The organism is Streptomyces sp. WMMC940, assembly GCF_027460265.1.
Taxonomy (GTDB): domain Bacteria; phylum Actinomycetota; class Actinomycetes; order Streptomycetales; family Streptomycetaceae; genus Streptomyces.
On record NZ_JAPZBC010000001.1, the window covers coordinates 1,428,572 to 1,486,242 of the forward strand.

Genomic DNA, 57,671 nt, shown 5'->3' on the forward strand with positions numbered 1-57,671 from the left:
GTGGTGGCTGGTGGTCCTCGCGGCGGTGCTGGTGCCCGCCGCGGCCTTCCTCGTGGCGGCGCGCTCCCCGGCACGGACCAGGCCCTGGCAGCACGCCCTGCGGATGGGCGTGGCCCTGGCCCTCACGGTGCTCTTCGTGTGTCTCACCGGCCGGGTCGCCGCGCGCTACGGCCTCTCGCTGCTCGGCGTCGGCGACCTCGGAGGGCTGGGCGGGGAGGTGTCGCTGCAGCCCCGGCTGTGGGCGGCGGTCGGCATCGGCCTCGGCTGGGGCCTCGTCGCCGGGCTGCTCGGCTCCCTGCTGGCGGCACCGGTACGGCGCCGTGGCGAGGTGGACGGCTGAGCGGTCGCGGCCGGACGGACCGCGCGGGGAGGGGCGCCGGCGCCGCCGATGGGGGCGGGGGGCGACCGGGCGTGGCGTCAGCCGGACGTGCCCCGACCGCGGCCCGTCTCGGTGATCTGCGTCGGTGGCGCCGGAGCCGCGGTCCTCCCGGGGGCGGTGGTGCGCCGGGGCGGCTGCGACGCCGACTCGCGCGGCGACTGCGGGGGCGCTGCGACGGCGAACGGGGCCAGCTGGGCGCCGTCGCAGTACACCCACCGCTCGTGCTCCGCGTCGTACAGCCAGAGCGTCTCCCCGTCCACGACCATCCCCAGCCGTATCCCCCGGGTGCGCCTTCGGAACGTCTCACGGTCGGCGCTGCCCGCGGCCAGCTCGTCCGCGGCCCGGCGGTACTGGGCGAGCACCTCCTCCGCGCGGGCGAGCAGCGGCTGCGGATCGGACGTGCGGTCCAACGGCTGCCCGGCCGACGGCGGGGCCTGCGGGACGGCGACGAGCAGCCGCCCGTCGACCCAGGCCGACCATCCGTTGGCGCACATGACCCGCCCCCAGTCGCCGCGCCGGTCGACGAGTTCGACCGGCAGGAACGGGTCGAGTGGCACGCTCGGGCTGCTGACGTCGGGGGCCTGCCAGGTGGGCAGGCCGTCACCGGGGACGACGTGCGTCGGGCTGAAGCCCGGGACGGCGGTGGGCTCGGTCATCGGCACCCCGTCACTTCCGCATGACCGCGGGCTCGTGCCGCCGCAGCAGCATCGCGACGACGAACCAGAGCGCCACGCTGAGCAGCACCATCACGCCCAGGTTCGTGAGCCACACCGACGCGGAGTGGTCGAAGAGCGGATCGGCGGTGTCCTTGCCGGGCACGATCCGGGCGAGGTCGACCGTGCTCGCCATCGCGGCGAAGGCCCAGCGTGCGGGCACCAGCCAGCCCAGCTGCTCCATGCCCAGCACGCCGTCGAGCTTCAGCAGGGCGCCGCAGAAGACGATCTGGACCATGGTGAGGAGCACCAGCAGCGGCATGGTGACCTCCTCCTTGGGAACCAGCGCGGAGATCACGAGGCCGAGCATCATCGACGTGAACGACAGCAGCGCCACGGCCAGGGTGATCTCGAGCAGCGGGGGCAGGAGCACGCCCTGGCCGCCGGGCGCGTTCAGGTCCACGCCGGCGAGGCCCACGAGGGTGAGGACGACCGCCTGGACGACCGTGATCGAGCCGAGCACCACGACCTTGGACGTCAGATAGGCGGATCTGGACAGGCCGACCGCCCGTTCCCGCCGGTAGATCACGCGCTCCTTCACCAGCTCGCGCACCGCGTTCGCCGCGCCCGTCAGCACCCCGCCGACGCAGAGCACGAGCAGGGCGTCCATGGTGGTGTCCAGCGTGAACTTGCTTCCCGCCAGGGCCCGGGCCATGACGCCCATCCCGAAGGGCAGCGCGATCATGATGACGATGAAGGTGCGGTCCGCGCTCAGCACGGACACATAGCGGCGGACCAGTGTGCCCAACTGCCCGAACCAACTCTGGGACTTGGGCGGTGGCGCCGCCGCCACCGGCCGGCGGTCCGGCGCGGCGCGCGGCTGGGGTCTGAGTGCGATGTACTGGCGGTGCTGCGACGACGCCCGGTAGTCCCCCGCCCAGTCGCGGTCGTGGTCGTTCTCGAACGCCTCGAACGCCTCCGGCCACTGGTCGAAGCCGAAGAACTCCAGGGCGTCCTCGGGTGCGCCGAAGTAGGCGATCCGGCCGCCCGGCGCCATGACCAGCAGCCGGTCGCACACATCGAGGTTGAGCACGCTGTGGGTGACCACGATGACCGTACGGCCGTCGTCGGCGAGTCCGCGCAGCATGTGCATCACCGAGCGGTCCATGCCCGGGTCCAGGCCCGAGGTGGGCTCGTCGAGGAAGAGCAGCGACGGCTTCGTCAGCAGCTCCAGCGCAACGCTGACGCGTTTGCGCTGGCCGCCGGAGAGACTGTGGATGGGCTGGTCGGCGCGCTGCTCCAGGCCCAGTTCGCGGATGACCTCCTCGACCCTCGCCTCACGCTCCGCGGATGCCGTGTCCTCGGGGAAGCGCAGTTCGGCGGCGTAGCCGAGGGCCCGGCGCACGGTGAGCTGGACGTGCAGGATGTCGTCCTGCGGTACGAGCCCGATGCGGCGGCGGAGTTCGGCGTAGTCGCGGTACAGGTCGCGTCCGTCGTAGACGACGGTGCCGTGCTCGGCTGGGCGGAGCCCGGTGAGCGCGTTCAGGAGGGTCGACTTGCCGGCCCCGCTGGGTCCGACCACGGCGAGCAGGCACTTCTCGCCGACCGGGAACGACACGTGGTCGAGGAGCACCTTGCGGCCCTCGTCCACCGTGACGGCGAGGTCCTGCACGTCGAGCGAGATCTCGCCGGAGTCCACGAACTCCTGCAGTTCGTCGCCGACGAGACGGAAGGTGGAGTGGCCGATGCCGACGGTGTCCCCTTCCGAGATCCCCGCCTCGGTCACCGGCTGGCCGTTGAGGTAGGTGCCGTTGTGGCTGTCGAGGTCGACGATCTCGTAGCGGCCGTCCAGGTGGGCGCGGAGCTCGGCGTGCCGGCGGGAGACGATGAGGTCGTCGATGACGATGTCGTTGTCGGCGGCTCGGCCGATGCGGACCGTGCGGGTGGGCAGCGGGCGTACGGTCGTGGGCTGCCGGAACGTGCTCGTGGCGGCGGCACCCGTGGCGGCGGGCGGCGGCGGGGTCTCGGCGGGCCGGACCTCCGGTTCCCGCCGGGCCGCGGCCTCGCGGGCGCCCGGTGCGGGGCCGGCGGGCTCGCGGGCGCCGGACGCGGGGATCTCCGGCTCACGGTCCGGGGAGGGCGCTCCCCGCTCCCGGACGCCGGGTGGGGCGGTTCCGGACGCGGGTGCCGCGGGTGACGGCCGGTCCGGACGCGGGGCCCCGCCCCGGGGGCGGGCCGCCGGCGCTGCCCCGGGCTCGGCCTCCGTGCCCACGAGCACGGCGCGCGGGCCGTCCTGCGGGTTGCCGAACCGGATGACGCTGCCCGGTCCCACGCCCCACTCGTGGACGCGGCGGCCTTCGGTGTACGTGCCGTTCGTGCTGTTCTCGTCCTCGACGGTCCAGTGGTCCGCGACGGTCCTGAGGACCGCGTGGTGCCAGGACACCCGGGCGTCGTCCAGGACGATGTCGCTCAGGGGGTCCCGCCCGACGTGGTACACCCGGCCCGGGCTCATGAGCGTCGAGCCCCCGTCGGTTTCGATGACCAGCTCGGGCGCGGTCGGCGCAGCGGGCCGCTCAGCCATGCGACGATTTTAACTTTTGCCCCCTTTGTCCGCCCGATCGGCGGGGTCGGCACGGCGGCGAGGAGGGCACGGGGAGCGGACTCAGGGACGGGCCGCCGGGTCAGGAGCCGCCCACCGCCCCGCGGGACCTCGGCTCAGGCGACGGACCCCACGGACCGGGCCGGCAGGCGCGGGCCGTCGTGATGGATCGGCGTGTGGGCGCCCGCCAGGGGCACGCCGGTGCCGCCGCGCCGGCCCGCGACGATCTCCGCGGCGATGGACACCGCCGTCTCCTCGGGCGTACGGGCCCCGAGGTCGAGGCCGATCGGCGAGCGCAGCCGGGCGAGTTCGAGTTCGCCGACGCCCGCCTCGCGCAGCCGGGCGTTGCGGTCCTCGTGGGTGCGGCGTGATCCCATCGCGCCGACGTAGGCGACGGGCAGCCGCAGGGCCCGTTCCAGCAGCGGTACGTCGAACTTGGCGTCGTGGGTGAGGACGCACAGCACCGTGCGTCCGTCGACATCGGTCGACTCCAGGTAGCGGTGCGGCCATTCGACGACGATCTCGTCCGCGTCGGGGAAGCGGGCCCGCGTCGCGAAGACCGGGCGGGCGTCGCACACGGTGACGTGGTACCCGAGGAACTTGCCGACCCGGACGAGGGCGGAGGCGAAGTCGATGGCCCCGAAGACGATCATCCGGGGGGCGGGAACGCTGGACTCGACGAGCAGGGTGAGCGGACGTCCGCAGCGGGAGCCGTCCTCGCCGATACCGGCGGTGCCGGTGCGCCCCGCGTCCAGCAGGGCGCGGGCCTCGCCCGCGGCGGTGCGGTCGAGTTCGGGGTGGCCGCCGAGGGTGCCTTCGTACGAGCCGTCGCCACGGACGAGGAGGGCGCGGCCCATCAGCTCGCCGGGCCCGTCGGTGATCCGGGCGACCGCAGCGGCCTCCCCTCGTGACGCGGCGGCCAGCGCCGCCGCGACGACGCCCCTGCAGGGGGAGTCCGCGCGGACCGGGGTGACGAGGACGTCGATGATCCCGCCGCAGGTCAGCCCCACGGCGAAGGCGTCGTCGTCGCTGTAGCCGAAGCGCTCCAGGACGGTCCGGCCGTCCTCGAGCGCCTGCAGGCACAGATCGTAGACGGCGCCCTCCACGCATCCCCCGGAGACCGACCCGATGGCCGTGCCGTCACTGTCGACGGCGAGCGCGGCACCGGGCTGGCGGGGCGCGCTGCCGCCGACGGCCACCACGGTGGCGACGGCGAAGTCACGTCCTTGCCCGACCCACCGGCCCAGCTCGTCGGCGATGTCCAGCATGTCGGTCTCCTCGGGGTTTCGTGGACGCGTGGAGGGCGCGGCCGGGGTCAGTGGACGCCCAGCCAGCCTTCGATCGGGTTCAGGGCGAAGAACACGATGAAGACCGCGGTCAGGACCCACATGAAGCCGCCCACCTCCCGGGACTTGCCCTGGGCGACCTTGATGGCGACGTACGCGATGACGCCCGCGGCGACACCGGGGGTGATGCTGTACGTGAACGGCATCAGCACGACGGTGAGGAAGACCGGGACGGCGACGGAACGGTCGCCCCAGTCCACGTGCCTGGCGTTCTGCATCATCATCGCGCCGATGACGACCAGGGCCGCGGAGGCGACCTGGGGCGGCACGATCGCGGTGAGCGGGGTGAAGAAGAGGCAGGCCGCGAAGAACAGTCCGGTGACGACCGAGGCGAGGCCGGTCCGCGCGCCCTCGCCGACGCCGGTGGCGGACTCGACGAACACGGTCTGGCCGGAGCCGCCCGAGACACCGCCGACAGCACCGCCGGCGCCGTCGATGAACAGCGCCTTCGACAGACCCGGCATCCGGCCGCGCTCGTCGGCCAGCTTGGCCTCGGTGCCGACTCCGATGATGGTGGCCATGGCGTCGAAGAAGCCGGCCAGCACCAGGGTGAAGACGATGAATCCGACGGTGATCGCGCCGACCTCGCCCCAGCCGCCGAACTCGACGTGCCCGAAGAGCGAGAAGTCGGGCATGGAGACGGCGCCGCCGGCGAGCTCCGGCGGGGACATGTTCCAGGCCTTGGCGTCGAGACCGGCGACGTTGTGGACGGCGACCGCGACGACGGTGCCGACGGCGATGCCGACGAGGATGGCGCCGGGTATCCCACGGGCCTGCAGCATGAAGATCAGCAGCAGGGTGAAGCAGAAGATCAGTACCGGCCAGCCGGCGAGTTCACCGCCGGCGCCGAGGGTGACGGGCGGACCGAACTCCGCGCCCTTGCCGACGAACCCGGCCTTGACCAGGCCGATCAGCGCGATGAACAGGCCGATGCCCATGGTGATGCCGTGCTTGAGGGCCAGCGGGATCGAGTTCATGATCAGCTCGCGCAGCCCGGTCACCACCAGCAGGCAGATCACCACGCCGTACATCACGCACATGGCCATCGCCTGCGGCCAGGTCATCTGGGGGACGACCTGCGAGGCGAGGACGCCGGAGACGCTCAGGCCGGCCGCGAGGGCGAGCGGGACCTTGCCGACGAAGCCCATCAGCAGGGTCGTCGCCGCGGCCGCGAAGGCAGTCGCAGTGATGAGTCCCGGTTGGCTCAGGACGTTGCCGGCGACGTCCTTGCCGTTGAGGATCAGCGGGTTGAGCAGGAGGATGTACGCCATCGCCATGAAGGTGGTGATGCCGCCGCGCACCTCGCGCGCGACCGTCGATCCTCGTTCGGAGATGTGAAAGTACCGGTCGAGCCAGGACCGTCCGGCGGGGACGCGCGAGCCGGGGCCGGCGTCCTCAGCGGTGGTCCTCGGCTCCACTGACGACTGGGTCATGGTTGCCTACTCCCAAGGTTCACAGGGGCACCCGCATCGCATCCGAGAACTGGCTCGGGCCACGGGATTTGGGATCTTGCGTTGGCTGCACGACCCGGGGGACGGCCCGAGACGAACGCTCTGCGGAAGGGGAACCCCGCCGGGGCGCCGGTCCGCAGTACTTCGGGTGTTGCTGGTGCCGGCACCACGGTGTGCGGTACCCGGCGGCCGGGGACGGATCCCCGGAAGTACGGTCCCCTCGCGAGGGGGCCCGGGAGGCGTCCCGGGCGGGACGGCCCGGGGCCCGGGGGACGGTGGTCCCCCGGCACCCCCGCGGCTCAGGTGCCGGTCAGGTGCTCCGGGCGAACCGGCGTCCTGTTGAGTTCCAGGCCCGTCGCGTCGCGGATCGCCGCGAGGACTGCCGGAGTGGAGGACAGCGTCGGCGCCTCACCGATGCCGCGAAGCCCGTACGGGGCGTGCTCGTCGGCGAGTTCGAGCACGTCGACCGGGATCGTCGGCGTGTCGAGGATGGTGGGGATCAGGTAGTCCGTGAAGGAGGGGTTGCGCACCTTCGCGGTCTTCGGGTCGACGATGATCTCCTCCATGACGGCCACTCCCAGACCCTGGGTGGTGCCGCCCTGGATCTGCCCGACGACGGACAGCGGGTTCAGCGCCTTGCCGACGTCCTGCGCACAGGCCAGCTCGACGACCTTCACCAGGCCCAGCTCCGTGTCCACCTCGACGACGGCGCGGTGCGCCGCGAACGAGTACTGGACGTGGCCGTTGCCCTGGCCGGTGCGCAGGTCGAAGGCCTCGGTCGGGCGGTGCCGCCACTCGGCCTCCACCTCGACGGCCTCGTCCTCCAGCACGTCCACCAGGTCGGCGAGGACCTCGCCGCCGTCGGTGACGACCTTGCCGCCTTCGAGCAGCAGTTCGGCGGTGGCCCAGGCCGGGTGGTGGGAGCCGAACTTGCGGCGGCCGATCTCCAGGACCTTCTCGCGGACCAGCTCGCAGGAGTTCTTCACCGCGCCGCCCGTGACGTACGTCTGCCGGGAGGCGGAGGTGGAGCCTGCGGAGCCGACCTGGGTGTCGGCCGGGTGGATGGTCACCTGGGTCACGCCCAGTTCGGTACGGGCGATCTGGGCGTGCACGGTGACACCGCCCTGGCCGACCTCCGCCATCGCCGTGTGCACGGTGGCGACCGGCACTCCCCCGACGACCTCCACCCGGACCCTGGCGGTCGAGTAGTCGTCGAAGCCCTCGGAGAAACCGACGTTCTTGATGCCGACCGCGTAGCCGACACCGCGGACGACGCCCTCGCCGTGGGTGGTGTTGGACAGTCCGCCGGGCAGGGCGCGCACATCGGCCTCGCCGCCCGCGACCTCCCACTGTCGCTCCGGCGGCATCGGACGGGCCTTGACGCGGCGCAGCAGTTCCGCCACCGGCGCCGGCGAGTCCACCGGCTGCCCGGTGGGCATGATCGTGCCCTGCTCCATGGCGTTGAGCTGCCGGAACTCCACCGGGTCCATGCCCAGTTCGGCCGCCAGCTTGTCCATCTGGGCCTCGTAGGCGAAGCAGGCCTGCACCGCGCCGAAACCGCGCATCGCGCCGCACGGCGGGTTGTTGGTGTAGAGCGCGATGGCCTCGATGTCGACGTCGTCGACGACGTACGGGCCGACCGACAGCGAGGCGGCGTTGCCGACGACGGCCGGGGAGGCCGACGCGTACGCGCCGCCGTCCAGGACGATCCGGCACTTCAGGTGCGTGAGCTTGCCGTCCCTGGTGGCGCCGTGCTCGTAGTACAGCTTCGCCGGGTGCCGGTGCACATGGCCGAAGAAGGACTCGAAGCGGTTGTAGACCATCTTCACGGGCTTGCCGGTGCGCAGCGCGAGGAGGCAGCCGTGGATCTGCATGGAGATGTCCTCGCGGCCGCCGAAGGCCCCGCCGACACCGGAGAGCGTCATCCGCACCTTCTCCTCGGGCAGGCCGAGGACCGGGGCGATCTGGCGGAGGTCTGAGTGCAGCCACTGGGTGGCCACGTACAGGTCGACACCGCCGTCCTCGGCGGGCACGGCGAGGCCGGACTCGGGGCCGAGGAAGGCCTGGTCCTGCATGCCGAAGACGTACTCGCCCTCGACGATCACGTCGGCGCGCTCGCGGGCCCGGGCCGCGTCGCCGCGGACGATGGGCTGACGGTGCACGATGTTCGGGTGCGGGACGTGGCCGATGTGGTGGTCGTCGCGGTTCTCGTGGACCAGGACCGCGCCGGGGGCCGTCGCCGACTCCTCGTCGGTGATCAGCGGCAGCTCGGCGTAGTCGATCCTGATCTTGGCGGCGGCGCGGCGGGCGGTCTCCGGGTGGTCGGCGGCGACGAGGGCCACCGGCTCGCCGTGGTGGCGGACCTTCCCGTGCGCGAGGACCGGCGTGTCCTGGATCTCCAGGCCGTAGTTCTTCATCGCCGCGGGCAGGTCGTCGTAGGTGAGGACCGCGTGGACGCCGGGCACGGCCAGGGCCTCGGAGATGTCGATGGACCGGATCTCGGCGTGCGCGACGGTGGAACGCAGCGTGTGGCCCCACAGCATGTCCTCGTGCCACATGTCCGAGGAGTAGGCGAACTCGCCGGTGACCTTGAGGATGCCGTCGGGGCGGAGCGTGGACTCGCCGATGCCGCCCTTGGTCTGCGAGCCCTGGGTGACCTTGGTGGGAGTACCGGCCGGGGCGGCGGTGACTCGGGGGTCGAGCGCCATGGTGTCAGACCGCCTCTCCCTGCCGGGCGGCCGCGAGGCGGACCGCGTCGAGGATCTTCTCGTAGCCGGTGCAGCGGCACAGATTGCCGGAGAGCGCCTCGCGGATGTCCGCGTCGGACGGGGAGGCGTTGTGCTCCAGCAGCTCGTCGGCGGCGACCAGCAGACCCGGGGTGCAGAAACCGCACTGCACGGCGCCGGCGTCGATGAACGCCTGCTGGACCGGGGACAGTTCGGTGCCCTCGCCGGTCTGCGAGTCGGTTCCCCCGGCGCTCCACTGCCGGGCCTCCTGCAGCGACGTACCGCAGGCGTCCGTGGCGCATCCGCCGTGTCCGTGCTCGGCACGCTGCCGGGCGAAGTCCGCCAGGCCCTCGACGGTGACGACCTCGCGGCCCTCCACCTGCCCGGCCGCGACCAGGCACGAGCACACCGGCACACCGTCGAGGCGGACCGTGCAGGAACCGCACTCGCCCTGCTCGCAGGCGTTCTTGGAGCCGGGCAGGCCCAGGCGCTCACGGAGCACGTAGAGGAGGCTCTCGCCCTCCCACACGTCGTCGGCTTCCTGCTTACGGCCGTTGACCGTGAAATTCACGCGCATGGTTATGCAGCTCCTTCAAGCGTGCGGCCGCTGCCGCGGTACTGCTCCCAGGTCCAGCCGAGCGTGCGCCGGGCCATGATGCCGACCGCGTGCCGGCGGTACTTGGCGGTGCCGCGGACGTCGTCGATCGGGTTGCAGGCGCCGGAGGCCAGCTCCGCGAACCGCTTGGCGATCGAGGGAGTGATGATCTTTCCGCTGTCCCAGAAGCCGCCGTCGCGGAGCGCGGCGTTGAGGAACTCCTCGGCGGCTTCGGCGCGTACCGGGGTGGGCGCGGCAGAGCCGATGCCGGTCCGCACGGTGCGGGTCTCGGGGTGCAGGGCGATGCCGAAGGCACACACGGCGATGACCATCGCGTTGCGGGTGCCGACCTTCGAGTACTGCTGCGGCCCGTCGGCCTTCTTGATGTGGACGGCCCTGATGAGCTCGTCCGCGGCGAGCGCGTTGCGCTTCACTCCGGTGTAGAACGCGTCGATCGGGATGGAACGGGTGCCCCGCACCGACTCGACCTCGACCTCGGCGCCGGCGGCCAGCAGGGCCGGGTGGGCGTCACCGGCGGGGGACGCGGTGCCGAGGTTGCCGCCGACGCCGCCGCGGTTGCGGATCTGCGGCGAGGCGACGGTGTGGGAGGCGAGCGCCAGGCCGGGCAGCTCGGTCCGGAGGTTCTCCATGATCCGCGTGTACGGAACGGAGGCGCCCAGCCGGACGGTCTCCTCTCCGACTTCCCACTCGCTCAGCTCGGTGATGCGGTTCAGGTCCAGGAGGTACTCGGGCCGACGGTGGTCGAAGTTGATCTCGACCATGATGTCGGTGCCACCCGCGATGGGCACAGCAGTGGGGTGCTCGGCTTTCGCGGCGAGCGCCTCCTCCCAGCTGGCGGGGCGAAGGAAGTCCATGAGTGGCTCTCTTCTACGTGATTCGGTCGTTCACTGGGGCCCGGGGACGGCCGGCCCTGGCGGGATGTTCATGTCCTGTTAACGCGGTGTGGCCCAGTACACAAGGACCGCCTCGCCGGGTGCAGTCACCGAAACCATGAAGGAGTTGGCTGGTCGCCACCCTCGTCTTGTAGATTCGAACGAAAGGCGGAGACCGGTAACCTCTCCGTTTTCCTCCCGAAACCATCGGCACACCCCTCAACACAGTCCAACGGCACCACACGAAAGATCGGCGGCGACGAGATGCGGCTGCGCGCACTGCTGGAGACCGACGCGCTGGGCCTGCGGCTGCTCGGCGGCGACGACGAGCTGGACCGCACCGTCCGCGGCGTGATGACGACCGACCTTCGCGACCCGAGCCGCTACCTCTCGGGCGGTGAACTCGTACTCACCGGGCTCGCCTGGCGGCGCAGCGCCGATGACTCCGAGCCTTTTGTACGCATTCTCGCAAGCGCGGGGGTCGTCGGGCTGGCTGCCGGCGAGGCGGAGCTCGGAGACATCCCCGACGATCTCGTCCTGGCCTGCGAACGGCACAGGCTGCCGCTCTTCGCCGTGAACGAGGACGTGGCATTCGCAACGATCACCGAACACGTCGTGCGCCAGGTGTCGGGCGAGCGGGCCGGTGACCTGGCCGCCGTCGTCGACCGCCACCGCCGGCTGATGACCTCGGGCCCGGCGGGCGGCGGCCCGGAGGTCGTCCTCGATCTCCTCGGCTCCGACCTGGACCTTCGCGCCTGGGTACTCTCCCCCGCCGGGCGCCGGATCGCCGGGGCGGGCGAACCGCTGCCGCCGGGGACCGGCGCCGAACTGGCCGCCGAGCATCTGGCCGCGACCCGCACGGGGCGCCGCGGCCCGCACCGCGCCACCGTCCGCGGCACCACGTATTCGCTGTTCCCGATCCGGAACACGGGCCGGGGCGCCGCACCGGCCTCCCGGGACGTCCGGGAGACCGTGCTGTCGGACTGGCTGCTGGCCGTGGAGGCCGACGCGTCCGACTGGCCCGCCGCCCGGCTCGACCTGCTGCAGGGCGTCACCCAGCTGATCGCCGTCGAACGGGACCGGCGGGAGGCGGCCCGCACGGTACGGCGCCGGCTGGCCCAGGAGGTCCTGGAACTCGTCCAGGCGGGCGCTCCGCCCGCCGAGATCGCCGCCCGCCTCAGGGTCGCCGCTCCCGTCCTGCTGCCGGGCCTCGGCACGGCGCCCCACTGGCAGGTCGTCGTGGCCCGGGTCGACTGGGACGCGGAGGGCGGCTCCGCCGTCGAGGCCGGGCCGGCCGCCCAGTCGCTCCTGGAGGAGATCCTCGTGGACCCGGCGGCGCCGGGCTCCGAGACCGCGGACCGGATCGCCGTCGCCCACAGCGGTGAGGAGGCCGTGGCGCTCGTCCCGCTGCCGGCGGTGCCGGCCGCTGCGGGCGAGGCGGGCGAGACGGGCGAGCCGCCCGAGGGACGGACCGACGAGCAGGGCCCCGGCCGGCACGACGGACCCGGGCTCCACGCGGACGCACTGCTCGAGGCGGTCCGCGAACCGCTCTCCGCGGGCCTCGCCGACGACGGCCGCCTCACCCTCGGCGTCAGCGCCGCCGTCCACTCCGCGGAAGGACTGCGCGGCGCCCTGGAGGAGGCCCGGCACGCCCGCCGCGTGGCAGCCGCCCGCCCCGGACGGGTGTGCGCGGCCGGCCACCACGAGCTGGCCTCGCACGTCCTGCTGCTGCCGTTCGTCCCCGACGACGTCCGCAGGGCGTTCACCGCCCGGCTCCTCGACCCGCTGCGCGACTACGACCGCCGCCATCGCGCCGAACTCATCCCGACGCTCGGGGCGTTCCTGGACTGCGACGGCTCGTGGACGCGCTGCGCGACCCGGCTCCATCTGCACGTCAACACGCTGCGGTACCGGGTCGGGCGGATCGAGCAGCTGACGGGCCGGGACCTGTCGCGGCTGGAGGACAAGCTGGACTTCTTCCTGGCCCTGCGGATGAGCTGATCGGAGGGTGAGCCGACGCGGGGACGAGGGGACCCGGGGTAAGCCGACGCGGGGATGAGCCGACCGGGGGATGAGCCGACTGCGGCCCGGAGAGGACTGCAGCGGCCCGCGGCCTGCCGGGCCGGGGCGCGGCGCGCGGGTGCATGTTCGGGCTTCGGGCTTCGGGCTTCGGGCTTCGGGCTTCGGGCTTCGGGCTTCGGGCTTCGGGCTTCGGGCAGGAACGACCGGAGCCGCCGGGGGCCGTGGCTTCTCGTGGGGAGCGACCAGGGGACCGGAGGGCCGTCCGGGCGGAGTTCCGCGGGGACCGCCATCCGCCGGTCCGGCCGGCCCGACTGAGGCGGCGTCCACCGCGGAGGACCGAGCGGGAACGACGGACCCGGCGCCGACCTGCGACGCAGCAGACGATCGCACACTCGCGAGGGGAATCGCTACGCACCCCGCGCGCGGTGAGGCCCCGTCAAGCGGCGTACATCCGTTCACCCGAATGTCTGGGAATCATCGACCGGGCCCGTATCGCACCGGAATTGCACGGCCTTCGTCGATCAAACTCCCGACGATTGTGAATTGATTCACCAGACCCCTTGGCCACGCAGCCCGATCCGTGCTCTCATTCCGTCTGACTCAACAGCACAATGGCGCGCTTGGGGAGGGCAATGTGGCGTATACCGCCATGTCTGGTTCCGGAACCACAGCAAGTGACGATCCACTCCAGACCGCGGTATGGCGGCTGCGCTCGCGCGGCTGTTGGACGGACGCGGCAGCCCTCCTCGCCCCCCGCGCGACGTCCCCCGCGCTGACCGTGCAACGCGCCTCGCTCCTCGTGGAACGCTGTCTGTTCACCGGCGTCGGCTGGGCGGACGCGGAGGACGCCCTGCGCGCGGCGGAGGCCGCGGCGGGGGACGACGACGAGCGCGGCGCGGCCGCCTGCGAGCGCGGTCAACTCGCCTACGCCTCAACCGTGCTGGGCGTGCGCGACCGGGCCGACGAGGCGCGCGCCGCCCTCGGCCGGGCGGCCGCGCTGCTCGCACCGGAGGCGGCGGGCCGACCGCTCCTCGACTTCCGCCGGGGCCTGGTCGCCGAACACCTCGCCGACTCGGCACAGGCCGCCCGCGCGGCCTACCACCGCGCCCACGCCGGCGCCCTCGCCCACGGCGACACACTGCTGCTGTCCTTCACCTGGCGCCATCTCGCCGCACTGGCCCTGCGCGACGGCGAACTCGCCGAGGCCCGGCAGGGGTTCACCGAATCACTGCGCATCCGCGAGGAGTTGGGCTATCTGATCGGCACGGCCCCGGCACTGGCTGCGCTCGCCGACACCGAGCCTGAACCGGAGGCCACCCGCCTGCGCACGGAGGCCACCCGCCTCTTCCGTCTGCTCGGCGGCGTCCCGACCTGGCTCGCCGACCAACTGGCCCCGCCGGCCCCGGCGGCTTGACACGTCGAGTGCCGTCCCGGCGGCACGTCGCGCCTCGCACCCCCGGTCGGTGCGGTTCTTGCCGCTCGGTGCGATGTTGCCGGCCGTGCGATGCTGCCGGCCGCTGCTCCCGGCAGCATGAACCGACCCAGGCGAACGCACCCGATCGGTCGGTCGACCGCCCCGCCGGTCGTGTGACATGTCACAGGTGACGGGTCCGCGGGCGCGACGCATCGCGTGCCGCCCCTCGGGCACGGCGCAATCCGTCGGGCACGGCACGCCCCGTCGGGGCTGGGACGCGCCGGCGCACCGGCCGGTCATCACGGGGCCCGCGCCGTGACGCGGAACAGCGTGTCGTCCGTACCGACGACGATCGACCCCTCCTCCGGCACCGCCACCGCCCGGACCGGCGGGCCGGGTCGCAGCGGCAGGGCCTCCTCCGTACCGAAGCGGCGGAGTTCGACGAGTCCGTCCGCCCAGGCGACGGCCAGCGTCCGGCCGTGGACCGCGAGCGCGGTCACCGGGACACCCCGTTCCACGAACGGGGTGTGCTCCGGACGGCGGCCGGGCGTCCAGGTGCGAACCGTGCCGTCCGCGCCCCCGCTGCACACCAGCGGCGCCGGACCGTCCGACACGGCCACGGCGGTGACCCTGCCGCGGTGCGCGGCGGCCTGGTGCATGCCGTCGTAACCGAACGCGTGCAGCGATCCGTGACGGTCGCCGACCAGGACGAGCCTGGCAGTGGCGGCCAGTGCGGTGCCGGGATGCGCGTCCAGGGTGGCGGCCACCGCGTCCGTGAGCGGGGTGTCGCCGTGGGTGCGGAGGCGTCCCCGTTCGTCCAGCATCAGCAGGGTGCCGTCGGGCAGGGGGGCGAGCGCCGTGATCCGCACGGTCATGGTGGCCGTCCCCGGTGCGGGAGTGGCGTCGGCGGGGTGCACCGAACGTATCGCTCCGCGCTGATCGGCGACGAGCAGATGCCGCGACCAACGGCCCGTGCCCTGGGCGAGCGCCGCCACCGGGCCGGGCCAGGGCGGGGAGACATCGCCGCGCACCCGGGTCCAGTCGGACCGCCACGGAGCCGCGGTGGCGAGGGCGTCGAGGGCCGGGCGAAGGCGGGGGTCGGCGTCGTCACCGAGCGAGGTGAGCAGGACGAGTGCCCGCTCGGCCGGCGACTGTTCACGGATCAGCGACTGGCCGGCCCGGAACCAGGCCGCCCGCAGTCCGCCGTGCTCGTCCGGCTCACCGTGCCCCTCCGCGTCTCCCGCCGGCTCACCGTGCCCCTCCGCGTCTCCTGCCGGACCGACGTGCCCCTTCGAACGCCGGTCCGGGCCGCCCATCCCGTCCGGGCCGCCGCCCGCGTCCGGGCGTTTTGCCGGACCGTCGTACGTGTCCGTGCGTCGCCCCCGGCCGTGGTTCTCGTTCGGGCGTCCGCGCGGGCCGTCAGCGCCGTGCTCGTAAGCGGCCGTCACGGCCACGGGATCCGCGGCACAGACCACGGCCGGGTCGCCGAGGTCCGGCGGTCCGGCGCGGACCGGCTCCACGAGGCGGTCACCGCTTCCGTCCGCCGCGGCACCGGACGGAAGCGGCGCCCGTTCCGGGTCCGGGTCCGACGCGGGAGACCCGTCCCGTGCGACTCCCGGTTCCCGCCCGAGTGAGGTGACCAGCCGGATGTGGCCCAGGTCCCGCAGGGCGCGCACGAGTTCGGTCACCTCGGCCGGCTCCCCGCCGTCCGGCGGCGGAGGAGCGACGGCCACGCCCGTGAGACCGATGCCCGTCAGCGCGCCGACCAGTTCACCGGGGCTCCTGGCCACGACGCCGAACCGGTTGGCGAGGGCCCACACCGCGCCGCGCACGCTCTGGGCCGGAAGGGGGACGACCGGGTCGCGCACCGCTCCCGCCCTAGCGGTCCGCGCCGTTGAAGTGCTCCCGTACGAGGGAGCTCACCACGGCCAGGTCCTGCACCATCAGCGCCTCCAGCAGGGCCGCGTGCTCGGCCGCGTCGGCCACGAGGTCCGCACGGCGCGGCGCGGGGGCGCTCAGCAGCGGCCACTGCGAGCGCCGGTGGAGGTCGTCGGCGACCGCGACGAGTTGGTCGTTGCCGGCGAGCGAGAGGACGGCGCGATGGAAGGCGCGGTCGGCCTCCGCGTAGCCGGCCCGGTCTCCGGTCGCGGCGGCGGCCGCGGTCGCCTCGGCGAGCGGCACGAGTTCGGCCCAGCGGGCGGCCGGGACGGTACGGGCGAGCCGCAGCATCACCGGCATCTCGATCAGGGCGCGGACCTCGGCCAGCTCGGCCAGTTCCCGGGCGGTGCGCACGACGACCCGGAAGCCGCGGTTGGGGATCGTCTCCACCGCGCCTTCGAGGGCGAGTTGCTGCATCGCCTCGCGTACGGGGGTGGCGGAGACACCGAACCGCTCGCCCAGCGCGGGGGCCGAGTAGACCTCGCCGGGGCGCAGTTCACCGCTGACGAGAGCCGCCCGGAGGGCGTCCACGATCTGGCCGCGCACGGAGTGCCGACGGACGACCGTGCCGGGCGCCGGGGGTTCGCTGTGGGTGTGCTCACCCCGGACGTGCGCGCCGGACGGCGACTCCGTACCGTCGTCATGCCTGCGCGGCGCGGGGGCCCCGGTGACGGACTGCTCCCTACCGGCCGCCTCGCCCCGGCCGCTGCCCCGCCCCCCGGAGGGAGGCCGGGCACCGGGCGCACGCTCCTCGCGGGTCTGACCGGCCACCGGGGCATGCGCCTCCCCGGGAAGGGGGGCCGCGGCGGGGTGGGGGCCCTGGGCGGACCGCTCCGCTCGGGCCCGGGCCGGAGCCGGACCGTGTGACGGACGCGGGCCGCCTTCCGGAACCGCGCCCTGGGCCGAAGGCGGGCCGCATGCGGGAGCCGGGCCGTGTGCCGGCGCGGAGCCATGAGCCGGAGCCGATCCCCGGGCGGGAACCGAGCCACTTGCCGCATCCGGTCCCTGGACCGGGCCCGGGAGCCCTCCGGAGCCGGAGCCGTTGTCCGGGCGGGTACCGGAGCCGGGACCGGAACGTGGGCCGGTATCGGAGCCGGGGCCGTGGCCGGAACGTGGGCCCGAACGGGGGCCGGGAGCGTGCTCCGCCCGCGTCTGCCCGGGAACGCGGAAGGACGCGGACGGCTGTGCCGCCGCATGGCCGCGCGCGCTGCCCTGCTCCACTCGGGTCCTCCTCCGCCTGCGCTCCGGGCCCGGCTCGCACGGCGCGGGTCCTGCGTGCACGATAAGCGGACGGGGTCACAGTTCAAACACCGATCACATCGGGTAAGGTAAGGCTAACCTGCCAACGATCGCGATTCGGTGGTCCCAGCATGACGGTCCCCGCTGTCCTTCACGGCTCGCGGCCTCCCGCCCCCTCCCCCGCCACAACGCCCGTGACCGGCGCGTACGCACGGATGTCCGCGGTGTTCCCCGGGCTCGGCGTGCGAGAGCTCACGGAAGGCGAGCCGGCGCCGCGCGGAACCGGCTGGGTCGCGGCGGCCGACCTCGCGGCCGGCGGCGCCGCCCTCGACGCGTTCCTGGCGTGGGACGACGCACAAGTGCTGCAGGACTACGGCCGGCAGGCCCGCCCGGACGTCGTCGCGAGCTTCGGGCTCCACCGCTACGCCTGGCCGGCCTGCCTGCTGATCACGGTGCCGTGGTTCCTGGAACGGCGTGTCCCTCGGCTGCCCGTCGGGGACGTCTCCTACCAGCGCGCCCGCAGCCGGATGGCGGTCCGCGTGCGCACCTTCTCCTGTCTGCCGGGCGACCCGGCGGCCGGACACCCCGGCGCGCGCGTGGTCGCCGACGAGGACGCACTGCGTGCGGAGGTGCGGGACGCCGTCACCGAGCACATGGAGGCGATCCTCGACAGCTTCGGCCCGCGCATGCGGCGCGGACGGCGCGCCCTGTGGGGCATGGCTACGGACGAGGTCGTCGAAGGGCTCTGGTACGTGGCGCACCTTCTCGGCGAGGAGCGCCGCGCCATGACGGAGTTGGAGGCGCTGCTCCCGGGCGCCACCAAGCCGTACGTCGGCACGGCCGGGTTCCGCGAGCTCACCGGGCCGTCCGGGGAGCCGCTGCCCACCAGGGACCGGGCGAGCTGCTGCATGTTCTACACGCTGCGCCCCGAGGACACCTGCGTCACCTGTCCCCGCACCTGCGACGCCGACCGGGTGCGGCGCCTCGCCGCACAGGGCTGACCCGGGCCGGCACTCCCCGGGGTTCGGCTCACGCCCGACGGCGCTCGAAGTTCGGCACCCCCGACGGCACGCTCGACCGACGTCCCGCGAGCTGCGGTAATCGAACTCAATTCCCTTCACCTGCCGGGATGTTCGAGCGAATGGCACCAATTCGCAGGTCATGCGGACCTGTTGGCGCTCTCTTGCCGTGAAACCCCTTGTCCGCGACGGCACTTCGGCCAATATGGCGCGCGAAACGCCCAACGCGATGCAGATGCAAGGGACACCGCATGAGACTGACCGACATATCGCTCGACTGGCTGCTTCCGGGCGGCGTGATGCTCGCAGGGGTCGGCGCGGCGGTCGCGGTGCTCGCGCGCGGCAGGCGCACCCGGGGCAGTGCCGCGACCGAGGACTCGTGGGAGCGCAGCGAGGAACGCCGCAGGCGCAAGGAGGCCGTCTACGGCACCGCGTCGTACCTCCTGCTCTTCTGCTGCGCCGCGGTCGCCGCGGCACTGTCGTTCCACGGCCTGGTCGGCTTCGGCCGGCAGAACCTGAACCTCTCCGGCGGCTGGGAGTACCTGGTCCCGTTCGGCCTCGACGGCGCCGCGATGTTCTGCTCGGTGCTCGCCGTGCGTGAGGCCAGCCACGGCGACGCCGCGCTCGGCTCACGCATCCTGGTCTGGCTGTTCGCCGGTGCGGCGGCCTGGTTCAACTGGGTCCACGCGCCGCGCGGGCTCGGTCACGACGGTGCCCCGCACTTCTTCGCGGGGATGTCGCTGTCCGCGGCCGTGCTCTTCGACCGGGCGCTGAAGCAGACCCGCAGGGCGGCGTTGCGCGAGCAGGGCCTGGTGCCCCGGCCGCTGCCGCAGATCCGGGTCGTGCGGTGGCTGCGGGCGCCCCGTGAGACGTTCGGTGCCTGGTCGCTGATGCTGCTCGAAGGAGTGCGCACCCTCGACGAGGCGGTCGACGAGGTACGCGAGGACCGGCGCCGGAACGAGCAGGAGCGCATGCGCCGTCGCGATCACGAGAAGCTGGAGCGGGCACGGCTGCGGGCGCTCAGCCGGCAGCACCGGGCGTGGGGGCGGCGCGGCGGACGGCAGGTGGAGGTCACCACCACCGTGAGCGGCGGTCTCCCCGGCTCCGCACCGGCCGTCGGAGCCGTCGTGGAGCCCGCCAAGGCCGAGTCCGGCCAACTGCCGTCGCGCTCAAGGCCCTCCCTGCAGGCCGTCAAGGGCAGTGACCCCGTCACGGTCGACCTCACGGCCGAGGACGACACCCAGGCGCTGCCGCGTCTCGAGTCCCTCGAGCAGAAACTCAAGCATCTCGAGCAACAGTTCGGCTGACACCGCACGGTACCGGCACGGGCGGGCCCCTTCACGGGTCCCGCCCGTCCGCGTCGAACCCGCCCGGCGGCGCGTCGCACCCGCGTTCAACGGCGTCGTGGGCCGACCCGCGCTGCACATCGCGACGTACGGACCGGTACGGGGCTCGCGCCTCCCCAACGATCGGCCCCGAGCCTCGCGCCTCCCCAACGATCGGCCCCGAGCCTCGCGTCCGGCTCACGGTCGGCGCCGAGCCTCACTCCCAACTCCGGCGCCCCGGGCGTCATAGCCCTCCGCGTGAGCGATACCCCGGACCCCACCCCGCACGCACTCCGGCCGGCGTCGACGCGTCCATACCTCCCGTCACGCCGGTCACGCCGGTCCACCGTGCAGTTCGAACCACACCGCCTTGCCGAGGCCGTGGGCCCGTACACCCCACGCGTCAGCGAGGCTCTGCACCAGCAGCAGGCCCCTTCCGTGCGTGCTCTCGTCGGGCACGGGCTCCGCGGGCGGCTCCACCAGCCCGGTCGTGAAGTCCCTTACCTCGACCCGCAGTCGTGCGGGTGCCACCGTCGCCGTGACGACCGCCCCGTCCTCCGTGTGCACCAACGCGTTCGTCACCAGTTCACTGGTCAGCAGCTCCGCCACCTCGGCCGAGCCCGGCTCGCCCCAGTGGCCCAGCAGGGCCCGCAGAGCCCTTCTCACCTCCGGTACCGCCCTGAGGTCCGCGCGCCTCACGCTGCGTCGCAACTGCGCGGCGCCCGAACCCTCCTGACGTCCCGCCATTTTCCCCCACCGCACGTCGGAACGGTCCCTTCCCCTTCGGTCGTCCCGTCCGGCTCGAACAGGCACTCCCGGAATGCATGCCCCGCGGACGTGCCGCCACGCATGCCGATCTCACCCGGAGTCACGGACGCGGCACGTTCCGCAGGTTCGAGCGCGCCATCTGGACCATCCGGCCGACGCCGCCGTCCAGCACGATCTTGCTCGCGGAGAGCGCGAAACCCGTGACCATCTCGGCGCTGATCCTCGGTGGGATGGACAGGGCGTTGGGGTCGGTGACGACGTCGACGAGGGCCGGGCCGTCGTGCGCGAAGGCGTCCTTGAGCGCGCCCGCGAGCTGCTTCGGCTTCTCGACCCGGACGCCGTACATCCCCACGGCCCGGGCCAGCTCGGCGAAGTCCGGGTTGAGGTTGCCGGTTCCGTACGAAGGCAGACCCGCGACCAGCATCTCCAGCTCGACCATACTCAGCGAGGAGTTGTTGAACAGCACGATCTTGACCGGCAGGTCGTGCTGCCGCAGGGTGAGCAAGTCGCCCATCAGCATGGTGAGTCCGCCGTCGCCGGACATCGAGACGACCTGGCGGTCGCGGTTGACGAACTGGGCGCCGATGGCCTGCGGCAGAGCGTTCGCCATCGAGCCGTGGCTGAAGGAGCCGATGATGCGCCGCCGGCCGTTCGGGGTGACGTAGCGGGCCGCCCAGACGTTGCACATGCCCGTGTCCACGGTGAACACCGCGTCGTCAGCGGCGAGTTCGTCGAGCACGGACGCCACGTACTCCGGGTGGATGGGCACGTGCCTGTCGACCTTGCGGGTGTACGCCTTGATCACGCCCTCCAGCGCCTCCGCGTGCTTCTTCAGCATCTTGTCGAGGAAGCGCCGGTCGTCCTTCAGCCGCACGCGCGGGATGAGACAGCGGAGCGTCTCACGCACATCACCCCAGACGGCGAGATCGAGTTTGGATCGGCGGCCGAGGTTCTCGGGCCGGATGTCGACCTGGGCGATCCTCACGTCGCCCGGCAGGAAGGCGTTGTACGGGAAGTCCGTGCCGAGCAGGATCAGCAGGTCGCACTCGTGGGTGGCCTCGTAGGCGGCGCCGTAGCCGAGCAGTCCGCTCATGCCGACGTCGTACGGGTTGTCGTACTGGATCCACTCCTTGCCGCGGAGCGCATGCCCGACGGGTGACTTGACGCGCTCCGCGAACTGCATGACCTCGTGGTGCGCGCCCGCGGTGCCGCTGCCGCAGAAGAGCGTCACGCGGTCCGCCTCGTCGATCATCCGGGCCAGGGCGTCGATCTCCACGTCGCCGGGCCGGACGGTGGGGCGCGAGGTGACGAGGGCGTGCTCGATCGACTTCTCCGGCGCGGGACGGGAGGCGATGTCACCCGGGAGAGCTACGACGCTGACGCCGCTGCGGCCGATGGCCTGCTGGACCGCGGTCTGCAGCAGGCGCGGCATCTGCTGCGGGTTGGAGATCAGCTCGCAGTAGTGGCTGCATTCCTTGAACAGCTGGTCCGGATGGGTCTCCTGGAAGTAACCGAGACCGATCTCGGACGACGGGATGTGCGAGGCGAGGGCGAGGACCGGGGCCATGGAGCGATGGGCGTCGTACAGGCCGTTGATCAGGTGCAGATTGCCGGGGCCGCAGGAGCCGGCGCACGCGGCGAGCCGGCCCGAGATCTGCGCCTCGGCGCCGGCGGCGAACGCGGCCGTCTCCTCGTGGCGGACCTGGACCCAGTCGATCGCGGAGTTGCGGCGGATGGCGTCGACGACGGGGTTGAGGCTGTCACCGACGACTCCGTACAGCCGCCGCACGCCGGCGCGGACGAGGATGTCGACGAACTGTTCTGCGACGTTCTGCTTGGCCATGGATCCATCTATCCACGGCTCCGGCGGTCACGCCTCCCAGACGGCGCACGCCGTACGGTCGTCGGCGTAGCCCTTCACCCTCAGCTGGGTGTCGGCCAGGTAGGTGGCGAGACCGGGCGGTTCCGTCCCGGCCCAGCGTTCCGCCAGTTCCTCGGCGAGTGCGGCCTCGCCGCGCAGGGGGTCGGCGAGGCCGTTGCTGCAGAGCAGCAGCGTGTCCCCCGGGCGGGCCACGGACGCACGGAACCGGAACGGTTCGGCGGGCGGTGGGACGGGCGCGTCGATGTGCGGCGACGGGGGTGTCGTGACGCCGAGGTCCATGGTGAGCCGATCGCCGTCACGGGCCCCGGCGGGCGGGGAGCCGTAGCTGACGACGGGTTCTCCGGCCGGGGTGTCCGGCAGGGACGGCTCGAGGTCCTGCCAGCCGCCGTCGCGCAGGCGGAACAGCCCGCCCTCGCCGACCCCGAAGAACACCCGGGTGCGGCAGCCGGGATCGGCGGACAGCAGCAGGCACCGAAGGCTCGCCGTGTACTCCTCCGGTGTCACGCCCAGCTCGGCGGCGCGGGCGCGGAGCTTGCCGAAGGAACGGTCGATGAGCCGGTGGAGCCCCGACTTCAGGTCGCCGCGCCGGCCGGCCCGTATGTCCTCGGCGAGCCGGGCGTGGCTGCGGCCGACGGCGCCGCCGATCCAGCGGCAGGCGTCGGCGGCGGCCAGGTGGGCGCCTTCCGCGGCCCGTGCGCCGGTGGCCACGGCGACCAGTACGAGGGCCCCCTCACCGGCACCGAAGCGTGCGGTGAGCAATGCGTCGCGGCGGGGCTCACCGCGGTATCGGGCCGAGTCCCCCCGCACGGAGGCGGCCCGCAGGGTGAACGCGCCGTATCGCGCACCGTCCAGCACGGTGTCCGCGACGATCCCGTCGAGCTCGTCCGGATCCGCGGCGGGCAGTGCGGTGGGCTCGGCGTCGTACGTGGGCGGCCGGTCCCCCACGTACCCGCCCCTGCCCCTGCCTCCGGTGCCCTCCTTGCGTCGTGGCCACGGCACGGCCCCGCGTCGCCCCGCGTTCCGGGTCACCCGATCGGAGGGCGCGTCGGCCGCTCCGGCGGGAGGCGCGGCGGGCTTCGGCGGGAGTGCCGCGGGCGGCCCTCCCGCGGGGTCCCCCACGGGCTCGGCACCGGCCGCGGCGGGCGGGGGCGTCACCGGCGCGGGGACGGGCGGGGCGGCAGAGGTCGCAGGGACGGGCGGGACTGACGAGGCGTCGGGCGCGGATCCGCCGGGGGCCGTCGGTGGCGGCGCGACCGGCGGGGGCGGCGACGGTACGGAGGACGAGGGCAGCGGGCTCTCGACGCCCGGCGCGGGCGGCGGCGCCGGCGGAGGCGGAGGTGCGGCGGAGACAGTGGGAGCAGTGGGGGCAGGCCACCCGGGTTCGGTGCGGGACGCGCGCGGGTCCTCGGCGGAACCCGTCGGGGTGGACGGGGCGGCGGGCGGCTCCCAAGGGGCGCCGCCACCGCGGCGGGACGGGCGCCACCAGGTGCCCCGGGCCCCTTCGGGACCCACCGTGTCCACCGCGGAGTCGAAACGGTCGTCGAGTGTGTCGCCCGCCGGCGCGGCGGGACCGGTGTCCGGGGCGGACTCGTCGTACAGCCGGTTCCACCAGTCGTCGCCCGCGGCGGGCCTCTCCCCCTGCTGACTCATGCCCTTATTGTCCACCGCGGGGGCCGCACGAAAACGGCGTATTCCGCAATGTCCCGGTCCACAGGCATGTCCGCCGGGCGTCCCCACCCCCCACGGGAAGGACGCCCGCCGGACGTTCGGGTGGTCAGCGCACGCCGGGCGCCCGGCCGTTGACGCCGGTGGTCGTCGCGTGGTGTGTGCCGTCCGGGCGGTGCGTGTCGGGTCCGTGGTGTGGGTACTGCTGCTGTGATGTGTGCGCTGGTGCGACACCGGTTGTCCGTCCGGTGCTCGTGGTGGCGCCACATCGGCAGAGCCGGAAGCCCTCTGGGGACGATGCCGGGCGGCGGGTTTACGCCGTGGCCGGTTTCCGCCACGATCGTGTCCGCAGCAGGCGGAACGGTGAGGTCCGGGGAGGGCTCAGGGGTGCTGGGAGCAATAGGTCTCGACGCGAGGCAGGAGTCGGCGTATCGCGCACTGGTGGCGCTGGGCGCCGCGGAGGTGGCCGACCTGGCACACCGGCTCGCGCTCCCGGAGGCCGACACCGAACGGGCGCTGCGGCTGCTGGAGCGTCAGGGACTGGCCGCGCAGTCGTCCGCGCGCGCCGACCGCTGGGTGGCGGCACCGCCGGGAGTGGCACTCGGCGCCCTGCTCACCCAGCACCGCCACGAACTCGAGCAGGCGGAACTCGCTGCGGCACTGCTGGCCCGGGAGTACCGGGTGGAGTCCACGGAAGCGCCCGTGCACGACCTGGTCGAGGTGGTCACCGGGGCCGGAGCGGTGGCGCACCGCTTCCTGCAGCTCCAACTGGGCGCGTCCCAGGAGGTGTGCGCGCTCGTCAGCGGGCAGCCGACGGTCGTCTCGGGAACGGACCACGAGGCGGAGGAACGGGCGGCGCAGCGTGGCGTCGCGTACCGCGTGGTCATCGAGCGCGAGGTGCTGACGCTGCCGACGGGGCTGGTCGAGGTGTCGGCCTCGCTCGGCCGCGACGAGCAGGTCCGGGTCGTGGACCGGGTGCCGACCAGACTCGTCGTCGCCGACCGGACGCTGGCGATGGTCCCGCTGACGGGGAGCGGCTCGGAGCCGGCGGCACTGGTGGTCCACGCGAGCGGACTGCTGGAGTCGCTGACCGGTCTGTTCGAGGCCGTGTGGCGGGAGGCGCTGCCGCTGCGCCTCGGCGGGAGCGGCGAGGTGACGGAGGACGGCCCCGGGGGCCCGGACGCCACGGACCTGGGGATCCTCTCGCTGCTGCTCGCGGGCATGACGGACGCGAGCGTCGCCAAGCAGCTCGACCTCGGCCTCCGCACGGTCCAGCGGCGGGTGAAGGGCCTCATGGACCTGGCCGGCGTGACGACCAGGCTGCAACTCGGCTGGCACGCGTACGAGAAGGGCTGGGTGGCACGCTCGGCCGGCGAGCGCCGGTCGCGCGGCCCGGGCACGAGTGCGGCCGCGGTCTCCGGGGCGGAAGGGCCGGCCGCCGAGGCGGACGCCGGCGACGCGGGCTTCGCGGCGTTCGCGGTGCCGTCCGCAGCCGCGGGACTGCCGGGGACGGATGCGGATGGGGCGGAAGCGCGCATCGGGGCGGCCGGCGCCGGGTTTGCCCAAGCGACCGCCGTCGACGCGGGAACGGCGGCTGTCGCGGGGTGAGCGAAGGGGGTGATCGGCCGCCTGGTGCGCGGAGGTCGGCCGAGACCCGGCACTCCGTCCGGATCCACCCCGGTTCGGTGGACGCGCAGATCGGCCGGCTGGATCCGGGTCCGGCGTCGAGCCACGGACCGGCCGAGCGTTCGTCCACGGCCGCGGTCCCGGAACCGTACGGCAGCCGCGAGGTACGGCGGACATCCGCTTACCGGACACCCCGACGAGCCCCGGAACCGTGGGCCGACCGCAGGGCACGGCGCACACCCCCGCACCGGAGGCCCGACGACCCTCTCTCGATCCGGTCCACCGCTTCCCGGGCGGGCAGGCCGGGCACGTCGCTCACCGCGTACGGGCCGCGGTGGGCCGGCCTCGACGGATCCCGGCCCCGTCCCGCGCCCGCTCGGCATCCGCCCGGGCGCGCGGTCCGCCGGGCGTACGGGCGTGGATGACGCGGGGGCGCACCGGTACCCGCGCCTGTGTGCCGCCGACGCCCGGCCGGCGGGCCGACGCGTGGTTCCGGGACCCGGAAGCGCCGGATCCACGTGGGTCGCGCTCCGGGGCCCGGTCGGCACTGCCCGGTCGGCAGGCGCCCCGTACCGCCGCGGACGGCGCGGCCCGGCGGCCCGCCGCCGGGTCCCGGGGGAGCTCCCCCGGGACCCGGTGGGCGCCCGGACGCCCGGACCCCCTGGGGCCCCGGGAACCCCTGCGGAATCAGCGCACGCGGCCGCTCCGCTTCGCCTCGCCCGCCGCGCGGCCCTCCGCGAGCTTGCGCTGCCAGTCGCGGCGGATCTCCGCACGGACTCGGGCGTCGGTCTTCGCGACGATGCGCCGGTTCTCGCGGACGAGCTTGCGGTAGCTGTCCAGTCGGCGTTGCGGCAGCGAGCCGTCGGCGAGTGCCGCGAGCACGGCGCAGCCCGGCTCCGACTCATGGGCGCAGTCGTGGAAACGGCAGTCCGCGGCCAGGTCCTCGATCTCCGAGAAGACCTGGCCCACACCGGCGCCCGCGTCGAAGAGGCCGACCCCCCGCAGCCCGGGAGTGTCGATGAGCACGCCGCCGCCGGGGAGGAGCAGCAGGTTCCGGGTCGTCGTCGTATGACGGCCCTTCCCGTCGACGCCTCGCGTGGACTGCACGTCCATGGCGTCCTCGCCGAGCAGCGTGTTCGCCAACGTGGACTTCCCCGCGCCGGAGACGCCGAGCAGCACGCTCGTACCGTCGGAGACGACCGCCGCGAGGACGTCCATACCCTCCCCGGTCATCGAGCTGACCGGAAGCACCTGGACGCCGGGGGCCGTGGTCTCCACGTCCTGCACCAGGTACGACAGGGCGGTCACGTCCGGCACCAGATCGGCCTTGGTGAGGACGACGAGCGGCTGCGCCCCGCTCTCCCAGGCCAGCGCCAGGAACCGTTCGATCCGTCCGAGGTCCGGCTCGACGGCGAGCGATACGGCGATGATCGCGTGATCGACGTTGGCGGCGAGGATCTGCCCCTCGGACCGCTGGGACGAGGTGGAGCGCACGAAGGCGGTGCGCCGCGGCAGGTACGCCCGTACGTAGCGGGGGCTGCCGCCCTCCGGGTCGACGGCAGCCCAGTCGCCGGTGCAGATCACACGGAGCGGGTCGTGCGGCGTGACGAACGCCGTGTCGGCGCGGACGGTCCCGGCCGCGGTGACGACGTCGCACTGGCCACGGTCGACCCGTACGACCCGCCCGGGCACCAGTCCGCGTTCGGCGTACGGCGCGAACGCGGCCGTGAGGTCGCCGTCCCAGCCGTAGGAGGCGAGCGGGTGCGCCGCCCCGCGGCCGGTGGCGGAGGCGCCGTGAGGAGAGTGCGGGGAGGAGCCCGCGGAGGGAGTTTCGGAAGAAGAGTGGGCAGAGGAGGGGAGAGACAAGGGAGACCCTTCACACGGGTGGCCCCGGCAACGCGCGCACGGGCGTGCGACAAGGAAGGAGCAGGTCAGCCGGTGACCACGGAAATAGGGGTGATGAACTTCGGGTTCCGGGCAGCGCCCGGCACGATGACCGTCATCAACGTCCTCACCTCCGTGTGTGTCTCGATGCCCATGGCCGTGTCTCGCGCACGGCGGCGACGCCACACTAGCCGGTCGCCCACACCGTGCCAACGGGTTTTCGGTACGCCGCCGCCGGGCGTCGGCGGCGTACCCGCTGCGGTGGCGACCGCCCCGATTCTGTTGAAGGGTGTCAGGGAGCGGCCGCCCGCCCTTGACCGGTGGCCGTCTGTCCTGGCCCGCCCTGCCCCGGGATGAACACGAATTGACGCGAATGAGGTGAGCGGCCGTGGCGAGCACTTCACCCGGGGTGCCGGGCACGCCGTGCTGGGTGAGCCTGACGACGCAGGACATGCGGGCCGCCCAGGACTTCTACGGCGCGGTGTTCGGATGGGAGTTCGCGCCGGACGTCCAGGCGGAGGGGTATGTGGTCGCCCACGCGGACGGCGAACCGGTCGCCGGTCTCGTGGAGTCCGCGCAGAGCATGGGGGTCCGGCTGCCGGTCGCCTGGACGGCGTACTTCGTGGCCGAGAGCGCCGACGCGGCGGCCGGACGTGTACGGGAGCGGGGCGGGACGGTCGCCGTGGGGCCGCTGGCCTTCGGCCGGGGGCGGATCGCCTGGGCGGCCGATCCGCTGGACGCCGCGTTCTGCATCTGGGAGGGGCCGGCCTCCCCGGGGTGGCGGGCGGGCCGGGGAACCGGCGCCGTGGCGTGGCTGGAGCTTCACACCAGGGACCCGTTCGCGTCCGCGATGTTCTACGGCGGGGTGTTCGAATGGGACGCCCATCCGGACGCCATCGACGTGCGCTACGAGCACGACCGCGTGATGCTGCGGGCCGGGGGCCGCACGGTGGCGGGGATGTACGGCGGCGTCCCGGAGTCGGCGGAGCCCGCGATCCGCCCCCAGTGGCACGTCCACTTCTGCCGCGACGACGTGGACGGGGCGACGGCCCGCGCGGCCGCGGCGCACGGCACCGTCGTGACGCCCCCGCAGGAGACCCCGCTCGGGCGAACGGCGACGATCCGTGACCCGGAAGGGGGACTCTTCCATCTGTCGTCCGCCGAGGACGACCCCTCCTGACGCACCGCCCCGCCTCGGTGACCCGAACCTCGGGCTCCCGCCCCCTCGCCACGCTCACACCCCACCGTCATGTGACTTCGATCACAAGCGGGGTGGCGGCTGTGATGTTTCACCGCTCCGACCCGCTGAACTGGTCGGGTGCTCCTGATGCGGGAGGGCCACCGGGAAACCCGGAAACATCACTGAGGGGTGGGGCATTTGAGCCCGCGCAGGTCGCACGCGTATCGACCGTTGAGCTTGAGACGCCGGGCGTGGCTGACGCTCGGCGCCGTGGTCCTGGGGGGAGCCGGCGTGGTCACGGTGGCCACCGCGAATCCGTCCGACCCGCCGCGGCCGGCCGGGCCGCCGGAGCGGGTGGCGAAGCTGCGGACCCTCGCGCTGGCCCGGGGCGGCGCCACGGAGCGCGAACTGCCGGCCACCGACGCGGCACCGTTCTCTCTGGTCGGCATCGGCTGGGACGGTGACGCCGCCCAGCTCGACGGCACGGCGCAGGTCCGTACCCGTGACGCCGCGACCGGCAAGTGGTCCGGCTGGCAGTCGGTCGAGTTCGACGCGCACCGCCCCGACGGTGCGGAGGGTGCGAAGCGGGCGGCCTCGGAGCCGCTGTGGGTCGGCCCGTCGACCGCCGTTCAGGTGCGCGTCCACTCGGGCAGGTCCGGACGGGCCCTGCCCAAGGGGCTGAAACTGCACATGGTGGACCCGGGCGTCAGCAAGGCGGAGTCGAGGAACCCGGCCGCCCCGTCCGTACGGCTGAGCTCACCCGGCCCGGGCATGGACAACGCCGCGTTCCCGGTGGAGGAGACGACCTCCGCGACGGTCACCGACACGGCCGCTCCCTCGGAGACGTCCACACAGGAGCCGCTGCCGAGCGACCCGCCGGCCCCGTCGGACACCGTCACCCCGACCGACACGGCCACCGGCACCGCCACCCCGACCGCGACACCGACACCGACCAAGCCCGTCGCGCTGCCGTCCACGGTCCGGCAGCCCCCGATCATCGGCCGAGCGCAGTGGGGCGCGGACGAGTCGCTGGTCGCAGACCCCGCCGAGTACATCGAGAAGATCCAGGCGGTCTACCTCCACCACACGGTGGGGACCAACGACTACAGCTGCGCCGAGTCCGCTGCGCTGGTACGCGGCATCATGACGTACCACGTCAAGACCGAAGGCTGGAACGACCTCGGCTACAACTTCCTGGTCGACAAGTGCGGCCAGATCTTCGAGGGCCGAGGCGGCGGCGTCGACCTGCCCGTCAAGGGCGCCCACACCTACGGCTTCAACAGCTACTCCACCGGAATCGCACTGCTCGGCGACTTCGAGGGCGATCCGGCGACCGGCAAGCCCGCCGGCCGGCCGTCGAAGGCGGCGCTGCGGTCGGCGGCCAGGGTCGCCGCGTGGAAGCTCGGCCAGTACGGCGGCAACCCGAAGGGCACCGTCACACTGACCGCGCAGGGCAACACCGGCAAGTACACGACCGGCCAGTCCGCGACGATGAACGTGATCTCCGGGCACCGCGACGCGTTCGCGACGGCCTGCCCCGGCAAGAACCTGTACGCCAAGCTCCCCGCCGTCCGGGACTTCGCCGCCGGTCCCGGCCGGAACTCCGCGATCCCGACGAGCGACTACAACCGCGACGGCATCAGCGACCTGGTCGCGGCGCTGCCCAGGGCCGACGGCGGAGCCGGCCGGGTGACCGTCCTGCCGGGCACCACGGACGGGCCGAGCAGAACGGTGCGGACCGTGATCGGTCAGAACAGCACCGGCGTGCCCGGCGATTCGGAGGGGGGCGACCAGTTCGGCACCAGCTCCTCCTGGGGCGACTACAACGGTGACGGCCACGCCGACCTGGTCGTCGGCACCCCCGGCGAGGACGACGAGTCCGGCCACACCGACACCGGCTCGGTGACCGTCCTGACCGGGCCCAATCTCAACTCCGGTGTCAGCTACATGACTTCACCCGCCTACCGGGTCACGGGCGACAAGCTCGGCACCGCCGTCACCACCGGCGACTTCAACGCCGACGGCACGGCGGACGTCCTGTCGGTGGCGCCGGGCAAGCCGGGCCGCTGGTGGGTCTTCGAGTCCAGGAACCCCACGTACGCCACGAAGGCCGGCTGGCTGAGCAACACCGCCAACACCTCGGTGGTCTCCTTCGCCTCCGCGGCGAGCGGCGACTTCGACAACGACGGCTACGCGGACGCGGCCGTCACCTACCGCGACTCGGCGGGCGTCGGCCGGCTGCTCGCCCTCAAGGGCTCGGCCGCCGGACTGCAGCGGGTCGGCATCCTCTACCCGCGCGGCGGCCGCTCGCTGGCGGCGGGCGACATCAACGGCGACGGCTACGACGACCTCGTCATCGGCCAGCCGAACGCCACCGAGTCCGGTCACACCGCGAAGGGCGGGGCCGTCGCCACCGTCCTGGGATCCGCGACGGGGCTGACCACGACCGGCCGCCAGACCTTCCAGCAGAACACCACGGGCATCCCCGACTCCGACGAGTCCGGTGACACCATGGGCGCCTCGGTCGCCATCGGTGACGTCGACCTCGACGGGTACGGCGACATCCTGACCGGCCTGCCCGGCGAGGACCTCACCCGGGGCGGTGTCAGCCGGTCCAACGCCGGGCAGGCCATCCTGATCCGCGGCTCCGCCACGGGTATGACGGCCACCGGGTCGGTCGCCTACCACCAGGACACCACCGGCGTACCCGGCTCGACCGAGCCGAACGACCGGCTCGGCTCCGCCGTGTCGCTGACGGACCTGTCGGGCAACTCGCGGGCGGACCTGGCCCTGGGCGCGGACGGCGAGGACGCGAACAACGGCACGATCCTGCAGTTGGACAACAGCAGCGCCTCCGGCGTCATCCCCTCCTCGGGCGTCTACTACGGCCGGACACTGCTCGGCGCGCCCGCTGGTGTCGGCATCGGCCGGCTGATCACCCCATGAGCCGGTGACCCCCGCACCACGACCGGCGGGGCGGCACGGGTGACGCACGGGTGGTGACCCGGGACCGGTAACACGTCACACGCCGCCGCACACGCCACCACCGGGGAGCGGCGCCGCACCGTGCGTCTTCGCACCCTGCGGCGCCGCATGGCGGCGACGGACGGCCGGACCCCAGGAGAAGGGGGCCCGGCCGTCCGTCGTCCCGGCAGCACGGCGCGGGCGGGGCCGCCGCCCTCCCCGCCCGAGTGGGGGCCGTATCCGCTCCGCACCTGTGCTCGGCCGTGCGTGTGAGGGCGTTCGGGCCGGAGCGCGCTTCGAGGTGTGGGCGGCCACATCGAGCCGGCCGACGGGCACGGGCGGTCTCCACCTGGAGCACCGCGACGTCGCGGAAGGACCCGGCGAGGACGCTACGGGCGCGCTGACCGGCGGGTGGGGGCCTGTGCGCCCGATCCCGGCGACGCCGCGCGCCCGGGCGCTGTCGGCGGAACTCACGGGAGTGGACGCCTTCGTGCCCGGCCGCAGGCCCGGACGCCCTTCCCGCCCGCTGACCGTCGCGTCGCTCTCCCCTGCGCACCGGGACGGGCACCGGTGAGCGGCTACCGGCTCGCCGGCGGCTCGGCGGACCTCTCCAGCACGTCGACGAGCGTGGGCACATGGCTGCCCTCGACTCTCTTCACCGAGGTGACGAGGGTGACCGGGCCGCCGCGGACGAGTGCGCGCAGCCGCTCCAGGGCCTGCGCCGCCGCGCCGTCCTCGAGTTCCGTGCGGTAGCGGGCGTCGAACTCCTCGTACCGCGAGCGGTCGTGGTGGTACCAGCCGCGCAACTCACCCGACGGGGCGACCTCCTTGAGCCACGCATCGACGGCGGCCCGCTCCTTGGAGACGCCGCGCGGCCAGAGCCGGTCGACGAGCACACGGGTGCCGTCGTCCGGGCGGGGGGTGTCGTAGACCCTGCGCACTTTGATGGTCGCCATGCCGTCAGCCTGCTGGGCGGGATGGCGCGGTGCAAGCGCGGGCATCCGAATTACGTCGTATTGACGATAAGCAGTCCGCCTCGATATCGTCTCTATGACGAAAAGAGGGGGTCGCCACATGGCCGACATCACCAGGCGCTTCGGTTGGCGCCATCTGCGTTCCGCGCCCACCGCACACGTCCGCCACCACCGCCATGGCCGGCTCGTCCACGACGGACCCGGCCTCAGCTTCTGGTTCCGGGCCCTGACCGCCGCACTGTCCGAGGTCCCCGTCGACGACCGGGAACTGGCCATGACCTTCCACGCCCGGACGTCCGACTTCCAGGACGTGTCCGTGCAGGCGACCGTGACGTACCGGATCAGCGACCCGGCGACGGCCGCCGCCCGGCTGGACTTCTCCGTCGACCCGGACACCGGCGCCTGGCGGGGAGCTCCACTGGAGCAGATCTCGACCCTGCTGACCGAGACGGCCCAGCAGCACGCGCTGGACGTGCTGGCCCGCACCCCGCTGTCGGCGGCCCTGGTCGACGGTGTCGCCGCCGTGCGGGAGCGGATCTCCGGCGGGCTCGGCGCGGAACCGCGGCTGTCCGCCACGGGCATCGAGGTGGTGGCCGTGCGCGTGATCGCCCTGCGGCCCGAACCCGAGGTCGAACGGGCCCTGCGCACCCCCGCCCGCGAGCAGATACAGCAGGAGGCCGACCGCGCGACGTACGAGCGGCGGGCGGTGGCCGTGGAACGGGAGCGGGCCATCGCCGAGAACGAGCTGGCCAGCAGGATCGAACTCGCGCGCCGGGAAGAGCAGTTGGTCGACCAGAAGGGCACCAACGCCCGGCGCGAGGCCGAGGAGAGCGCCGCGGCCGACGCCGTGCGCGCCGAGGCCGAGGCCGCCCGGAAGGTGCGACTCGCCAAGGCCGAGGCCACCGCGGCGCGCGAGGTGGGCGAAGCCCGCGCCGGGGCCCAGGCCGCATGGCTCCGGGTGCACTCCGAGGCCGACCCGTCGACCCTGCACGCCCTGGCCGTCACCCGGCTCGCGGAGAACCTGCCGCGCGTCGACAGCATCACCCTCTCCCCCGACGTCCTCACCGGACTGCTCGCGCGGCTGGGCGGGACGGGAACTGGAGCGGGAGCGGGAGCGGGAGCGGAGGGAGCGTGAGTCTCGCCCCGCGCGCCGTGATCGTGCACCGCACCACCGAGTACGAGGAGCTGCTCGCCCGTCACGGCACGCACGGCCAGGCCGAGTTCTTCCTCACCTCCCGCGGCCGGAGCATCCGTGAGGTCGCCGAGCGGCACCGGCGCAGCCGCCAGGCACTGGCCGCCGTCTCGGCGGCCGTGCCCGCCCGGTGGCGACGGGCCCGGGTGGAGCGGTCGGACCTCGACCGGTTCCTGTTCGCGCCCGAGGACGTGGTGGTCGTGGCCGGACAGGACGGGCTCGTCGCCAACACGGCGAAGTACCTGGCCGGTCAGCCGGTGGTGGGCATCGACACCGATCCCGGCCGCAACACCGGCGTACTGGTACGGCACGGGGCCGAGGACACGGGGCGGCTGCTGCAGGCCGCCGTGGGCCGCGGGGCCACGACGGACGAACTCACCATGGTGGAGGCGATCGCCGACGACACCCAGCGGCTCGTCGCGCTCAACGAGATCTACCTGGGCCGTCCCGACCACCAGACATCACGCTACCGGCTGGAACTCGACGGCGGCCGGGGCGGCGGGGGCGGCACGAGCGGCGGGAAGGCCGGGGGTGCCGGTCACGGGTCCGAGGAGGTCACGGCCGGCGAGGCCCAGGCGTCCTCCGGGGTGCTCGTCGGCACCGGAACGGGTGCGACCGGCTGGCTGCGGTCGCTGTGGGGAGAACGCGGCGGCGGCCGGCCGCTGCCGGCACCCGGCGAGGCCCGGCTCCTCTGGTTCGTCCGGGAGGCCTGGCCCTCCCCCACGACCGGGACTTCGCTGGTCGACGGGGACCTGACGGCCGGGCGCGGACTGCGCCTCACCGTCGAGTGCGACCGGCTGGTGGCCTTCGGTGACGGCATGGAGTCCGACGCGCTGGAGCTCACCTGGGGTCAGTCGGTCCGTGTGGGGGTGTCGGACACGTCGCTGAGGCTCCTCGTCTGACCGCACTTCCGGGAGAGGACCGCACTTCCGGGAGAGGGAGGCGTCGGCCCCGCCTGCCGGAGGGGGTGGGGTGGCGGGCGGGGCCGTTCGCGGGGCGGCGAGGGGGTGCCGCCCCCTTCGTGGGGGCTGTCGCGCGCTTCGGATACCCGGGACGTACGGGTTCATGCGGGGCGATGTCGAGGAGTCCCGCGCCGGTCTGCACCCGACCCGAACGGGCACGACCAGCCCGGCCGACTCGGCGGCCGCCCGAATCGACAACGACACCACGGCCCGCCCGGCCCAGCGACCGCCCGAATCGAACAACAACACCGCCCGGCCCGGCTCAGCGGCCTCCCGGGTCGAACGCCGTCACCGTTCGGTCCCGTTCCCGCCATGAGCCGCAGGGCTGGAAGCCGCCGCCCCAGGCGCGGTCCCAGTGGGCGCGCCGCGCTCCGCCGTCCGGTTCGCCTCCGCCGGCGGCGGCTCGGGCCGTCGAGCGGCGGTGGGCGACGACGGTCAGCACGGCCATGACTGCGGCCAGTTCCTCGGCGTCCGGAGTGCCGTGCACGATACGCAGTTCCACGTCCACGCGTCCTCACCACCTCACCGGGAGGGACTTGGGCCCGCGGATCAGCGCGCCCTCCTGCCAGGCGATCTCCTCCTCGGGCACCGCGAGGGCCAGCCGCGGGTAGCGGCGCAGGAGCGTCGCCAGCATCACCTCGGACTCCATCCGCGCCAGCATCGGGCCCACGCAGTGGTGCGGGCCGTACCCGAAGGACAGATGCGCGGCCGCGGAACGGCCGAGGTCCAGGGTGTGCGGGTCGGGGAAGACCGAGGGGTCCCGGTTCGCGGCCAGGTACGAGCAGTGGACGGCCTCGCCGGCTCCGATGCGCACGCCGCCGACCTCCACGTCCTCGGTGGCGATCCTCGGCAGGCCCACGCCGTTGCGGTGCGGGACGAAGCGCAGCAGCTCCTCGACCGCCCGCGGCAGCAGTTCGGGCTCGGCGCGCAGCCGCGCCAGCTGCTCCGGACGGGTGAGAAGGGCGAACACCATGTTTGCGCTGTTGTTGCGGACCGCGTGCGCGCCGCTCACGAGGATCGCCGTCGCCATCGACAGCGCCTCGTCATCACTGATCTCCCCGTCGGAGGCGGCGGCGGCGAGCACCCCGGCCAGATCGTTCGCGGGTTCCGCGCGCCGGCGGACGAGCAGCGCCTCGACGACCTCGCGTACCGACTTCCTCCCAGCCTGACTGCGGGCCGGAGCGGCACCCGGCGTCATGATCACGTCCGTCCAGGAGATCATGCGGGCGCGGTCCTCCTCCGGCAGCCCCAGCAGATCGCCGACGACGGACAGCGGGAACGGCCCGTGCAGGTACCGCACCAGATCGGCCGGGGCACCGTGCCGCTCCATCTCGTCCAGCAGTGCGTCCGCGGTCCGCTGGGCCCGGGGTCTCAGGCGCTCCATGCTGCCGCCGGTGAAGGCGCGGGCGACGACCCGGCGCATGGTCGTGAGATGCGGAGGGTCCGTGTAGTTGAGGGAGGCGTGCCTGTCGGCGATGGCATGCGGGGAACCGCTGGTCACGTCCCGGTCGGCGAGGGCCCGGCGGCTGAACCGGGGGTCCGAGGTGACGGACCTGACGTCCTCGTGGCGCGTCACGAGCCAGGCGGTGCCCCGGCCGTACGGAAGCCGGATGCGTGCCACCGGCTCGTCCCGGAGGACCGTGGTCAGGAACGGGTCGAAGTCCAGCGCCCTCAGGTCCTTGAGGCTCCAGTGGCGAACGCCCCCGTCCCCCCGCGGACCGGGTCCGGACACGGCCGGCGTCCCGGGTTCTGACGTCTTCACGTTCAACTCCCCACGTCGACGCCCGATGCCGCCGCGGCCCCTGATCACGCCGGGTGAGCGGAGCGGGCGGCGTTCAACGGCTTCGACATCCCTTCCCGGTCGCCGCGCCGTCCGGACGGCACCGACGCGCCATCACCCGGACGGACCAGCACCTCGCGGACGCCGCGCGGTCCGGACGGCATGGGCGGGCCATCACCCGGACGGACCAGCCACAAGGGCTTTCCTCGGCGGGCGCGAACGGGTGACCTCCCGGATCCTTTTGGAGGGGAACGCGAGAGAAGGGCGCACCATCATGGCCACTCTGTGCCGACCGGCGGTGTCCGTACCCGAACACGTGATCACCATGGAGCAGACGCTGGACCTGGCGCGGGCCGTTCACGCGGACCACCCACAACTGGACCTGGCGCTGCGCCTGATCCGGAACACCGGGGTGGAGAAGCGGCACCTGGTGCAGCCGATCGAGGAGACGCTGAGGCACCCCGGCTTCGAACGCCGCAACGCCCTCTACGAGTCCGAGGCGAAGGCCCGGGTGCCCTCGGTGATCGAGCGGGCGCTGGCCGACGCCGAGCTCAGGCCCGTCGACATAGACGTGATCATCTACGTGTCGTGCACCGGCTTCATGATGCCCTCGCTCACTGCCTGGCTGATCAACTCCATGGGCTTCCGCACGGACGCGCGTCAGGTGCCGATCGCCCAGCTCGGCTGCGCGGCCGGGGGCGCAGCGGTCAACCGGGCCCATGACTTCTGCACGGCGTACCCGGAGGCCAACGCCCTCATCGTGGCGTGCGAGTTCTGTTCGCTGTGCTACCAGCCGACCGATCTGGACGTGGGCAATCTGCTGTCCAACGGGCTCTTCGGTGACGGTCTGGCCGCTGCCGTGGTGCGCGGCAGGGGCGGACACGGTGTCGCCCTGGAGCGCAACGGCTCCTACCTGGTGCGGGACACCGAGGACTGGATCGCCTACGACGTCCGCTCCACGGGCTTCCACTTCAAGCTCGACCGACGGGTGCCCGGCACCATGGAACCACTGGCGCCGGCGCTCAGGGAGCTCGCGGCCGAACACGGCTGGGACGCCGCCTCGCTGGACTTCTACATCATCCACGCGGGCGGTCCACGCATCCTCGACGACCTGGGGAAGTACCTCGGGGTGCCGCCCGAGGCGTTCCGGTTCAGCAGGGCCACGCTCACCGAGTACGGGAACATAGCCAGCGCCGTCGTCCTCGACGCCCTGCGCCGGCTGTTCGACGAGGGCTCGACCCGGCACACCGCACGCGGCATCCTCGCCGGCTTCGGCCCCGGCATCACCGCGGAGATGAGTCTGGGGCGCTGGACCGAGGCCGAGGCTCCTGCTCCGGCGGGGAGGTGCTGACCGTGCGGGACGAAGCCTCCACGACACCGACGCCCCTGGCGCCGACGACACCGAAGCCAGAGCCTGAGCCGACACCGACACCGACACCGACACCGACACCGACGGCAGCGGCAGCGGCAGCGGCAGCGGCAGCAGCCAGGACCACGGCTGCCGAGGCCACGGCCACGTCCGCCGAAGGCACGACGGCAGCAGCGGCAGCGCTATCGACGCCCGACGCGCCTCCCCCGGTCCGCTTCTGGCCGGTACGGGACCTGACCGGCGTGGAGTTCGACCCGGATCTCGCGGCGCTGATGCGGGAGGGACCCGTGACCCGGATCCGGCTCCCCAACGGCGAGGGCTGGGCCTGGCTGGTGACGCGCCACGAGGACGTGCGGACCGTGACGAACGATCCGCGCTTCAGCCGCAAGGCGGTCGTCGGCAGCGATGTCACCCGGCTGGCACCGCACTTCATCCCGGTGGACGGCGCGGTCGGCTTCGAGGACCCGCCCGACCACACACGGCTGCGCCGTGCCGTCGCCCCCGCGTTCACCACCCGCGGCGTGGAACGGCTGCGCGGGCGCGCACAGACCGTGCTCGACGAACTCGTCGACGGCGTCCTGGGCGACGGGCCGCCCGCCGACCTCGTCGCCCGTGTCCTCGCGCCGTTCCCGCTGGCCGTCGTCTGCGAACTCATGGGCGTACCCGCCGGAGACCGTCCGACGATGCACGAGTGGACCTCGCTCATCCTCTCCTCCGCCGAGGGCGCCGAGCGCAGCGAGCGGGCCAGGACCGCGATGTGCGACTACTTCGCCGGGCTGCTGGGCGAGCGGCGGGGCACCGGCGGCGACGACGTGATCGGGCTGCTGTCGACGGCCGTCACGCACGGGGAGATCACCGTGGCCGAGGCCGTCGGCTTGGCGCTGTTGATCCAGATCGGCGGCGAGGCGGTCACCAACAACACGGGGAACATGGCGTACATCCTGCTGACGCGGCCCGATCTGCTGGACCGGCTGCGCGGGGACCCCGGGGTGCGCGCCACGGCCGTGGACGAGTTGCTGCGGTGGATTCCGCACCGCAACGGGGTCGGGCTGTGCCGCGTCGCGACCGAGGACCTGACCGTCGGCGGCCGGGAGATCCGCCGGGGAGAGGCCGTCTACGTCTCGTACCTCGCCGCCAACCGGGATCCGGAGGTGTTCGCCGATCCGGACGCGATCCTGCTGGACCGGAGCCCCAACCCGCACGTGGCGTTCGGTTACGGTCCGCACTACTGCGTGGGCGCGCTGCTGGCCCGGCTGGAGACCGAGCTGCTGTTCTCCGCCCTGGTCGACCGCTTCCCGGGGATGCGTCTCGCCGGGCCGGCGGAGCAACTGCGCTGGCGGCCGGGTGCGTTGATACGGGGTCCCGAGGGATTGCCGGTGGTCTGGTGACGTCCCACGTACAGCACCCACGGGCAGCGGAGGGCGACCGCCCCGCCCCGGCCGAGGGCCTGCTGGTGCCCGCGGGCCACGGCCGTACGCTGCGCGCGGCTGCCCAGGAGGTGACGTTCAAGGTCACCGGTGCGCATTCCCGTGTGTCGTCCAGCTTCGAGGTGGTCGTCCCTCCGGGGTTCGACGTCGGGGCGCATGTGCACGCCCGGAGCGAGGAGCTCTTCTACGTGCTCGACGGCGAGCTGGAGATGCTCGCCTTCGAGCCGCGGGTGCGGACGGACGGCGACTGGCGGGACTGGGAGTCACCGAGCGGGCGGCGTCCGGTGCGTGCGGGTCCGGGCACGGTCGTCGTGGTGCCGCCCGGCTGTCCGCACGCGTTCGCCAACCGGACCGGGAAGCCGGCGAGGATGTTCTTCCAGGCGTCCCCTCCGCCGGACCACGAACGGTATTTCGAGGAGCTGATCGCCATCCTCGACGCGGGGGGCCCGCCCGATCACGGGGCGATCGCCGAGCTCCGGGCCCGTTACGACATCGAGCAGCTCACTCCCCTGCGCCACGAGGCGTGAACGCGCGCCGGCCGCGGAGAGCGTGCGCCGACGGGCTCGACGAGTCCTACGGGACCGACGCGTCCGGCGGACTCACCGGGTCCGCCGGACTCCTGCGGTGCAGCCCCGTCACCAGACCGAACAACGCCACCTCGTTGCCGACGAGGCCCGCAGCGGCGAGGGCTTCGTCCGCCTCCGCCATGGGGGCGCTGAGCAGCACGGGAGGCGGCGGGGCGTCGGCACCGGGAGGTTCGGCGAGCGCGGCGCGCACGGCGCCGAGGAGCCGCACGTACGCCTGGGCGGCGGCTCGTTCACGGGACGTCATCACAGCGGTGGCACTCATCGGTCGGCCGTTCCTCTCGGGTCGTCTCGCGTCATATGTGACGGTGCACCCGCCACCCTGCCGCACGCCACTGACAACGCCTCCCCGTCGCACCCCCGTTGCGGTGACCGCTCCCGCCGCCTTCCCGTCGGTCCGACCAGTCGGTATGTTCCTGGTCACCGGCCGGTGCAGGACGGCGCACGACGTGGCACGACGGACCAGGGAGGGGCCATGACCGACACCGGGGCACGCATCGAGGGCCACTGCGACGCACGGTTCGCCGCGGTGCGCACCGCCTTCGAGGAGAACTTCGCCGAACGCGGCGAACTGGGCGCCGCCGTAACGGTCCGGGCGGGCGGACGGGCGGTCGTCGATCTGTGGGGCGGCTGGGCGGACGCGGCGCGCACCCGGCCGTGGGAGCGGGACACCGTGGTCAACGTCTGGTCGACGACGAAGGGCCCGACAGCACTGTGCGCGCACGTCCTCGCCGACCGGGGGCTGCTGGACCTGGATGCACCGGTCGCCTCGTACTGGCCGGAGTTCGCCTCCGCCGGCAAGGAGTCCGTCCTCGTCCGCCATCTGCTGTCGCACCGCTCCGGGCTCGCCGGACTGCGGGAGCCACACTCGTTCGCCCAACTCCGCGACTGGGAGCTGACGGTGTCCCGGCTGGCCGCGACCGAGCCGTGGTGGACGCCCGGAACCAGGTCCGGCTACCACGCGATGACGTACGGCTTCCTGATCGGCGAGGTGGTGCGGCGCGTCACCGGACTGCTGCCCGGCGCGTTCCTGCGCGAGTCGGTGACGGGGCCGTTCGGCGTCGACTTCGCCGTGGGACTGCCGGACGAGGAGTACCACCGCGCCGCCGAACTGGTGCACGCGCCCGCCGCATCGGACAGCGAACAGGCCGCCGTATTTGCCCAGTTGGAACCCGTGGCACTGGCCGCCCTGGTCAACCCGGCGGTGGGCGCGGGGGAGGCCAACAGCCCGCTTTGGCGTGCCGCCGAGATCCCGGCCGCCAACGGTCACGGTACGGCCCGGGCGGTCGCCGAGCTGTACGGGATCGTCGCCTCGGGCGGTCTGCTCGGTGGGCGGCGGGTGCTGTCGGCCACCGCCGCCGAACGGGTCCGCGAAGGCCAGGGGCCCTGCCGGGACCTCGTCCTCGGCGCGGGCTTCGCCCATGACACGGAGGTCGCGCTCGGGCTGTGGCTGAGCGGCCCCAACGGGTCGTACGGCCCCAACCCGCGCGCGGTCGGCCACGACGGCTTCGGCGGCTCCTGCGGGCTCGCGGACCCGGAGGCGGAACTGTCGATGGGGTACGTCATGAACCGCATGGGCTCACGGATCGCCGACGATCCACGGAAGATGGCGCTGGTCGAGGCGGTGTACCGGGCCCTGTGACGTGGACACCGGGCCGGCGCGGACACCGGAGCGGGCGGTGCATCCGACCGGCCCGGAGTCGACGCAGGCACCGGAGCCGACGCGGGCACGGGGAACACCGGCACCGGGGACGGCGCCGGCGGCCGCGGCGGGACGGCGGTCACGGAGCGGTCGGAAGGGTCACCTCGAAGCGGCAGCCGCCCGACACGTTGTGCACCCCGGCGCGTCCTTCGTGCGCTTCCACGATGCCCCTGACGATCGCGAGGCCGAGGCCCGCCCCGGCGGGAGGGGTGCGGGCCTCGCTGCCGCGCCAGCCGGTGTCGAAGACCCGCGGCAGATCCTCCTCCGGGATACCCCCGCAGCCGTCGGTGACGGACAGGACGACGGAGCCCTCGCGGCGTTCGGCGGCGACCGCGACCGTGCCGTCGGCCGGGGTCCGCCGGATCGCGTTCACCAGCAGATTGGCCAGGACCCGCGTCATCTCCTCGGCGTCGACCTCGATCGGCACCTGCTCCACCCGGTCCCCCACGAGCCGTACCCCGTGCTCCCGGGCCAGCGGGACGGCACCCGCCAGGGCCTCGCCGACCAGGTCGTGCACGGACATCCGCGTGGGTGTCAGCGCGAGCGCTCCGGCGTGGATGCGGGACAGTTCGAAGAGGTCGCCGACCATCCGGTTCATCCGCTCGACCTCCGCACGGATCTGCCGGAAGTACCGCTGGGGGTCGGGTACGACCCCGTCCTCCAGCGCCTCCGACATGGCCCGCAGCCCGGCGAGCGGGGTCCGCAGATCGTGCGAGATCCAGGCGACGAGTTCCCGTCGGGAGGACTCCAGCGCCCGTTCCCGCTCCCGGGACTCGGCGAGCCTGGCACTGGTGGCGGCGAGTTCCCGGCCCAGCTCGGCGAGTTCGGCCGTGGCTTCCCCCCCGGGCGCGGCGAAGCTGCCGTCCTCCCCGAAGGTCCGGGCGGCGAGGGCGAGTTCGCGGCTGCGCGCGACGACCCAGCGGCCGAGCAGCAGGGCCGTGGCGAGGGACACGACCGCGGCCATCGCGACGACCGTGGTGACGACGGTCAGATCGTGCGGGGACAGGAACATCGCCCGGGCGACCGCCAGGGTTCCGGCGAGCATCGCCACGACGGCCACGCCGGCGACCACGGTCAGGGAGACGGTGAGGGACCTCCGGCGGAGCATCCGCAGCACGACGGCACCGGCCAGTCCCGCCGCGGCGGCGCCGAGGAACGCGAAGAGGGCGATGAGGAGGACGTCACGCACGGCACTCACGCCCCTTCCGCCGGGTCGGTGCCCGCGCCCGGGACGCCCCCGCCTCGGCGGCCCGGTTGCACGTCGGACGCGCGCGTCGATGCCGCCGGCCGTTCGGGTACCGGTTCCGGTTCCGGTACCGCGGGCGCGTCGAAGCGGTAGCCGACGCCCCAGACGGTATGGATCAGGCGCGGCCGGGCCGGATCGTCCTCGATCTTGCCGCGCAGCCGGCGCACATGCACGGTGACGGTCGACAGATCGCCGAAGTCCCAGCCCCACACCTCCTGCATCAGCCGCTCCCGCCCGATGGCCAGCCCGCGGTGGCGCATGAGGTGCAGGAGCAGATCGAACTCCCTCAGGGTCAGACCGATTTCCGCGCCGTTCTTGGTGACCCGGCGGGCGGCCGGGTCCACGGTGATCCCGGCGCAGCTGAGCACGGGCCCGCCCGGGTCCGCGTCGGCGGCCGCCCGGCCGCGCCGCAGTACGGACTCGACCCGCAACACCAGCTCGCGCGGGCTGAACGGCTTGGTGACGTAGTCGTCCGCGCCGGTCTCGAGACCGAGGATCCGGTCGTCCTCGTCCCCGCGCGCGGTCAACATGATCACCGGAACCGGTCCCCGGCCGCGGAGCCTGCGGCAGACCTCGAGGCCGTCCATGCCGGGCAGCATCAGATCGAGGACCACCAGGTCCGGCCACCGCTCTCCGGCGGCCTCCAGGGCTCCGGGCCCGTCCGCGGCGCGGGCCACCGTGAACCCGGCGCGTTCCAGATAGCCGGTGACCACTTCGGCGACGGTCGGATCGTCGTCGACGACCAGGATGTTCTGCATGCCCCCAGTCTTGTCCCCCCGGACCCCGGGGCGCGCGCCCCACCCCTTACGAATCGATGACGCCGCCTCGCGCGCCGCTGCCACGTCGGACACGGCACCCCCCGGGACGGCGGTGCCCGGTGCGGTGCGATTCCGGAGGAGCGCCCGCGACGTCCGGCAGGACGATGCCGTCCTCGGCTCTCCCCGGCCCACGCGGAAGAGCCGGCGGCCGTGTCCGATTCCTTCAAGACCGCGCCGCGTCGCCACCCCTACGGTGGCCGCATGACCCCACGACTCGATGCCGTCGGCCTGGTCGTCTCCGACATGGCCGCCTCGCTCGCCTTCTACCGCCGGCTCGGCCTGGACATCCCCGAGGGGGCCGAGTCCGCGCCGCACGTCGAGGCCGTGCTGCCCGGTGGGCCGCGCGTGCTGTTCGACACCGAGGACACCATCCGCTCCTTCGACCCGGACTGGACCCGGCCCGAGGGCGGGGACCGGGTGGGTCTCGCCTTCCTCTGCGAGAGTCCCGCCGAGGTGGACAAGGTGTACGAAGAGCTCGTCGGGGCGGGACACCGCGGCCACCTCGCGCCCTGGGACGCGGACTGGGGACAGCGCTACGCGGTCGTCCTCGATCCGGACGGTGCCGGGGTGTCGCTGTTCGCGGGCCAGGACCCGGCGGTCAGCTCCGCGTAGCGCCCGAGGGTGAGCCCGGCCAAGGCCCGCATCTCGCGTGCCAGGTGCGCCTGGTCGGAGCAGCCCGCGGCCAGGGCGGCCTCCGCGTACGGCACGCCGTCCCGTACGAGGGCCAGCGCACGCTGCAGCCGCAGTACGCGGGCGAGGGTCTTCGGCCCGTAGCCGAAGGCGTCCAGGGAGCGGCGGTGCAGCAGGCGGGCGCCCAGCCCGACGGCCGCGGCGGTCGCGGCCACGGTCGCGCCCGCGTCCAGCTCCTCCGCGACGGCCCGCAGCACCGGGTCGGGCGGGGGCGAGTGCGCCGCGTGCCGCAGGGCCACGGCCTCCAGCGCGGCGGTCCGGTCCGGCGCGTCGGTGACCCGGTCCGCCAGGGGGCGCACCTGGCGCGCGGGCCAGACGTCGGTGAGGTCCACGCGCAGGTCACGCAGTTCGTGGGCCGGGACGCCGAAGAAGGCGGGCGCGGCGCCGGGCGGGAAGCGTACGCCTGCATAGGCGGCTCGCACGCCGTCGGGAGCCTGTGCATGGGTGTCGGGTCCGGCGACCAGCAGCCGGCCCTCGGTCCAGAGCAGGTCCATACAGCCGTCGGGCAGGACGGGCACCACCGGGCCGGGCCCGGGCTCGTTGTGCCAGAGGACGGCACCGGGCAGCAGGGAGGCCCGTTCCGCGTACATGCTGTCGAGGCTAGGACATGCGCCGGACGTTCCGCCCCTCCTCGGTCCTGCGTCCCCCGTCCTCCGGGCTCCTCCCCTGCGTGCGACCGGCTTCTCCCACACCCTCCGGGCTCCCCGCGCTCCGTCCCCGAGGCCTCCCCCTCGTCAGAGCTTCTGCTCCCCCTTGTCCTTGTCACGAGCGTCCTTGTCTCGACCGTCCTGGTCACGACCGTCCTGGTCACGACCGTCCTGGTCACGAGAAGCCCGGTCACGAGAAGTCCCGTTGTCCCGGTCGCCCCGGTTGCCCTTGTCGCGGGCGTCCTTGTCACGCGCGGCCCGGATGTCCCGGTCGCGGTGCTCCCGGCTCCCGTGCAGCCGGGAGCGCACATCGTCCGGCGGCAGGAACTTCGACCAGCGCTCGGGGAACTCCGAGGGCATGTCCCCGCCGCCCTCCTCCCAGTCCTCGCTCTCCCCCTCCGCCGCCCGGGCACGGGCGACCAGCTCGGCGACGTGGGCGGCCCGGACGCGCTGGTTGGCGGCCCGGGCGGCGGCCGTGGCGACCGACGGCCACACACGGTCGATCGCGGCGTTGACGGCGGCGCCGACGAGGACCGCGAACGCCGAGATGCCGATCCACAGCAGCACCGCGATGGGCGCGGCGAGGGAGCCGTAGATGGTGGGGCCTTCGACGGTGCTGGTCAGATAGATGCGGAGCAGGAAGCTCCCGAGCACCCACATGCCGAGGGCCACCAGTGCGCCCGGGACGTCCTCCACCCAGGGCGAACGGACCGGCACGGACACGTGGTACAGCGTGGTGAGGAAGGCGACCGACAGCAGGATCACCACCGGCCAGTACAGGACGCTGACGAGGTCCGCGCCGAACGGCACGAACTCGACGACCCGGTCCGGGCCGACCACGGCGAGCGGCAGTACCACGGCGCCGATCAGCAGGGCGATCAGATAGAGCAGGAACGCCAGCAGCCGGGTGGCGACGATGCCGCGCTGGCCGTCGAGTCCGTACATCACGGTGATGGTGTCGATGAAGACGTTCACCGCGCGGGAGCCCGACCACAGGGCGATCGCGAAACCGAGGGAGATGACGTCGGGGCGGCCGCCGCGGGTGACGTCCTCCAGTAGGGGTTTGGCGATGTCGTTGACGCCGCGGTCGGACAGGACGGTACCGGCGGCGCGGAGGATGTTCTCCTGGATGGAGGCGACGGTGGTGGTGCTGGTCCAGTCGTCGACGTAGCCGAGGAGGCCGAGCAGGCCCAGCATCAGCGGCGGCAGGGACAGCAGGGTGAAGAACGCGGCCTCGGCCGCGAGCCCCAGGATGCGGTACTCGATGCACGAATTGACCGTGTCCTTCAGCAGCAGCCAGGCGAGCTTCCGCTTGGAGACGTTGCGGTAGAGGACTCGGACCCGGTGGAGCCGGCCGGCGGGCCGGTCAGGTGTTTCGTTTGCTGCCTGCACCTCCTTACCGTATCGGCATGGCGACCAGCACCCACACCGTGACCAACCAGCCTCCGCCCCTGGTGGCGTACGACGTGTTCGCCGCGGACCGGGCGCTCGCCGAGGCCGTCGAGCGGCACCTGGACCCGTCGGTCCTCGGCGCGGCGCGGCGGGAGCTGTCGGAGCTCGGCCGGGCCGCCGGCTCGGCCCAGGCACAGCGCTGGGCGGTCGAGGCCGACACGAACCCGCCGGTGCTGCGCACGCACGACCGGTACGGCAACCGGATCGACGAGGTCGACTTCCATCCGGCGTGGCACCGGCTGCTGGGCAAGGCGGTCGCCTCGGGGCTGACGAACGCCTGGGGACGGCCCGGCGGGCACGTCCGGCGTGCGGCCGGGTTCCTGGTGTGGTCGCAGGCGGAGGCCGGGCACGGCTGTCCGGTGTCGATGACGCACGCCGCGGTGCCCGCGCTGCGCACCGACCCCGAGCTCGCGGCGGAGTGGGAGCCGCGGCTGACGTCCGGGGTCTACGCGCAGGGGCTGCGGCCGGCCGCGCGGAAGCCGGGCGTGCTGTTCGGGATGGGCATGACGGAGAAGCAGGGCGGCAGTGACGTACGCGCGATCACGACCCGGGCCGTGCCGCTGGCCCCGGCCGGGGAGTACGAACTGACCGGGCACAAGTGGTTCTGCTCGGCGCCGATGAGCGACGGGTTCCTGGTGCTGGCCCAGGCCCCCGGGGGACTGGCGTGCTTCCTGGTGCCCCGGGTGCTGGACGACGGGACGCGGAACGTGTTCGCGATCCAGCGGCTGAAGGACAAGCTGGGCAACCGGTCGAACGCGTCGGCCGAGGTGGAGTTCGCCGGCACGTGGGCGCGCCGGGTCGGCGAGGAGGGGCGCGGGGTGCGCGCCATCATCGGGATGGTGGCGGCCACCAGGCTCGACTGCGTGCTCGGCTCGGCGGCCCTGATGCGGCAGGCGGTGGCGCAGGCCGTCCACCACGCCGAGTACCGGAGCGCGTTCGGGGGCCCGCTCGTCGACAAGCCGCTGATGCGCAACGTTCTGGCCGATCTGGCGTTGGAGTCGGAGGCGGCGACGGTGCTCGCGATGCGGCTGGCCGCGGCCTACGACGCCGTGGGCGAGGGCTCGGAGTCGGAGCGGGCGCTGCTGCGGATCGCGGTACCGGCGGCCAAGTACTGGGTCACCAAGCGGTGCACGCCGGTGGTGGCGGAGGCACTGGAGTGCCTGGGCGGGAACGGCTACGTGGAGGAGTCGGGGATGCCGCGGCTGCTGCGGGAGTCCCCGCTGAACTCCGTGTGGGAGGGATCGGGCAACGTCCAGGCGCTGGACGTGCTGCGGGCGCTGCGGGGGGCGCCCCGGGCCGCGGGGCGGAGCGGGCGGGAGGTGCTTCCCGTGGACGCCTTCCTCCGGGAGGTGGGCCTGGCCCGGGGCGCCGACCACCGGCTGGACGGTGCGATCAAGGCGCTGCTGACGGAGCTGGCGGACCTGGAGTCCGCGGAGGTGCGGGCTCGGCGGCTGGCGGAGCGGATGGCGCTGGTGCTCCAGGGGTCGCTGCTGGTGCGCTGGGCGCCGCCGGAGGTCGCGGACGCGTTCTGCGCCTCGCGGCTGGGCGGTGACTGGGGGTCGGCGTTCGGCACACTGCCGTACGGGCTGAACCAGGCGGCAGTGGTGGAACGGGCGCGCGTGGAGGTGTGAGCGGCGGCATCGCGCGCCGGTGGCCGCACCAGTGCGCCTTTGGCAGGTGAGTCGGAGCTGACCTGCGCAATAGCGGGGGGTGGTGCTGCGCCGACACGGCACCACCCTCCGCTCATGTCACCTTCACCCACCTGTCGTTCGTTGGCCAGAGTTGCAGACCGTTGCAGAAGTTGTCCGAACTCCGCTTCCGGGTACGGGCACGGGCGGCACGATGGATCCGGACGGTCCGCGGCGGCACGATGGATCCGGACGGTCCGCGGCGGCACGCGCGCCGAGCCGAACCGAACCGATACGGCACGACCGGCCCGCAGCATCGCGAGGGCCGGCCGGCCCGGCGTCTGGAACAAGCCCGGCTTCTTCGGCCACCACGCGCACGACCGACCTGCACCGAACGGCGCCGACGACGACGGGGGGACTTCCGATGAGGAACACGGCTCTGGACATCTCACGGCTGAGCGCCGCCGACGCCGCGCACGCGGCCCACGTGCTGCACGAGGTGCACGCGGCGACGCTGGCCGGGCGCCGCCCGCCGGTCCCGCCCCGAGCGGTCATCGACGCGTCCTGGCAGCGGATGCTGCGGCTGGGGCTGGACCCCGACCGCTCCACGAGCAGCGTGCTGCTGCAGCGGGACGAGCTGGAGCACCGGCGGCGGTCCAGCGTGCTCGGCGAGGTGATGCACACGCTGAGCGGCGGGCTCACCGCGATCGCCGACGCCTCCCTGCAGATCATGGTGGTGACGGACTGTCAGGGCCGGGTGCTGTGGCGGGAGGGGAACGCGGGTGTGCTCCGGCAGGCCGGCACCATCTGTCTGGAGGAGGGCGCTGCCTGGAGCGAGGACAGCACCGGCACCAACGCCATCGGCACCGCGCTCGCGGCCCGGCGGCCGGTCCAGGTGCACTCGGCGGAGCACTTCGTCCACACGCTGCACAACTGGACCTGCGCGGCCGCGCCGGTGCAGGACCCTCGCGACGGCCGGCTGCTCGGCATCGTCGACGTCAGCGGGCCGGCGTCCAGCTTCCATCCGGCGACCCTCGCGCTCGTCAGGTCGGTGGCGCAGCTCGCCGAGGCGGAGCTGCGGGAGCGCCATCTGCGGCAGATCGAACGGCTCCGCTCCGTCGCGGCGCCGATCCTGTGCCGGGTCGGCGGCCGGGCACTCGCCGTGGACGTGCACGGCTGGACGGCGGCCGTGACCGGAATGGCGCCGGTGGACCGGCTGCCGCTGCCCAAGTCGTTCCACGCGGGCCGGGTGTGGCTGCCGTCGCTGGGCGTGTGCACCGTCGAACCGCTGCCCGGGGGCTGGCTGGTGCGCCCCGACGAGCCGCGGCCGGCGGAGTCCGCGGGACGGGTCGTCCTGGACCTGAGCCGGGCCCGCCGCTGGTCGGTCGCGGTCCACGGCCCCGCCGGCGGCTGGACGCAGGAACTCAGCCCCCGCCACGCCGAGCTGCTGTACGTGCTGGCGGTGCATCCGCAGGGGCGCACGGCCGCGGAGCTCGCGGGCGATGTGTTCGGCGACCCGACGCGCACGGTCACGGTGCGCGCTGAAATGTCACGTGTGAGGCGCTACCTGTCGGGTGTGCTGGCACACCGCCCGTACCGCTTCAGCGAGGAGGTCGACGTGGAGGTCGTGCTTCCCCCGCACCTCGCGGACCTGCTGCCGCACTCCTCGGCCCCGGCCGTGGCGGAGGCGCGGACCGGGGCCGAGGAGGAGACGCGGACCGGGACGGAAGCCAGGGAACGGACCGGGCCCGGCTGACGCGTTGCGGAGGCACGGACCGGGCCCGGCTGACGCGTTGCGGAGGCACGGACCGGGCCCGGCTGACGCGTTGCGGAGGCACGGACCGGGCCCGGCTGACGCGTTGCGGGCGCTCGGGCCCGATGCCAGGCTGAAAGTTGTCGGCCCTGAGGCGCCGTGGCGGACGCCGACGGGCTCTGCCGACGCCCCCGCCCGACGGCGCGGGGTGCGCCCACCTGATCCACAGTGCGACCGGTGGGGCCGGAGGGCAGGGGGCCGGGGCCGGGCGCGCGCTCCTCGAGGAGTTCACATGGACGGCGCCGCTCTCGATGCGCTGCGTGAGGCCCTGCGCGGGCCGGTGGTGGGTCCGCAGGACCCCGAGTACGACGGGACCCGGGCGATCTACAACGCGATGATCGACCGGCGTCCGGCCGCGTTCGCGCGGTGCGTGGATGCCGCGGACGTGATGCGTACCGTCACCTTCGCCCGCCAGCGGGACCTGGAGCTCGCCGTACGCGGCGGCGGCCACAGCGGCCCCGGGCTCTGCCTGGTCGACGGCGCCCTCACCCTCGATCTGTCCCTGATGCGCTGGGTGCGCGTGGATCCCGTGACCCGCACCGCGCGGGTCGGGGGCGGCTCCGTGCTCGGCGATCTGGACCACGCCGGTCACGGTTTCGGGCTGGCGACCCCCGCGGGCATCATGTCGACGACGGGCGTCGGCGGCCTGACCCTCGGCGGCGGCCACGGCTATCTGACCCGCCGGTTCGGCCTGACGGCCGACAACCTGATCGGCGCGGACGTCGTGCTCGCGGACGGCACCTTCGTCACCGTCTCCGAGGACGAGCGGCCCGACCTTCTCTGGGCCCTGCGCGGCGGAGGCGGCAACTTCGGCGTCGTCACCTCCTTCACGTACCGGCTGCACCCCGTGGACACGGTGGGGGTCGCCATCACCGTGTGGCCGGTGGAGAGCACCCGCGAGGTACTGGACTGGTACCGCACGTTCCTGCCGGGAGCCCCTCGCGACGTCTACGGCTTCTTCGCCTTGCTGTCCGTGCCGCCGGGCCCGCCGTTCCCCGAGGAGATCCACGGACGGAAGGTGTGCGGTGTGGTGTGGTGCGGGACCGGGTCCCCGGAGCGGCCGGGTCCCGACGAGCTCTCCTCCGCCGTGAGCGAGCCGGCGCCGCCGCTGTTCCACTTCGCGGCGACGATGCCCTATCCCGCGCTGCAGGCCATGTTCGACGGGCTGATCCCGACGGGACTGCAGTGGTACTGGCGGGGCGACTTCTTCGACCGGATCACGGACGGCGCGATCGACGTGCACCTGAAGTACGGGGAGAACCTGCCGACGCCGCTGTCGACGATGCACCTGTACCCCGTCGACGGGGCCGCCCACGACGTGGCGCCCGGCGACACCGCGTGGGCCTACCGTGACGCGGTCTGGTCGGGGGTCATCGCCGGCATCGACCCGGACCCGGCGAACGCCGCGCTCATCAGGCAGTGGGCGGTCGACTACTGGAACGCCCTCCACCCGTTCTCGATGGGCGGCGCCTACGTGAACTTCATGGGCGCCGACGAGGGCCAGGACCGGGTCCGGGCCACGTACCGGGACCACCACGACCGGCTCCGGGAGATCAAGCGCCGCTACGACCCGGAGAACTTCCTCCACGCCAACCAGAACATCCCGCCCGCCGCCTGACCGCCCGAGTCCCGGGGTGCCGGCCCCGGGCAACGGCGCGCCGGACCCCCGGACCCGCCCCGGCCGGTCCCGCGTCCACCCATGCCGTGGCGCACCTCCCGGTACCGGGCCGACCGCCGACCGGCATGTGGACAGGCAGCCGCCATATGGACCGGCGGCAACCCGGTACCGCGGCCGTGCGCCGGATGCCGGGTGCGGATGCCGGGTGCCGGGTGGGCCGCCCGGCACCGCACCGCGTGCGGCGTCCAGCCCGTCGGGCCGCACGGACGGGGTCCGCTTTGTCCCGGGCGGGGCGCCCGTGGTTCCCTGACGGTCATGAGCATCACCGTGACCACGTGGTCCCTGGAGCAGACCTCGTCCTCCGATCTGCGTCCCGCTGCCGAGCCCTCGGGGGACGTCCGGATCGTGCGCGCCGAGGTCCCCTCGCCGGAGTTCAGCCGCTTCCTCTACACGGCGGTCGGCGGGGACATCGACTGGACCGACCGGCTGGGCCTGACGTACGCGCAGTGGGAGGAGACGCTCACCAGGCCGGGGGTCGAGACGTGGGTCGCGTACGAGCGGGGCACACCCGCCGGGTACGTCGAGCTGGAGGCCCAGGAGGAGGGTGCCGTCGAGATCGTCTACTTCGGACTGATCCCGGCGTTCCGCGGCAGGCGGATCGGCGGCCATCTGCTGTCGTACGGCACCGCCCGCGCCTGGGACCTCGCGGAGCGCTGGCCGGGGCGCGTGCCGACGAAGCGGGTCTGGCTGCACACCTGTTCCAAGGACGGCCCGCACGCGATGGACAACTATCTGCGCCGGGGCTTCGCGCTCTTCGACACCAAGGTGGAGGAGGAGCCGGAGGTCGCCATACCCGGGCCCTGGCCCGGCGCCCCGGGCTGACCCCCGACCCGTGATCCCGGCCGGCGCCCTCGATCGACGCCGGCCTGCCGACCCCGCCCAGGCCCCGCCCAGAACCCCCGCTGCGGCACCCTCGGCCGGCCCCGCGGGCCCGATCCGGAGCCCGGTCGGCGCACGGCGCTCCGGCCCGGCCCCGGCGTCCTCGGGCCGGGTGACCGACCCCACATTGTCTCATGATGCGGGACACTCTTGTCCAAATGATGGATAGCGGTGGACTGGGTCCAAAGTCCCGTGACACGCTTCCGTCATGTCTCGAGCTGGAATTGCCTTGGTGAGTCGGCGGCACGTCGACCTCGGCCGCATGTCCAGCGCCATGTGTCGCGCGGCCTGAGTGTCCCCGGGGGCCCGTCGGCCCCGGCACCAGTTCCCCCGCGTTCCCTGAGATCCCCGACCTCCGCGCATCGCCGCGCCCGCCCGTGAAACCGGGTGCTCATGTGCAGGTCAGAGCCGACCTCCCGTAGTCCCGAAGGACGTAACCGCCATGGCCGCCACCCCCGGAAAGCCCGCCACCGCCACGCCCCGCCGCAAGGCCGGACGCCACCGCGGCGAGGGCCAGTGGGCCGTTGGCCACTTCACACCTCTGAACGGCAACGAGCAGTTCAAGAAGGACGACGACGGTCTCAATGTACGGACACGTATTGAGACGATCTACTCCAAGCGCGGATTCGACTCGATCGACCCGAACGACCTCCGCGGCCGCATGCGCTGGTGGGGCCTGTACACCCAGCGCCGGCCCGGGATCGACGGCGGCAAGACCGCGATCCTGGAGCCGGAGGAACTGGACGACGAGTACTTCATGCTGCGCGTCCGCATCGACGGCGGGCGGCTGACCACCGAGCAACTGCGCGTCATCGGCGAGATCTCGCAGGAGTTCGCACGCGGCACCGCCGACATCACCGACCGGCAGAACGTCCAGTACCACTGGATCCGCATCGAGGACGTGCCCGAGATCTGGGAGCGGCTGGAGGCCGTCGGCCTGTCCACCACCGAGGCTTGCGGTGACACCCCGCGCGTCATCCTCGGCTCCCCGGTCGCGGGCATCGCCGAGGACGAGATCGTCGACGGCACCCCGGCCATCGACGAGATCCAGCGCCGGATCGTCGGCAACAAGGCGTTCTCGAACCTCCCCCGCAAGTTCAAGTCGGCGATCTCCGGCTCGCCGCTGCTGGACGTGGCGCACGAGATCAACGACATCGCCTTCGTCGGGGTGAACCACCCCGAGCACGGCCCCGGCTTCGACCTGTGGGTCGGCGGTGGCCTCTCCACCAACCCGAAGATCGGCGTCCGGCTGGGCGCCTGGGTGCCGCTGGACGAGGTTCCGGACGTCTACGAGGGCGTCATCTCGATCTTCCGCGACTACGGCTACCGGCGGCTGCGCACCCGTGCGCGGCTGAAGTTCCTGGTCGCCGACTGGGGCGCGGAGAAGTTCCGCCGGGTGCTGGAGGACGAGTACCTGGGGCGCCCGCTGACCGACGGTCCGGCGCCCGAACAGCCCCTGCAGCGCTGGCGCGACCACGTCGGTGTGCACCGGCAGAAGGACGGCCGCTTCTACGTCGGCTTCGCCCCGCGTGTCGGCCGGGTCGACGGAGCCACCCTCACCAAGATCGCCGAGGTGGCGGAGGCGCACGGCTCGGGCCGGGTGCGTACCACCGCCGAGCAGAAGATGATCGTCCTCGACATCGAGGAGTCACAGGTCGAGTCGCTGGTGTCCGGGCTGGAGTCGCTGGACCTGCGGGTCGCTCCGTCCCCGTTCCGCCGCGGCACGATGGCCTGCACCGGCATCGAGTTCTGCAAGCTGGCCATCGTCGAGACCAAGGCCCGCGGTGCCGCGCTGATCGAGGAACTCGAGCGCCGCATCCCGGATTTCGACGAGCCGATCACGATCAACATCAACGGATGCCCCAATGCCTGCGCCCGTATCCAGGTCGCGGACATCGGTCTCAAGGGCCAGCTGGTGCTGGACGAGAACGGCGAGCAGGTGGAGGGCTTCCAGGTCCACCTGGGCGGTGCGCTGGGCCTGGAGGCCGGATTCGGCCGCAAGGTCCGCGGACTGAAGGTCACCGCGGCGGAGCTCCCCGACTACGTCGAGCGCGTGCTGGGACGCTTCCAGGTGGAGCGCGAGGACGGCGAGCGCTTCGCCGCCTGGGTGGCTCGCGCAAGCGAGGAGTCACTCTCATGAGCCACGCACGCGCGGCCACCCGGCCGCAGCCGACCACGCAGCCCGCACCCCCGCGCCGCGCGGGCGGAGAAGCGAAAGGGGACGTGCGGTGAGCGAGCGGGCTGCCCCTTTCCACTGTCCCTACTGCGGCGACGAGGATCTTCGTCCGAACGAGCAGGGCCACGGCGCCTGGGAATGCGCGTCGTGCAACAGGGCCTTCCAGCTGAAGTTCCTCGGGCTGCTCGCCCGCGGGGTTCGGCGCAACGACGACGGAGGGGACGCGATATGACGGCGGTACGGACCCGACGGACCGGGGACGAGCTCAGGTCGCTGGCCGAGGCGGCCGGGCGGGACCTCGAGGAGGCGTCCGCCCTGGACATCCTGACGTGGGCGGCGGAGACCTTCGGCCCGCGCTTCTGCGTCACCTCCTCCATGGAGGACGCGGTCGTGGCCCATCTGGCCTCGCGCGCCTTCCCCGGGGTCGACGTGGTCTTCCTGGACACCGGCTACCACTTTCCCGAGACCATCGGCACGCGTGACGCGGTCGGGGCCGTGATGGACGTCAACCTCATCACGCTCACCCCGCGCCGGTCGGTGGCGGAGCAGGACGCCGAGCACGGCCCGCGGCTGCACGACCGCGACCCCGACCTGTGCTGCGCGCTGCGCAAGGTCGAGCCCCTCGAGGAGGGGCTCGCCGCCTACGACGCCTGGGCTACCGGCCTGCGCCGCGACGAGTCCCCGACCAGGGCGGGCACCCCCGTCGTCGGCTGGGACGAGAAGCGCCGGAAGGTCAAGGTCTCGCCGATCGCCCGCTGGACACAGGCGGACGTGGACGGATACGTCGCGGAACACGGCGTCCTCACCAACCCGCTGCTCATGGACGGTTACGCCTCGGTGGGCTGCGCACCCTGCACCCGACGGGTGCTCGAGGGCGAGGACGCGCGAGCCGGCCGATGGGCGGGGCGCGCGAAGACCGAGTGCGGGCTGCACGGCTGATGACGGCGCCCGCGACCACAGCAGACCATCCGACCGAACCGACCCTGAATCAACGGGAGATGCACGTGACTGGGGCCACGATCTGGCTCACGGGGCTGCCGAGCGCGGGCAAGACCACCATCGCGCACGAGCTGGCCGGCCGGCTGCGCGGCGAGGGCCACCGCGTCGAGGTGCTCGACGGCGACGAGATCCGCGAGTTCCTGTCCGCGGGCCTCGGTTTCAGCCGTGAGGACCGGCACACCAACGTCCAGCGGATCGGTTTCGTCGCCGAACTGCTGGCGTCCAACGGTGTGACGGTCCTGGTGCCGGTGATCGCCCCGTACGCGGACAGCCGCGAGGCCGTCCGCAAACGGCACGGTGCCGAGGGCACGCCGTATGTGGAGGTGCACGTGGCGACCCCGGTCGACGTGTGCGCGGTGCGCGACGTCAAGGGTCTGTACGCCCGGCAGGCGGCCGGCGAGATCAGTGGCCTGACCGGTGTGGACGACCCGTACGAGGCACCGGAGTCCCCGGACCTGCGGATCGAGTCGCACACTCAGACCGTGCAGGAGTCGGCGCAGGCGCTGCACGCGCTGCTCATCGAGAGGGGACTGGCATGACGACCAGCATCGACGTCGTGGGCGAGAGCACGGACAGCCCGTACGCGCTGACGCACCTGGACGCTCTGGAGTCCGAGGCGGTGCACATCTTCCGCGAGGTGGCGGGCGAGTTCGAGCGGCCGGTGGTCCTCTTCTCCGGCGGCAAGGACTCCATCGTCATGCTGCATCTCGCGCTGAAGGCCTTCGCTCCCGCGGCGATCCCGTTCTCGCTGCTGCACGTGGACACGGGGCACAACTTCCCCGAGGTCATCGAGTACCGGGACCGTGTGGTCGCGCAACACGGTCTGCGTCTCCATGTGGCCTCCGTACAGGACTACATCGACCGCGGTGTGCTCCGCGAGCGTCCCGACGGCACCCGTAACCCGCTGCAGACCGTTCCGCTGACGGAGGCCATCCAGCAGCACCGCTTCGACGCGGTGTTCGGCGGCGGACGGCGCGACGAGGAGAAGGCCCGGGCCAAGGAGCGGGTGTTCTCGCTGCGCGATGAGTTCTCCCAGTGGGACCCGCGGCGCCAGCGCCCCGAGCTGTGGCAGCTCTACAACGGCCGCCACGCGCCCGGTGAGCACGTCCGTGTGTTCCCCCTCTCCAACTGGACCGAGCTGGACGTCTGGCAGTACATCCAGCGCGAGCGGATCGAGCTGCCGGAGATCTACTTCGCCCACGAGCGGGAGGTCTTCGCCCGTAACGGAATGTGGCTGACCGCCGGCGACTGGGGCGGCCCGAAGGACGGCGAGACGCCCGAGAAGCGGCTGATCCGCTACCGCACCGTCGGCGACATGTCCTGCACGGGCGCCGTCGACTCCGACGCCTCCACGCTGGACGCCGTGATCGCCGAGATCGCCGCCTCCCGGCTCACCGAGCGGGGAGCGACCCGCGCCGACGACAAGCTGTCCGAGGCCGCGATGGAAGACCGCAAGCGCGAAGGGTACTTCTAGACATGACCAGCTCCACCGAGCAGTCGGCCGAGCAGTTGTCGGCCACCACCCTGCTGCGCTTCGCCACCGCCGGTTCCGTCGACGACGGCAAGTCCACCCTGGTGGGCCGGCTGCTGCACGACTCCAAGTCGGTGCTCGCCGACCAGCTGGAGGCCGTCGAGCACGCCTCCCGCTCCCGTGGCCAGGAGGCTCCCGACCTGGCGCTGCTGACCGACGGTCTGCGGGCCGAGCGGGAACAGGGCATCACGATCGACGTGGCGTACCGTTACTTCGCCACTCCTCGGAGGCGGTTCATCCTTGCCGACACGCCGGGGCACGTGCAGTACACCCGGAACATGGTCACGGGCGCCTCGACGGCCGAGCTGACGGTGATCCTCGTCGACGCCCGCAACGGCGTGGTCGAGCAGACCCGCCGGCACGCCGCGATCGCCGCGCTGCTGCGCGTCCCGCACGTCGTCCTCGCCGTGAACAAGATGGACCTGGTCGGCTACGAGGAGTCCGTCTTCGCCGCGATCGCAGAGGAGTTCACCGCGTACGCGAGCGAGCTGGGCGTCCCGGAGATCACCGCGATCCCGATCTCGGCGCTGTCCGGCGACAACGTGGTGGACCCCTC

46 protein-coding genes and 1 pseudogene (2 of these 47 running past the window's edge) are annotated in these 57,671 nt (G+C 73.3%); 26 read left to right on the forward strand and 21 right to left on the reverse strand.

Annotation, left to right across the window (positions count from 1 at the left end):
- Positions 1 to 340, forward strand: partial view of a streptophobe family protein gene (locus O7595_RS06355; RefSeq protein ID WP_443071575.1) — the 3' portion only. The gene continues 935 nt to the left of window position 1, outside the view; 340 of the gene's 1,275 nt are visible here — the last part of the coding sequence; the start codon falls outside the window, past its left edge; its stop codon occupies positions 338 to 340.
- Positions 341 to 417: 77 nt separating this feature from the next.
- Here O7595_RS06355 and O7595_RS06360 read toward each other — a convergent pair whose 3' ends face one another.
- From O7595_RS06360 to O7595_RS06390, 7 genes are all read right to left on the reverse strand, one after another.
- A complete protein-coding gene (locus O7595_RS06360; protein WP_269727749.1) occupies positions 418 to 1,035 on the reverse strand; it encodes a hypothetical protein in 618 nt (205 codons plus the stop codon).
- A gap of 10 nt (positions 1,036 to 1,045) precedes the next feature.
- Positions 1,046 to 3,613 carry an FHA domain-containing protein gene (locus tag O7595_RS06365; protein ID WP_269727750.1) on the reverse strand — a complete coding sequence of 856 codons (2,568 nt, stop codon included), beginning with the start codon at positions 3,611 to 3,613 and terminating at the stop codon, positions 1,046 to 1,048.
- Positions 3,614 to 3,747: 134 nt separating this feature from the next.
- Positions 3,748 to 4,899 (reverse strand): XdhC family protein, encoded by a 1,152-nt coding sequence (locus O7595_RS06370; protein WP_269727751.1) that lies wholly within the window; start codon positions 4,897 to 4,899, stop codon positions 3,748 to 3,750.
- A 47-nt stretch (positions 4,900 to 4,946) separates the two neighbouring features.
- Positions 4,947 to 6,410 carry an NCS2 family permease gene (locus tag O7595_RS06375; protein ID WP_269727752.1) on the reverse strand — a complete coding sequence of 488 codons (1,464 nt, stop codon included), beginning with the start codon at positions 6,408 to 6,410 and terminating at the stop codon, positions 4,947 to 4,949.
- A gap of 317 nt (positions 6,411 to 6,727) precedes the next feature.
- The gene (locus O7595_RS06380) at positions 6,728 to 9,136 is read right to left on the reverse strand and encodes a xanthine dehydrogenase family protein molybdopterin-binding subunit (RefSeq protein WP_269727753.1); all 2,409 of its coding nucleotides are present in this window, start codon (positions 9,134 to 9,136) and stop codon (positions 6,728 to 6,730) included.
- 4 nt (positions 9,137 to 9,140) lie between these two features.
- Positions 9,141 to 9,731, reverse strand: a complete 591-nt coding sequence (locus tag O7595_RS06385) for a (2Fe-2S)-binding protein (protein ID WP_138052448.1) — start codon at positions 9,729 to 9,731, stop codon at positions 9,141 to 9,143.
- A 2-nt stretch (positions 9,732 to 9,733) separates the two neighbouring features.
- Entirely contained in the window at positions 9,734 to 10,624 is an 891-nt protein-coding gene (locus O7595_RS06390) for an FAD binding domain-containing protein (protein WP_269727754.1), read from the reverse strand.
- Between the two features lie 282 nt (positions 10,625 to 10,906).
- Here O7595_RS06390 and O7595_RS06395 point away from each other — a divergent pair, with 282 nt between their 5' ends.
- On the forward strand, positions 10,907 to 12,643 hold the full coding sequence (locus O7595_RS06395; protein WP_269727755.1) for a PucR family transcriptional regulator: 1,737 nt from the start codon (positions 10,907 to 10,909) through the stop codon (positions 12,641 to 12,643).
- Between the two features lie 670 nt (positions 12,644 to 13,313).
- A complete protein-coding gene (locus O7595_RS06400) occupies positions 13,314 to 14,078 on the forward strand; it encodes a hypothetical protein (protein ID WP_269727756.1) in 765 nt (254 codons plus the stop codon).
- Positions 14,079 to 14,377: 299 nt separating this feature from the next.
- Here O7595_RS06400 and O7595_RS06405 read toward each other — a convergent pair whose 3' ends face one another.
- Both O7595_RS06405 and O7595_RS06410 read right to left on the reverse strand, forming a co-directional pair.
- Positions 14,378 to 15,946 (reverse strand): WD40 repeat domain-containing protein, encoded by a 1,569-nt coding sequence (locus O7595_RS06405; RefSeq protein ID WP_269727757.1) that lies wholly within the window; start codon positions 15,944 to 15,946, stop codon positions 14,378 to 14,380.
- Positions 15,947 to 15,956: 10 nt separating this feature from the next.
- The gene (locus O7595_RS06410; RefSeq protein WP_269727758.1) at positions 15,957 to 16,787 is read right to left on the reverse strand and encodes a GntR family transcriptional regulator; all 831 of its coding nucleotides are present in this window, start codon (positions 16,785 to 16,787) and stop codon (positions 15,957 to 15,959) included.
- Positions 16,788 to 17,386: 599 nt separating this feature from the next.
- Between O7595_RS06410 and O7595_RS06415 the strand changes: the two genes are divergently transcribed.
- Positions 17,387 to 18,256: a (2Fe-2S)-binding protein gene (locus O7595_RS06415; RefSeq protein WP_269727759.1), complete on the forward strand. Its 870-nt coding sequence runs from the start codon at positions 17,387 to 17,389 to the stop codon at positions 18,254 to 18,256.
- Between the two features lie 269 nt (positions 18,257 to 18,525).
- Positions 18,526 to 19,581, forward strand: a complete 1,056-nt coding sequence (locus O7595_RS06420) for a DUF2637 domain-containing protein (protein ID WP_269727760.1) — start codon at positions 18,526 to 18,528, stop codon at positions 19,579 to 19,581.
- A gap of 351 nt (positions 19,582 to 19,932) precedes the next feature.
- Here the strand turns inward: O7595_RS06420 and O7595_RS06425 are convergent, their stop codons facing one another.
- From O7595_RS06425 to O7595_RS06435, 3 genes are all read right to left on the reverse strand, one after another.
- The gene (locus O7595_RS06425; protein ID WP_269727761.1) at positions 19,933 to 20,346 is read right to left on the reverse strand and encodes an ATP-binding protein; all 414 of its coding nucleotides are present in this window, start codon (positions 20,344 to 20,346) and stop codon (positions 19,933 to 19,935) included.
- A 121-nt stretch (positions 20,347 to 20,467) separates the two neighbouring features.
- On the reverse strand, positions 20,468 to 22,210 hold the full coding sequence (locus O7595_RS06430; RefSeq protein WP_269727762.1) for a pyruvate dehydrogenase: 1,743 nt from the start codon (positions 22,208 to 22,210) through the stop codon (positions 20,468 to 20,470).
- A gap of 27 nt (positions 22,211 to 22,237) precedes the next feature.
- Positions 22,238 to 23,899, reverse strand: coding sequence for a protein phosphatase 2C domain-containing protein (locus O7595_RS06435; protein WP_269727763.1), 1,662 nt, complete (start codon positions 23,897 to 23,899; stop codon positions 22,238 to 22,240).
- A gap of 402 nt (positions 23,900 to 24,301) precedes the next feature.
- Between O7595_RS06435 and O7595_RS06440 the strand changes: the two are divergent.
- Positions 24,302 to 25,288, forward strand: a pseudogene (locus O7595_RS06440) (helix-turn-helix domain-containing protein); the annotation flags it as partial.
- Between the two features lie 939 nt (positions 25,289 to 26,227).
- Here the strand turns inward: O7595_RS06440 and rsgA are convergent.
- On the reverse strand, positions 26,228 to 27,406 hold the full coding sequence (gene rsgA, locus O7595_RS06445; protein ID WP_269727764.1) for a ribosome small subunit-dependent GTPase A: 1,179 nt from the start codon (positions 27,404 to 27,406) through the stop codon (positions 26,228 to 26,230).
- 427 nt (positions 27,407 to 27,833) lie between these two features.
- On the opposite strand from rsgA, the gene O7595_RS06450 reads away from it, so the two are divergent.
- Together O7595_RS06450 and O7595_RS06455 are read left to right on the forward strand one after the other, a co-directional pair.
- On the forward strand, positions 27,834 to 28,604 hold the full coding sequence (locus O7595_RS06450) for a VOC family protein (RefSeq protein ID WP_269732393.1): 771 nt from the start codon (positions 27,834 to 27,836) through the stop codon (positions 28,602 to 28,604).
- A gap of 237 nt (positions 28,605 to 28,841) precedes the next feature.
- Positions 28,842 to 31,550, forward strand: coding sequence for an FG-GAP-like repeat-containing protein (locus O7595_RS06455; RefSeq protein ID WP_269727765.1), 2,709 nt, complete (start codon positions 28,842 to 28,844; stop codon positions 31,548 to 31,550).
- Positions 31,551 to 32,146: 596 nt separating this feature from the next.
- Here the strand turns inward: O7595_RS06455 and O7595_RS06460 are convergent.
- Positions 32,147 to 32,524: a DUF488 domain-containing protein gene (locus O7595_RS06460; protein WP_269727766.1), complete on the reverse strand. Its 378-nt coding sequence runs from the start codon at positions 32,522 to 32,524 to the stop codon at positions 32,147 to 32,149.
- Between the two features lie 118 nt (positions 32,525 to 32,642).
- On the opposite strand from O7595_RS06460, the gene O7595_RS06465 reads away from it, so the two are divergent.
- Complete coding sequence (locus O7595_RS06465) at positions 32,643 to 33,677, forward strand: SPFH domain-containing protein (protein WP_269727767.1); 1,035 nt, start codon at positions 32,643 to 32,645, stop codon at positions 33,675 to 33,677.
- Positions 33,674 to 34,636 (forward strand): hypothetical protein, encoded by a 963-nt coding sequence (locus tag O7595_RS06470; RefSeq protein ID WP_269727768.1) that lies wholly within the window; start codon positions 33,674 to 33,676, stop codon positions 34,634 to 34,636. The genes O7595_RS06465 and O7595_RS06470 overlap by 4 nt, the downstream gene beginning before the upstream one ends.
- Before the next feature lie 322 nt (positions 34,637 to 34,958).
- On the opposite strand, the gene O7595_RS06475 is transcribed toward O7595_RS06470, so the two are convergent.
- Positions 34,959 to 35,198: an acyl-CoA carboxylase subunit epsilon gene (locus tag O7595_RS06475; protein ID WP_269727769.1), complete on the reverse strand. Its 240-nt coding sequence runs from the start codon at positions 35,196 to 35,198 to the stop codon at positions 34,959 to 34,961.
- A gap of 12 nt (positions 35,199 to 35,210) precedes the next feature.
- Positions 35,211 to 36,458, reverse strand: coding sequence for a cytochrome P450 (locus tag O7595_RS06480; RefSeq protein WP_269727770.1), 1,248 nt, complete (start codon positions 36,456 to 36,458; stop codon positions 35,211 to 35,213).
- A 292-nt stretch (positions 36,459 to 36,750) separates the two neighbouring features.
- Here O7595_RS06480 and O7595_RS06485 point away from each other — a divergent pair, with 292 nt between their 5' ends.
- The 3 genes from O7595_RS06485 (at position 36,751) to O7595_RS06495 (ending at position 39,799) form a co-directional block, all read left to right on the forward strand.
- Positions 36,751 to 37,827 carry a type III polyketide synthase gene (locus O7595_RS06485; RefSeq protein ID WP_269727771.1) on the forward strand — a complete coding sequence of 359 codons (1,077 nt, stop codon included), beginning with the start codon at positions 36,751 to 36,753 and terminating at the stop codon, positions 37,825 to 37,827.
- Positions 37,828 to 38,087: 260 nt separating this feature from the next.
- Positions 38,088 to 39,233, forward strand: coding sequence for a cytochrome P450 (locus tag O7595_RS06490; protein ID WP_443071576.1), 1,146 nt, complete (start codon positions 38,088 to 38,090; stop codon positions 39,231 to 39,233).
- Positions 39,230 to 39,799 carry a cupin domain-containing protein gene (locus tag O7595_RS06495; protein ID WP_269727772.1) on the forward strand — a complete coding sequence of 190 codons (570 nt, stop codon included), beginning with the start codon at positions 39,230 to 39,232 and terminating at the stop codon, positions 39,797 to 39,799. The genes O7595_RS06490 and O7595_RS06495 overlap by 4 nt, the downstream gene beginning before the upstream one ends.
- Positions 39,800 to 39,845: 46 nt before the next feature.
- On the opposite strand, the gene O7595_RS06500 is transcribed toward O7595_RS06495, so the two are convergent.
- Positions 39,846 to 40,121, reverse strand: coding sequence for a hypothetical protein (locus tag O7595_RS06500; RefSeq protein ID WP_269727773.1), 276 nt, complete (start codon positions 40,119 to 40,121; stop codon positions 39,846 to 39,848).
- Between the two features lie 210 nt (positions 40,122 to 40,331).
- Between O7595_RS06500 and O7595_RS06505 the strand changes: the two genes are divergently transcribed.
- Positions 40,332 to 41,498 (forward strand): serine hydrolase domain-containing protein, encoded by a 1,167-nt coding sequence (locus O7595_RS06505; RefSeq protein WP_269727774.1) that lies wholly within the window; start codon positions 40,332 to 40,334, stop codon positions 41,496 to 41,498.
- 139 nt (positions 41,499 to 41,637) lie between these two features.
- Here the strand turns inward: O7595_RS06505 and O7595_RS06510 are convergent, their stop codons facing one another.
- Complete coding sequence (locus O7595_RS06510; protein ID WP_269732395.1) at positions 41,638 to 42,747, reverse strand: sensor histidine kinase; 1,110 nt, start codon at positions 42,745 to 42,747, stop codon at positions 41,638 to 41,640.
- 5 nt (positions 42,748 to 42,752) lie between these two features.
- The gene (locus tag O7595_RS06515; RefSeq protein WP_269727775.1) at positions 42,753 to 43,562 is read right to left on the reverse strand and encodes a response regulator transcription factor; all 810 of its coding nucleotides are present in this window, start codon (positions 43,560 to 43,562) and stop codon (positions 42,753 to 42,755) included.
- 261 nt (positions 43,563 to 43,823) lie between these two features.
- Here O7595_RS06515 and O7595_RS06520 point away from each other — a divergent pair, with 261 nt between their 5' ends.
- Complete coding sequence (locus tag O7595_RS06520; protein WP_269727776.1) at positions 43,824 to 44,234, forward strand: VOC family protein; 411 nt, start codon at positions 43,824 to 43,826, stop codon at positions 44,232 to 44,234.
- On the opposite strand, the gene O7595_RS06525 is transcribed toward O7595_RS06520, so the two are convergent.
- Positions 44,156 to 44,902, reverse strand: a complete 747-nt coding sequence (locus O7595_RS06525) for a helix-turn-helix domain-containing protein (RefSeq protein ID WP_269727777.1) — start codon at positions 44,900 to 44,902, stop codon at positions 44,156 to 44,158. The genes O7595_RS06520 and O7595_RS06525 overlap by 79 nt on opposite strands.
- Before the next feature lie 144 nt (positions 44,903 to 45,046).
- A complete protein-coding gene (locus O7595_RS06530; RefSeq protein ID WP_269727778.1) occupies positions 45,047 to 46,351 on the reverse strand; it encodes a YihY/virulence factor BrkB family protein in 1,305 nt (434 codons plus the stop codon).
- Positions 46,352 to 46,368: 17 nt separating this feature from the next.
- Between O7595_RS06530 and O7595_RS06535 the strand changes: the two genes are divergently transcribed.
- The 11 genes from O7595_RS06535 to O7595_RS06580 all read left to right on the forward strand — a co-directional run.
- A complete protein-coding gene (locus tag O7595_RS06535; RefSeq protein WP_269727779.1) occupies positions 46,369 to 48,042 on the forward strand; it encodes an acyl-CoA dehydrogenase family protein in 1,674 nt (557 codons plus the stop codon).
- A gap of 421 nt (positions 48,043 to 48,463) precedes the next feature.
- Positions 48,464 to 49,795: a GAF domain-containing protein gene (locus O7595_RS06540; protein WP_269727780.1), complete on the forward strand. Its 1,332-nt coding sequence runs from the start codon at positions 48,464 to 48,466 to the stop codon at positions 49,793 to 49,795.
- Positions 49,796 to 50,084: 289 nt separating this feature from the next.
- The gene (locus O7595_RS06545; RefSeq protein WP_269727781.1) at positions 50,085 to 51,470 is read left to right on the forward strand and encodes an FAD-binding oxidoreductase; all 1,386 of its coding nucleotides are present in this window, start codon (positions 50,085 to 50,087) and stop codon (positions 51,468 to 51,470) included.
- Between the two features lie 315 nt (positions 51,471 to 51,785).
- The gene (locus tag O7595_RS06550) at positions 51,786 to 52,352 is read left to right on the forward strand and encodes a GNAT family N-acetyltransferase (RefSeq protein ID WP_269727782.1); all 567 of its coding nucleotides are present in this window, start codon (positions 51,786 to 51,788) and stop codon (positions 52,350 to 52,352) included.
- Positions 52,353 to 52,617: 265 nt separating this feature from the next.
- A complete protein-coding gene (locus O7595_RS33630; RefSeq protein ID WP_325063666.1) occupies positions 52,618 to 52,701 on the forward strand; it encodes a putative leader peptide in 84 nt (27 codons plus the stop codon).
- Positions 52,702 to 52,851: 150 nt separating this feature from the next.
- Positions 52,852 to 54,549: a nitrite/sulfite reductase gene (locus tag O7595_RS06555; protein WP_269727783.1), complete on the forward strand. Its 1,698-nt coding sequence runs from the start codon at positions 52,852 to 52,854 to the stop codon at positions 54,547 to 54,549.
- An 88-nt stretch (positions 54,550 to 54,637) separates the two neighbouring features.
- Positions 54,638 to 54,817: a hypothetical protein gene (locus O7595_RS06560; protein ID WP_269727784.1), complete on the forward strand. Its 180-nt coding sequence runs from the start codon at positions 54,638 to 54,640 to the stop codon at positions 54,815 to 54,817.
- On the forward strand, positions 54,814 to 55,524 hold the full coding sequence (locus O7595_RS06565; RefSeq protein WP_269727785.1) for a phosphoadenylyl-sulfate reductase: 711 nt from the start codon (positions 54,814 to 54,816) through the stop codon (positions 55,522 to 55,524). The genes O7595_RS06560 and O7595_RS06565 overlap by 4 nt, the downstream gene beginning before the upstream one ends.
- Positions 55,525 to 55,583: 59 nt before the next feature.
- Entirely contained in the window at positions 55,584 to 56,123 is a 540-nt protein-coding gene (cysC, locus tag O7595_RS06570) for an adenylyl-sulfate kinase (protein ID WP_269727786.1), read from the forward strand.
- A complete protein-coding gene (cysD, locus tag O7595_RS06575; protein WP_269727787.1) occupies positions 56,120 to 57,058 on the forward strand; it encodes a sulfate adenylyltransferase subunit CysD in 939 nt (312 codons plus the stop codon). Before cysC ends, cysD begins: the two co-directional genes overlap by 4 nt.
- Positions 57,059 to 57,060: 2 nt before the next feature.
- Positions 57,061 to 57,671, forward strand: the beginning of a protein-coding gene (locus O7595_RS06580) for a sulfate adenylyltransferase subunit 1 (protein ID WP_269727788.1). It continues 730 nt past the right edge of the window; 611 of the gene's 1,341 nt are visible here — the first part of the coding sequence; its start codon is at positions 57,061 to 57,063; its stop codon lies beyond the right edge, outside the window.

What these genes read in the sequence shown, in the direction of transcription:
- O7595_RS06390 (WP_269727754.1), bottom strand. Translation starts at nt 10,624, where the DNA reads ATGGACTTCCTTCGCCCCGCCAGCTGGGAGGAGGCGCTCGCCGCGAAA.
- O7595_RS06435 (WP_269727763.1), bottom strand. Translation starts at nt 23,899, where the DNA reads ATGAGTCAGCAGGGGGAGAGGCCCGCCGCGGGCGACGACTGGTGGAAC.
- O7595_RS06370 (WP_269727751.1), bottom strand. Translation starts at nt 4,899, where the DNA reads ATGCTGGACATCGCCGACGAGCTGGGCCGGTGGGTCGGGCAAGGACGT.
- O7595_RS06545 (WP_269727781.1), top strand. Translation starts at nt 50,085, where the DNA reads ATGGACGGCGCCGCTCTCGATGCGCTGCGTGAGGCCCTGCGCGGGCCG.
- O7595_RS06380 (WP_269727753.1), bottom strand. Translation starts at nt 9,136, where the DNA reads ATGGCGCTCGACCCCCGAGTCACCGCCGCCCCGGCCGGTACTCCCACC.
- O7595_RS06500 (WP_269727773.1), bottom strand. Translation starts at nt 40,121, where the DNA reads ATGAGTGCCACCGCTGTGATGACGTCCCGTGAACGAGCCGCCGCCCAG.
- O7595_RS06565 (WP_269727785.1), top strand. Translation starts at nt 54,814, where the DNA reads ATGACGGCGGTACGGACCCGACGGACCGGGGACGAGCTCAGGTCGCTG.
- O7595_RS06400 (WP_269727756.1), top strand. Translation starts at nt 13,314, where the DNA reads ATGTCTGGTTCCGGAACCACAGCAAGTGACGATCCACTCCAGACCGCG.
- O7595_RS06465 (WP_269727767.1), top strand. Translation starts at nt 32,643, where the DNA reads ATGGCCGACATCACCAGGCGCTTCGGTTGGCGCCATCTGCGTTCCGCG.
- O7595_RS06505 (WP_269727774.1), top strand. Translation starts at nt 40,332, where the DNA reads ATGACCGACACCGGGGCACGCATCGAGGGCCACTGCGACGCACGGTTC.
- cysD (WP_269727787.1), top strand. Translation starts at nt 56,120, where the DNA reads ATGACGACCAGCATCGACGTCGTGGGCGAGAGCACGGACAGCCCGTAC.
- O7595_RS06515 (WP_269727775.1), bottom strand. Translation starts at nt 43,562, where the DNA reads ATGCAGAACATCCTGGTCGTCGACGACGATCCGACCGTCGCCGAAGTG.
- O7595_RS33630 (WP_325063666.1), top strand. Translation starts at nt 52,618, where the DNA reads ATGTCTCGAGCTGGAATTGCCTTGGTGAGTCGGCGGCACGTCGACCTC.
- O7595_RS06360 (WP_269727749.1), bottom strand. Translation starts at nt 1,035, where the DNA reads ATGACCGAGCCCACCGCCGTCCCGGGCTTCAGCCCGACGCACGTCGTC.
- O7595_RS06485 (WP_269727771.1), top strand. Translation starts at nt 36,751, where the DNA reads ATGGCCACTCTGTGCCGACCGGCGGTGTCCGTACCCGAACACGTGATC.
- O7595_RS06385 (WP_138052448.1), bottom strand. Translation starts at nt 9,731, where the DNA reads ATGCGCGTGAATTTCACGGTCAACGGCCGTAAGCAGGAAGCCGACGAC.
- O7595_RS06535 (WP_269727779.1), top strand. Translation starts at nt 46,369, where the DNA reads ATGGCGACCAGCACCCACACCGTGACCAACCAGCCTCCGCCCCTGGTG.
- O7595_RS06415 (WP_269727759.1), top strand. Translation starts at nt 17,387, where the DNA reads ATGACGGTCCCCGCTGTCCTTCACGGCTCGCGGCCTCCCGCCCCCTCC.
- O7595_RS06430 (WP_269727762.1), bottom strand. Translation starts at nt 22,210, where the DNA reads ATGGCCAAGCAGAACGTCGCAGAACAGTTCGTCGACATCCTCGTCCGC.
- O7595_RS06555 (WP_269727783.1), top strand. Translation starts at nt 52,852, where the DNA reads ATGGCCGCCACCCCCGGAAAGCCCGCCACCGCCACGCCCCGCCGCAAG.
- O7595_RS06550 (WP_269727782.1), top strand. Translation starts at nt 51,786, where the DNA reads ATGAGCATCACCGTGACCACGTGGTCCCTGGAGCAGACCTCGTCCTCC.
- O7595_RS06420 (WP_269727760.1), top strand. Translation starts at nt 18,526, where the DNA reads ATGAGACTGACCGACATATCGCTCGACTGGCTGCTTCCGGGCGGCGTG.
- O7595_RS06375 (WP_269727752.1), bottom strand. Translation starts at nt 6,410, where the DNA reads ATGACCCAGTCGTCAGTGGAGCCGAGGACCACCGCTGAGGACGCCGGC.
- O7595_RS06525 (WP_269727777.1), bottom strand. Translation starts at nt 44,902, where the DNA reads ATGTACGCGGAACGGGCCTCCCTGCTGCCCGGTGCCGTCCTCTGGCAC.
- O7595_RS06425 (WP_269727761.1), bottom strand. Translation starts at nt 20,346, where the DNA reads ATGGCGGGACGTCAGGAGGGTTCGGGCGCCGCGCAGTTGCGACGCAGC.
- O7595_RS06520 (WP_269727776.1), top strand. Translation starts at nt 43,824, where the DNA reads ATGACCCCACGACTCGATGCCGTCGGCCTGGTCGTCTCCGACATGGCC.
- cysC (WP_269727786.1), top strand. Translation starts at nt 55,584, where the DNA reads ATGCACGTGACTGGGGCCACGATCTGGCTCACGGGGCTGCCGAGCGCG.
- O7595_RS06540 (WP_269727780.1), top strand. Translation starts at nt 48,464, where the DNA reads ATGAGGAACACGGCTCTGGACATCTCACGGCTGAGCGCCGCCGACGCC.
- O7595_RS06460 (WP_269727766.1), bottom strand. Translation starts at nt 32,524, where the DNA reads ATGGCGACCATCAAAGTGCGCAGGGTCTACGACACCCCCCGCCCGGAC.
- O7595_RS06365 (WP_269727750.1), bottom strand. Translation starts at nt 3,613, where the DNA reads ATGGCTGAGCGGCCCGCTGCGCCGACCGCGCCCGAGCTGGTCATCGAA.
- O7595_RS06395 (WP_269727755.1), top strand. Translation starts at nt 10,907, where the DNA reads ATGCGGCTGCGCGCACTGCTGGAGACCGACGCGCTGGGCCTGCGGCTG.